Source organism: Serratia sp. Nf2 (genome assembly GCF_003028435.1).
Lineage (GTDB): Bacteria > Pseudomonadota > Gammaproteobacteria > Enterobacterales > Enterobacteriaceae > Serratia > Serratia marcescens_L.
The window spans coordinates 113064-168632 of record NZ_PYTW01000010.1 but is presented as its reverse complement, the minus strand read 5'-3'; the positions used below and the strand labels follow the sequence as shown (position 1 = coordinate 168632).

Sequence of the window (55569 nt, the reverse complement as noted above, 5' to 3'; positions counted from 1 at the left end):
AGGTTGTCGAACTTCGGCGTCAGCGCATCGATTTGCTTTTGCACCTCGGCCAGTTTGTCAGTCAGGTAAACGATGCCGATCCCGCTCGGGGCCGGGCTGCTCAGCAGGCCGTCAATCTGCTGTTTAAGCGATGCCGCCTGGCTCTGCAGGTCGCTGAGTTTCTTGCTGTCCTGGGTAAGCACATCGGCGTTGGTGCGTTGCTGCGTCAGCGCATCGCCCGTGCTGACCGAATCTTTCAGGCGGCCCTGGGCGTTTATCAGCGCCTCGGTTTTCTGGCGCTGGTCTTCCAGGGTCTGGATGGTCTGCTGGTGCTGCTGCGCCAGCGCGGCTTCATGCTCCTGGTTGGCCGCATAGGCCGCGCTCAGGCCGCCGACAGCCAGCGTCACGCCTGTGATTGCCAGCCCCATCGGGCCACCCAGCAGCCCCATCAATCCTGTCCCCAGGCGACCAAAGGTCGATGCAGAGGCGCGGGCGACGCCCAGCGCTTTCTCTGCAGCGGTCTGGCGAACCAGTGACGCAGTCACCAGGTCTTCCGCTTTGGCGCGTGCGCCAGGTGCGGTGATGCCGGAGACTTTGGCGCGGGCGGCCTGCGCCTGCGCAGCAGCCACGGCGGCTTTGGCTTCGGCATATTCCGCCTCGGCAAGCTGCAGCGTCTCGATGCGGTCGGCACGCGCGGCCGTGGTCGCTGCAACCAGCGCGGCGACCTTACGGCCGCCCATCACCACCGCCAGGGCAATGGCGGCAGTGGTCAACGTGGACATGTTGCTGGCCAGACCGGAAATGACGGCCGCAATCGCTTTGGATGCGCCCAGCGCATCGTTGGTGCCGCCGACGAACTCGACCCAGGCGTTGGCCATTTCCGTGGCGGCGCGGCCGATGGTCAGCGGCATCTGCGCAAATTCGCGGTCAACGTCGCCGGCACCGTCTTTCAGCGCCTTGAAGACCACCTGTGTGGTGAGCATCCCTTGATCGGCCATCGCGCGCAGTTCGCCACGGGTTTTGCCCAGGGATTTCTCCAGCATCTCCATTATGCGCGGCATCTGTTCCGACACCGAGTTGAATTCTTCCCCGCGTAACGTGCCGGATGCCAACCCCTGGCTAAGCTGGATGATGGCGTTCGTGGACTCTTCGGCTGTCGCACCGGAGACGATCGCCGCTTTGTTGATGGTGCTGGTCACCTGCAGCAGTTCGGTCTGGGTCGCGCTGCCTTTAAGCGATCGGGCCATGCGGGTATACAGTTCGGCGGTCGAGGCGATGCGTTGACCGGTTTCATTTGCCAGGCCGATGACTGATTTAAAGGTCATGCCGGCTTGTTCGTTGGACGTAGAAACCAAACGAATGCGCGCCGCCAGGTTGGTGTACTCGTCGGAAGTGCTGGCCAGGTTGGCTATCAGACCGCCGCCAAGCGCAATACCGATGGCCGCCGCCAGCGGCTTGAGCCGGGTCAACTGGTTGCTCAGGCCATCAACGTTAGCGGCGGTTTTATCGAGCTTTCGGTTGGCGCTGTCGGCAGCACAACCGACACGATCGAGACCGGACGCTGCCGAGCCGCCGGCACTGCCCAACCGGGTGCCGCTTTGGCTGGCGCTGTCCAGGGAGGACTGCAGTTGCTTGAGGGAGGCCTGGGCGCTTTTTAAATCCGCCTGAATACGCAGGCGCAATTCCAGGTTGCCGTTTCCGCTTGCCATGCTTGATCACCGTCGGTATGAGTAAAACCCCGCCGGTCAGCGGGGTGGAAGGAGGGAAATTAACGCCGTTTTAAAGCCTGTTTGAACTTGTCGATATACCCCTTTAACGTCTTTCCCCCCGCGAAACTGGCGCTGCCGTCAAGGGTGTGGTGCATTCGCTCCGTCAACTCGCGCTTGAGTGCCTGCTCATGGAACAGCTTCAACTGGCGGGCGGTGTAGTGTCTGAGTTCGCCGAATCGGTGGCCGTGGTCGATGAGGCAGCTGAAGACCTCTCCCCAGGGGGCGGGTTTTGCAGCTGCTGCACCAGCCTGGTGAGCGCCGGGCGAATGGCGTTGCGGGTAAAAAAAGCTGCGTTGACGCCCCACCAGATCAGCAGCAGGCTTTCGCTATCGTCACCGGTCAGACCGGCGACCCATTCGACGCTGCGGCCACAGGAGACCGCTACCGCCTGCAGCACCGCATCCCAGTTCGCCCCGAGGACGTCGTACAACTCATCAATCGACACCTCGGCATCCGGCTTGGCGTTCATCGCATCCATGAACCCTTCGCTGATTGCCTTGAGCGGTTGACGGTGCTGCAGCTGCTCGGCCAGGGTGTACTCATGCACCGTGACCTGGACGCCACAGATGGTCAGCGTCCGGTCTGGCATCAGGATGTTCAGCTCATCCGTCATCACACACTCCCGACGTGGATCACGCGCCCATAGCGGCCAAACTGGGCGTCATCCGGCCGTTCAGTGTCCAACAGGACGGTCGCGGTGGTTTCCAGCCCAGGCAACGAGGTATCGGTATTGATGAGGCTCAACGCCGACGCCGGGTCGTATTGCACGCGGTACAGCTCAACGACGACGGCCGCGCCGTTCTCTGCCAGGTTGATCCCCTCGTAACGCAGGAACAATTCATCGGGCGTTTGGGTGAATACCGAAGTGTTAACGCTGCTGGCGTGCGTATAGTTGACGCTAAGCGGCTGCGTCGCCGGCGTGGTCAGGAAATCCAGCGCGCCAAACTTGGCGTCGAGCTTGTAATCCGTCCCCTCGACCAGATCGGCAATCGTCACGGCGCTGACGTTCTGATGATTCAGCGTGACGCGGTCGCCGGCCAGAATCCCTGCCTGCAGCGCTTCGCCGGTGATGGTGCCGGCCGGGACGGCCACTTTCTCGCCGTACAGCAGAATGGCCAGGTTATCCGGCGAATGCTCATACCAGGTGGCGGTGACCGTGCCATCCTTGCCGGTGCTGATGCGGCGCACGGGCGCACGCTGGCCCGTATAGGACTCTTTGTGGGTGAAAGAGTCCGTGGTGAGCGCAATCTGCAGCTCGCCCACGTCGCCAATCCAGCGCAGCGATACCGCCTGGCCCTGCGCATTGCGACGGCCGAGGAACACCTTGCCCTGGCCGTAGTAGTAAGTTTCTGGGGTCATTGTTCCTGTTCCTCGGTCAGTGAGTCGGCGGAGCCGGTCTCGGTTTTGGTTTTGCGGTTCACGACCGCTTTTTTCGCGCCGGCGTGCTCAATCAGCCACTGCGCCGTTGCGTCGTCCACTTCAATCTCAGCGCCGGCAGCAAGCGCCACGCCCTGATGGGTGTGCGGGCCGGTCAGTACAATTCGCCTGGTCATCGATAGCCTCCAATCGCGGCGGGAACGTCCACCTGAAACACCAGGGGGTAATAGCCATAGCCGGACTCGTACTGTGCCGGCAGGCTCTGATTGCTCCTGGCCAGCGGCCGGGTAACCCCTTCGAGCGGTGACCACCCGGCCAAGGCCTCGACGGTTTTCAACATCAGCGGGCCGGCTTCGCTGCTGATATCTGCGCCGAGGCCGCGACCGTCGGCGAAATACACGCAGACCACCACGGCCCAGAGCTGCGTCACGAACTGCAGCCGGCGCTGGCTGCCACCGGTGGCGGCGGTCGAGGTGTTGACGGTATCGCCCAGGTACATCACATACGCCATCGGGCATACCGGGTTGTCATCGTTCATCTGAGACAGCCCGGCGACGCCGGTCACTTCGACAAACTCCGGTACGGCATCACGCAGCTGGCCAATCAGCAGCGGCTCGCAAAAGAGATAGTCGGTTACCACAGGCCATCCCTCCGGAACATGTTGCGCCCTGGCACAAACACCACGCTGTCATCTGGCTCCAGCACCTCGCCGGCCTTGTCCAGCCCGAGCGATAACCGGCCTGACGCCACTTTTTCGAGCTGGCGTATGCGCTGGTTGTAACGTGTGCTCACCGGTGAATCGTCCCTGGGGTTCTGATACAGGTAATAGCGGGTGATATCGCTGGCGATACGCCGCAGCGTGTCCGGCACGCTGGGGAGCGGCAGCAGGCCGCGCCCCTCCAGGTACATGTTGATTTCGGCGTCCGCATCCGCAATCGCCTTCTCCACCACAGCCGGGTCAATTTGCCCCGTTGCCGGCCGGGCGCGGTCGGAGATGCGGATGATTTCCTGCTCGCCGAAGTCGTCCACCAGGTCAGCCTGCGTGCAGTACCCCATGATTACTCCTCAGCCGGCGCAATCTGCTTGATGCGCAAATAAGGATCTGCAGCCAGTGCTTTGAGCTGCTCAGTGCTAAACAGCGAGAAATCGTACGGTTTTGGCTCGGAGGTGAACTCAACACCGGCACGGAAGCGCCGCCCGCTCGGTGAGCGCACCACCTGGACGGTGAACCAATGGGGTTTCGCATCGGTGCCGTCGCCTGCCGCAGAACCTGCGCCGTTTTCGGTGTTGTCGCCGGCAGCGGAACCTGCGCCGTTCTCGGTACCGTCACCTGCAGCAGAACCTGCGCCGTTTTCGGTGCCAGCACCTGCAGCGGAACCCGCGCCGTTCTCAATGCCGTCACCTGCAGCGGAGCCTGCGCCGTTCTCGGTGCCGTCACCTGCAGCGGAGCCTGCGCCGTTCTCGGTGCCGTCACCTGCAGTGGAACCCGCGCCGTTCTCGGTGCCGTCACCTGGCTTTTTTTTATCGTCCTTGACGTATTTTTCTTCCGCTTTCTTTTTGGTTGGGGTAGCCATAACAACATTCTCCCGCTACGCCCCGTAGGGCGTAGCGCTATCAGTGAGTGACGATCGGCTTAAATCAGCCAGGCGGTGTCCAGGATGTCGGACAGCTTGTAGTTCGGGTTGTCTTCGCCGCCGTTGATGGTGGCCACGCCAACAATCTTGCGCGCCGCTTCCGCCAGGGTCGGCGGAACAACGAGCAGATCGCCTTTGATGTTCAGCGGACGACCGCCATCAGCCACCATATTGCGCAGCAGCGTGTAGGCCTCCTGGTAGTTCTCCGCCGTCAACGGCTTGGTGGACTTGACGCAGAACTGCCAGAAACCGAAGCCCACCGCCGACCGCGCACGCACGCCATACAGGAACTCATCGTTCATGAAGACATGATCGCTGGTGTCGTCACTGGTTTTAGCCTTGAGATCGGGCTTGATGCGTTCCTGGAAAATCAGCGGCTTCAACGCACGATTGGTACACATCAGATACCACGGGGCCGGGCTGGCCGGGTCAGTGCCTGCCGGTTTCAACAGGTTGCTGACCGGAGTGATCGCGCCGGTGCCGTCCACGTTCGCCGCTACGGGGTGTTCGGTATCAAAGAAGTTTTGTCCGTCGTAGCACAGCGAGGTCTCACCGGCCTTGAGCAACGCAAAAATATGCTCATCCGGGTAAACGCCCGCAGCCCGACCGGCTTCGGTCATCACGGGCAGATAGACACCGACGCTGTCATCTTCAATCGCCGTGCGCGGCACACCGACCGTATTTTCATACAACTTGTTGGTGATGCCGTAGCCGTCGGTTTTCATATCCTTGATGATGCGAGCGCCGACCCATTCACGCATCTGCGGGAATTGACCCAACCAGGCGTAAATGTTGGTTGCCGTGGTCGATTTGATGACCGTGGCGATTTTGGTGTAGTCAGAATCGGCGACCTTTAAGCCGTCCTGGAATGCCTTGTTAAAGCTGACAAAAAGCGATTTCACCAGCGCAGGAGTGACGATAGCCATTATTGCATTTCCTTCTTGGCGGCGGCGTATTCAGCCGGGGTGAGGCCAGTCAACGCAGCAACTTCAAGCTCAGTTGCGGTTAACCCGTGAGTTTCGCCGGCAGGCTTTTTACCACCGGATTGCTGAGTGGTCAGCGCCGCGATCGGCGCAGCCGCCTTGATGTAGCTGCGCAGAGCTGCAATGTCTTTCTTGCCCATCTCGCGCGCCCATTCTTCCATGGTCGGCAGCAGCTTCCCGGAGGACAGCGCCTCGGTGATCAGACCGTCCAGGTCGCCACCATCAACGCGCGCGGTCAGCGCGGCTAACTGGGTCGTCAGGTCGGTGACCACTGCGATCGGCACATACTTGGTCGGATCAACAGTGGTGCCTTTGTTGGCGGTGGCGGCGACCGTCAGCGCGGCGATTTTGTCGTCCTTGCCTTTCACCGACGCCGTCAGGGCGGTAAACATTTCCAGCAACTTACTGAGGCTCGCGGCAGCCGCATCACCTTCATTTTCTTTCGGCATATCGCCGGCCGCCTGCTGCAGCGCGGCCAGGATATCGGCCTCGGTTGCATCATCGGCAAGGCCAAGCAGCTTGCGCAGCAGCTTTAACAGCTCTTCGTTCATGGTCTTCTCCGGGGAGGGTTGAGTTGATGCCTGCACGATGAGACGAGAGGCGGCCGCCAGGACAACTTGATTCATGCCGTCCAGGGCGGGGTTATTGGTGAGCGCTGCATTCAACACCTGCAGCACCGCACCGGTTTTCTTGTCGTAGGCAAAGACGGGACTGATATAGCGATATTCACCGCCGGCAATCATTTTGCGGGCGGCTTCCGTCCATTCGACGTTCTGGGCGAACATGCCGGCATCCGTCCAGACGGTATCGGTGCCTTTCCACCAACCGGCAGCGGGTGCCGGTTGACCGTTGCTTTCAGTCCGCAGGGTCTGGTGTTCGTAGTCGATGACGATTTTGTTTTGGCGTGACGACAGGTGCTCGATGACCTGGCGCGCCAGGCTCTCGTTGAGTACCCAGTTGGCACATTCTGCGGGGCGGCCATCATTTGCGCGGAACTCGCCGGCCGGGAACAACTGGATCGTGTTTCCGGTCAGGTTCAGCTCAAAGGCCAGGGATGCGACAGCAACGTTTCGTTTCATGCTGCCAATGTAACGGGATGGGAAAAACGGATTCAGGGGACGGGGTTCGTCACACTGTTTTTGAAGGGGAAAAGCGGTCTAGGCATCATACACCAATGCAACCCTTTTTAGACCCCTTTTAAAAACCTTCTGGCGCTGTTAGGGAATTTTTTGCGAGCCGTTGCACCTCAATCAGTGAACGTCCCGCAAAAAGCCGCTGAGGCGTTTTTAGCGGGACTTCATAAAGGCATCATTCAGCACGCCCATCACCGCCTCAAAGGCCGGCTTGTTGAGCTGCTGATTATCCGTCACCGGCAGGAACGGACGCGGACGGATCACGATGCTGTAATTGACGGCGCGCGCGACGGCTTGCTTATGGCTACGCCTGGCAAACGTCGCCAGGTTGCCGCGCTTCATCAGGTTTCCCTGGCGGTCGGTGCGAAGCCGCACCTGGCCCTGGCGCTTGATGGTGCCGCCGAGGTGCTGAATGGCGGCGTACACCAGGTTAGAGCCAATCTGCGCGAAATCGTCACCGGATGCCGGCGTGACAGATGCCGCCAGGCGGCCGGTCACCTGCAGGATTTTCCCTGGCCAGTGGCCGGCGCGGGAACGCGAGCGGATGGTGCTGGGCTTGAGTGAGGGCCAGCTGTTGGCGGGAAAACCCTGCTGCTCGAACATCTTCATGCTTTGCTGGTGCAGGGTTTCGGCAACCTGCAGCATCAGGGGCCGGGGCTTCTCGACCACCTGCAGCAGCTGCTGCAGACGTTGGCTTACCGCTTTGTCATCGACGGTGACTTTGATATTGGCCATCAGCGTGCATCCTTCAAGACCGTGCCTCGGCGGATTGTGGCATCGAGGGTTGACGCCTGCACAGGCGCAAAGGTGTTGACCACCAGGCCCGCGTCCAGCGTCGCCAGCCACCATTGCCCCTCATCGAGCTGGCGGAACAGGTGCAGCAGCTCGTTGGCACGCACCGCGACGGTGGATGACTCGATAACCGTCTGAACGCCGGCCCATTGCTGCTGAGTCGGCAACGAGCCGGCACTAACCTGGGCGGCAAGCTGGTGCTCTGCCAGCCAGGCGGTACGGCCGGCGGTGCCCAGCGTCGCCATCTCGCCGGCATCCAGCACACCGGCAGCCAGTATCTCGCCGGTGCGGTTGCCCTGGGTTACATCGCTAAGCATGTGAGTCAACTCAGGGCCAGCCAATCCCGCGCTGACATAGGGGCGCGACAGCTCCACATCGTACTTGTCCAGGTTGGCTTTCCATACCTCTTTGCCGGGGTTGATATCAAAACCCACGTCCGGGAAGAAAGTCACCGCCTGGCCATCCGGGCCACTGAACCGCACGCCATTCACCGGGGTGAAGGTTGGACGCCCGTTCTCGTCTTCGCCGGTCATCACCTGCTGAACAACTTCGCTGTCGGTGCGCGAAATAACATAACCGTCTTCTTTCACCTCTCTCTCGGTCAGCGCTTCAACGCGGCAGCGGCAGTTAAAGCCGTTCGGCGGGAAGATGTACTGCCAAATCGGATCGAGGTAATGGAAGACGCGGTTATGCAGCCGGGCATGGCTGGGGCGGGTCTTCGCATCCATCACCGCCACATACCGCCAATAGGGGCGGTATTCGGCGTTGGCCAGCATAGATTCATGGCGCGCCGACATATAGGCTGCCTGGGTGTTGGTGCGGTAGATAGTATTGAGCCGGGCCGGATTGCCGAGCTGGCGAGTGGTGATTTCGCCGGTATCGGTGTCGATATGTTCCTCGCTGCCCCACCAACCCTTTTTGCGCAGTACCGGCTCCAGATTTTTGACGAACCACTCCGGCGTCTGGCCGGCGGCCAGGCCTTCGCGCAACCCGTTCACCAAATCCTGTGCAATATCCAGGCGCGCCAGATTGGCAAAGCCGAATGCGTGCGCATGATCCACCGCCTGCATCGCGTCGGCATCAGTACGGATGCGCAATCCCTTTTTTTCGAGGTAACGCAACGCGGCTTCCGGCTTCATGCCGAACAGCGCGCTGATTTCTGCCTTTGATATTGGCATTACTGCCCCTCCTGCTGGGCATACAGGCCAATCAGGCGCGCGATGGTCTGCGTATCACCGAGGTTAGCCTGCAGTAAAGTCGGATCGAGCTGAGGGAACGCATCAGCCAGCGCACCCAGCAGGCTTTGTTCGTCCAGTTCCCCGGACAACGCAGCGATAGCCGGCTGCAACATGGCAATCAGACCCTCAGCGGGTTTATTGCCACTTAACAGTGCCGTTAATGCCTCATCAATCCCGGTTTGCGTGTCATCCGCACCGGGTTTGCGGGTCAACGCGGCCACTAACGCGGCAATGACCTGGGAATTATAACTGCGTGCCGGCGTCGGCGCTGCCGGCGCGCCCAAATTAACCTGCACGGTGCGACTTGCCCCGACAGGTTCGGGTGCCTGGGGTTCAGGCACCTTGAACTTGATGCGCGGCGTGCGGCGCGGGTCGGCGTTTGCCCGGCGGTTGAGCACCAGCAGCGGCCAGAACAGGTCGCTGCGCAGCGTCATGGCTAACTGACTGCTGTCAGAGGAAAGCAGGTCGTGACGCACTTCGTTGTGGATCACGCCCAGGGCATTGGTGGAGGTCTTGCCGTCGGCCTGCGTGGTCAGCGTACCGCCCAGAATGGCCTTGGACATGGACTTTTCCGCCCAATCAGCCAACGCCATAAACGGCTCATGCGAGCTGTTCGACGCCTGATGCAGGGTGATTTCCATCTCCTTGGGAATGATGCCGCCGGCATAGCGCCCCAGCTCGGTGACGGCGCGCATCAGCTCGTTTTTCTCTTTCTTGCCGATGCCCTCCGGGTATTTACCAATACGCAGCGGGATACCGTAAATTTCCAGCAGCTCCGCCAGGCTCTGAGTGCCGAAGTTGCGGCACACATACGGCCAGGACAGGGTACGCAGCAGCCCCGCACGCGCAACATAGCCGCTGCGCGACTTGTGGCGGTGCTGTATCCAGCCGAACGGCTGCAGCGGCGCGCCCATGCCGTCATCGGTTCGCAGCAGCAGCTGATCCTGATTCTCCCGTGCCAGTTCGAACCAGGACGCCGGCCGGTGGTTAAACGCCTTCGGGAACCACTCGCGGCCGAGCTGTTGCCATTCGATCTCGATATTGCTGAACCCCTGGCCGATGGCGTCGAGCATATCGATGATCAAATCCTCCCAGCCGTCTTGCTCGGTGATGTACTCCGCCAGCCAAGCCGCATCTGCTTGCTCTGCCGGTGTGGCATTAGGAGGCGGCGTGATTTCGTGCGGAATGGTCAGCAGCGCACGCTTGCGCTTTTGCATCTCGGCAAACAAATGGGCGTCCCGTTCTTCCATATCGGTGAACAGGTCGGCCTGGGCCTGCAGGTTGCCCAGCTCGGCCTCGTTGAGAATTTGCTCCAGGCGTTGGGGCGTCAACCGCTGGCTGGGGTGCTCGGCATACAGGCCGGCCAGTGCAGCCACATGTGAGGATTGCGGCTCGCGCAGCACCTCGCGGCGGATCGGTTTCCCGTTGATATCGACAATTTGAACCATTTTTATCACCATAAACCGCGACCGCCGTAGTCCGGCTCGTCGTCATCATCAAGAAAATGATCGCCGCTGTACCGGGACGCCTCGCGGCGCGGTATCGGCTCCCAGGCGAACGAACCCGCACCACGGCTGACAGCAATCATCCAAAGTAACTGCAGTGCCGACAGCCCGTCATAGTGATGACCGGTCTGCGGCTCTGGCCAGGTTTCCAGCTCCGACAGCAACAGCGTCAGACCTGGATTGAACAAAATAGAGGGGTTGAGCTGGTCGTTGATGTACGGCTCCAGCCCTTCGACGCGCACTTCCAGCGGCACTTTGGCCGTCACGCCAACCAGCGGCAGCGCGACCCCTTCACGCAGAGCGTTCTTGATGAAGGTCGATCGCGAATGCTCGTAGGCGTTGTTGTTCTCAAAGCCGATGGCCAGGCACTTGAACTGACGCTGCATTGCGATGAGATCGGCTTCCAGTTTGGACGGTACGCGCCGCTTGATCTCCGCTTCCATCACGTGCAGCCGGCTGCGCTGCTTGTCCCAGCCGCCCACCAGGATGGCCGATGGGTCGCTGGTCTCGCCTTTGCCCATCGAGGGGTCACAGGCACCGAAAATCAGCCAGTCGCGCCAGCGCTGGGTAAAGAACTGGATGTTGATAAACGTCCGGTCTTCGTCCGTGCGCGGGTCACCCTGCATTTCGGTGGCAAATGCCTTGCCGTTCTTGGCGCGCTGTCGCATCAACCAATAGAGGGTACGCACCGCCGGCCAGCTCGTGACCGCGCCATCATCCATCTGTACCTGGTGCGCCAGGTAGAACTTGTAAGACGGCAGCTTGTCCTGGGGAAGATCAAGCCCCAGCTCGGCTGCCTGTTCCTCGGCGCGCTTGTCGTCGTTGAGCATCTTCTCCTGGCACTGTTCCCACAAATCCATGTGCGTGGGCAGCGTCACGATGGCGCGGAAGTGGTGAACCACATGGCCAATGGTGCGCTTGGCTCGGCTGATAGGGTCATCTTTATTAAGCACAGTGCCGACACCCAGGTATTTTACCGAACCGTCCGGCGGCCCCAGGTACTCGATCGCTTTTGAAATCCAGTTCCAGCGGTTTTCGCGCTCGGTCGGGGATTTGGCCTCGGCATCGGTGATTAGGTCATCGCCCAGCAGCAATTTGGGACGGCTGGCCCCGTGGAACGTACCACGGATAGCCTGCTCGGCACCGAACGCCTCGACCTTCACGCCGGTGCGGGTGGTGAACTCGCCAATCTTCCATTGTCCACTGCGACCGCAGACCTCCGGGAAATCCAGCATCAGCGCCGCATTCATGGTCAGTTCGGTTTTGACCACCTCCAACAACTTGGTTGGCAGTTTGGTCTCCGCACCGAGCAAGATGATGTAGTCGATGAAGGCCGGCCGCTCATCGGTCAAACCGAGCGACGCGCGAACATCGTCATGCTGATGCAACCCCTGAACGGCGCACCAGACCGGGCCGATTTTGGTCAGCAGCGAGGATTTGGCTTCACCACGCGGGGCAATCCACCATTCGACTGCGCCGCCGGGGCGCGTGAGCAGTTGCGGGAAGCGCGTGCAAAAATGCGCATGGAACAGGGATTGCTCGCCCCGGATGTGATGAGGGAAATAGGTGTAGGCAAAAAACGTGAAGTCGCCGGACAGTACCCTGCGCCGGCGCGTGTTAATGGCCTCCGGCGAGGTGTCCAGCCCGGTACTGTGCGCCTGGATATCAGCTCGCAATGCGTGCTTGAGCATCGCCAGCTCTTTGAGAAAGTCACGCCCGCTTAATTGGCTCATATTACCTCTGGTGGGTGAGGCTCCGATAAGTGCTAAGATCCGTTGGCCACAACATCACTTTTTACCCTCGGAGCCTCAAATCATGGATCTAACGTCTTTTATGTCTCTTTACGAGTCTGTCAAAGCAGTTAAAGACGTCGTTAAAGCCGCTTCTGACCTCAAAACCGACGTCGCCATTAACGAAAAAGCGACGGAAATCTACAGTTACCTCAACGACGTTCAAGAAAAACTAATGGCGCTGCAGGTAGAACACATGTCGATGTCGCGCCTCAAAGACGATCTCGAACGTCAGGTTATAGAGCTGACGCAATGGAATGAGGACAAATCCCGCTATGCGCTTACCAAACTGTCTTCCGGAGCATTCGTGTATCAGCTCAAGACGGCGGATAAGGGCGATGAGCCGGTGCATCAGCTTTGTGCCAACTGCTATCAGCAGCAGATCAAATCGATTCTTCAATTTCATGGGTATCATAAATTCCATTCAATCCTGCATTGCCCGCGCTGCTCATCGGAATATCTGAATGAGCGACAGGAAATGAGCAGTCATGTTGTTAGCGACTATGACCCTTACGATGAAGACTAATCCTCATCGTGACTCTCACAATGAGCCAGATTAACTTCGTCAACCAACTGCGCCAGACGCGCCCACGCTGTCTGGCTATGCCCCTGTTCAGCCAGGGCTATGCGACCGTCACTTAACAGCACTTTGACCTGGCGATTACTGTCTACATGCATATCGCTAATGACGTTGTAAGCAACGTAATGGTCGCTTGCCAGGCGGATCATCCTAGCCATAAATCCTCTCTATCTCTTTGCCGAACCCCTCCAGCAGGTCGCCGAACGGCTGCAACTGCTGGGGGTGATTGTCTTTGATGTACGCGGCCAGCAGTTGGATCACTTCCAGCGCGATGGCCAGGCGGGACACTTCCGGCATGGCCCGCTTGCTGCTGGCGACGGCCTTGTTGAACGCATCCGACAGGCTGGCCAGCAGCTTCACGCGGTCTTCAGGCTTAATGTCCACATCGTCATAGGCCAGCTTGTCCATGGTGGTTTTGAACTGCACCACCAGGCCGGTGAACATGGCCAGGGTCAGTTCCTCCAGGCCACCGCCGGCGAGCATACGCGCGCCGCGCAGCGTCTCCCAATCGTCGCCGGCGGCTTTGCTGTCATTCTTCCAGCGTTGCGCCGTCCCGTAAGAGACACCGCACTGTACGGCCGCCACCTCCAGTGAGAGGCCGTCGAATACATAGGCCCGGCGTAACCGGTCGCGAGTCTCTGGCGGGTATGCCATCAGCCAACCCCCAGTTTTGCCTTGATCAACATAATCGTGGTGTACACGAGGCCGCCGCTGACGCTGCCGGTTATCGCACCGGCGATAGCGCCCTGGCGAATGGCCGAGGACTTGACGTCATCCAGGCTGCTCTCCATTCGCGCCAGGCGCTGATTGATTTCAGACAGCAACGCCATTTCGGCAGACGTTGCCGGCCCCCGGCGGTAGCGCGATGCGCGTCGGCCCATAATTAGCTCCTTTTATCCGCTTTGCGGTCTAGTTTCTGGTCGATGTGCTCGACGCTGCGTTTTACATCCTTCAACAAGTCCAGTAACTGGTCATTGTTTCGCTGTGCATCGTCCCGGCGCTGGTATTCCGTGCGGATGGCCTGGAGGCCATTACGCAGGTCTTTCAGCTCGGCAAACAGATGTTTAAAAAGACCACCGAACAGGCCCATCAACAGGCCCATTGCGATGTTAAACGCCATTTCAAGGGTCATTGCTCCCTCCCGGCGTACCATTGATTAAGTTGCTGCAACTGAGCCTCTAAGGACTGACACCAGGCGCCATAATCGGCGCTGTGCCGGATGAGACCACCGGCGGAGAGTCCGCCTGCGCTGCCGGGGGCTTCGGCGGAATGGCCAGCAAGGCCGCCGGCGGTGTTGGGCAACTGTTGACCACAATCGGCATAGCCGAGGGCGGCGTTGTAGAGGCACAGCCCGCGAGGGCCAATGCCGGTAAAACCCACATCGTTTTTAACCGCATCGTCGATCGCCTTCTTGAGTTTGTCCTTCGTTGCCTGCAGGTGAGATTGGCTCTGCTGCAGCTCGCGTGAAAGTTTGTCGCCGAGCTGCTGCGCCGCCTGCAGCTCGCGCAGCGCTTTAGCCATGGCCAGGGCGTGCTGCTCGGCCTGCTGGCGCAGCGTTTCATTCAGCTCAGACTTGTCCGCAGCCAACTGGCCGATGGTTTTGTTGGCTTTCGTCAGATCGCCCTGCAGTTGAGCGCGGCCGGCAGATTGCCCCAGGTAATACGCACCAACGCCGACGCCGAGCGCCAGCAGATAGGAGAGAAAATGGGTTTGCAGGTGGCTAAGCACCAGTCTGAGGGTTAACGGCATCGCCCACCTCCAGTTTGGCCTTGTCTCGCTTGATGGCGACGAATTTCGACGCCTGAGACTGGAAAACGAACGCGCCCAGGTAGGCGGCCAGGTGCCACTCTTCCAAGTGACCGGTCACCGTAACCCAGACAATCACGAACGACGCCACCAGGAACGCGCCCAGCACCATGGTGTCCGAGGTGGACAAGCGGCCCGTGGCCGGATTGGTGATGAGTTCGCCCAGGCGGCGCAACAGCGTGCTTATCAGCGCGGACATAAGGCGGCCTCGGCATCTTTCAGACGGGCCAGGCGGTCATCCATCCCCAACATCCCGCTGTTGATCCGGCGCGTCAGCCCCTTGAAATCACCGCTGTCGGCGTAGTTGTTGAGATTGTTCGACCACCAGAAGAATGCGGCAGAACGGGCCGCCGGCAGCGGCTGCAGCAGCAAGTCAGGACTGCCGAGCAGATCAAGCTCCAGGGCATTGCCGGCGGCGCGGTAATTGTTCTTGAAGGTGGTTTGAATCAGCCCACGGCCACGATAGCGCCAGCCGTCCCCGGATGACTCCGGGCCATTGCCGCCCCGGTTGGCATAGGCACGGTTGGCCAGCTTCTCCGGGCGGCGAACGTAGCCGCGTGCAAACTCGATTTCGTCCGGGTCAACCACACCGTCGCCATCGAGATCAAAGCCAGTGCGAAAGATGGTCGCAATGCGGCGGGCGTCGGTGTAGTAGAGGCTTTCGGACAGCGAGGTGAAACTGTTGCTCTCATGGCCAACCTGCGCCAGAAACGCCGCCTGGCGTTTGGGGGTATCGATGCCAAACTCAGCCATCGCTGACGTGATAGGCGCGTGCCAGCGTGACACATTGGCGGGGGTTAACCTGGCGGCACGGCGTAACTGTTCGGGGGTAATCATAAAAAAGCACCATCCGGTGAAAGATGGTGCCAGTATGATTAAAACGGAGTTTTTCAAAGCGGGGACGGTGTTCGTCACCCTTTGATATCAGGCAAATTTACTATAACAGATCTAATTGCTGTGACGATACCTGTCGCTCAGCCAGCAGCTTTTGCGCCCAGCGGTCGGTCACGCCGTATTTGGGGCAAAGCGTGATGCGCGCAAAGCGGGAGCTTTCACCGGCCGCCACCAGAGCGTTGTGCTCGTCGATGAAACGGCGGTTACGCCACTCGCGCAACGCGCTGTCACAGCGCGGAATGTACAGCGGTTCGCTGCCAAAGTGTTTTTCAATCACCTGTGCCGTCTCCTTTCCCAAGAGTTCGACCAGCAGCTCGCCGCGCCGGTTGCCCTTTTTACGCACGGACTTGCCGACCTTGAAGGTGATGCCGCCCAGATGGCTTATCATTTCCTCGGTCTTGGCGTAGCCAATCAGTGAGATCAGCTCAATGACCACCGACGGCAACAGCGCTTCAACCTGGCTTAAATCGGGCTTGATCTCGTTAAATTTCATGATGGCTTACTCCTGTTTTTGCGGCGTTTGGCGTCGATGATCAGCGCCTTCATCACCGCAGACAGCTGCTCGACGGTCAGCCACTCCAGCACATGCTGCTGGTACATGTGCGCCGCCAGCCCCTCGGCGTAGTTCCAGGGGCGCTTGGCCTCGGCCAGCAGCGCCTCAATCTTGGCCAGGATGGCTTCGCGTGAGCGGGCAACCTTCGGCCGGCGTCCGTGCCGGGCGGTTTTGCGGGGGAACCCCTGCTGATGAAGGTACTCGCGGACGCGCTGCAGCTCGTCCAACGAGCACTGCCGGCAGGAGGTTTTACCGTCGGTAACCCTGGCAATCATCTGACGATAGGTGTCGTCATCCATCCCCAGAAACGCCTGGCCGGCCTTGATGGCCCCGATGAGGCCTTTCGCGTTAGGTGTCATATCAAACTCCCGTACACTTTGGGGCGGTCAACCGTCGCCCACTGGATCTCTTTCTCGTCGTAGACCTGGTAAGGGCCGCTGTCCCACTGCACGCCGTAACGAAATCGCTCATCCGGCATGGGGAACACGTTGAGAACAACGCCCCGGCCTGGCCGGGGCGGCAACTTAACCACGCTGCCCTTGGGGTACTTCATGGAAGGCCTCCAGAGGCTCCAGACGGTAGACGGAGACACCGCCAATCTTGCCCTCGACCCGCACTACGGTCTTACCGTTCTGCAGGTGCCAGGCCACCGAGCGTGTCACCACTTCTTCGCAGTCAGGCACGCCGACAACGGGGTAGTAGCGAAACCGCGAACCCACCGGAAAACGCCGGTTAAAGTCTTTGGCGCTAGTTTTGCGCAGGACATTTTTCATGGTGTTGAATCCCCGAATATCTCTTGCCGGCGTTGCTCAACCCGGACGCGCCACAGCTCATTAAATCGGGCAATGAACAATTGGCGCGCCTGGCGTGGGTTAAGAGGATGGATGGCAAACTCATCAGTCGGCGCGATGCCGTCCAAAATGTCCCATTTGTCGCCATCATCAATGCCCAGGTCGCGCCGCTCGGTCGCCAGCATGACCAGATCCGCGCGCTTAACCTCGGGGCTATGCCCCATCGGCAGCCCAAACAAAGAGCGGATGGCGTTATCAACCGATGACTCTATGTCGCGGTAGTCCGGCAGCAGAGCCTTTAGCGGTGCCGGGATATCCTGGCAGTAGGCTTCTGAGGCATCGTGCAGCAGAGCCTCCAGCGCCAATTCCGGCGGCACCAGGCGACTGACCAGAACGGAATGCTGCGCCACGCTGTAGAAATCATCCAAATGACCGGCAAAGCGGCAGATGTTCGACAACGCTTGCGCGATGTCGTCGATATCAATCGCATCGGCGCTGATGGCCTCATAGCAGAAATGGCGGCCACCGTGGGTGCGGATGTAATGAAACGCCGGTTCCTGTTGCAACTTGATCTCCACGCAGTTCGTCAGCAGTTCGGCATCCAGCATGGCATCGGCCATGTTGTAGGCTGATTTGGCCATATCGGCGTAATCGGCCCAGGCTCCGGTATTCAGGCCGCTAATCACCAGCGCCTGCATAGCTGCGCTGGCGAACTGCTGACGTATGTTCAGGTTTTCATTGCTCATTGGTCACCTCCGGGGAATCTGTTGAATCGACACACGCGCTGCACAAATCAGGGCTGACCCAATGGCAACCACCGGCGCACGCATTGCGCCAGGTGCAGCCACAACGGCGGCATTTTTGGGTTTCATCGACCGTGACCCTAAAGGTGCCGGCCGCATGTTCCTGGCCAGCGCTGATCCGGGTGACCGTCACCCGCTGCAGGGGGCCAAAAATCTTGCCCGCCAGCCGATGGACAGCGCCTTTTGCGCTGGCGGTGTTGCTGGCTTGCTTACCCTGGTATCGGGCAATGTAGGTGCCACTGGTGAAGCGGCCGATAATTTCAATGCTGTTGTCGTCAATCATTCGAACCTCCAGAGTTTTTTATGGCGTTCAACAGCCTGTTTCATCGCGACACGCTCGCCATTGGTGTGAACCTTGTTGCCGCGCGGGTCATAGAACTGAAAGCGAGAACGTACAGGCAAACGCGGATACTCGATCACCGTGGCCTTATTGGTCAGGTGATAAATACGCTTAGCGCCATCATCCTGGTGCTGGCAGCCTGAAACCGACAAATAATTAGACATGGTTTTCCTCCTTTGAAGGCCACGCCAACAGCGCCAAAACCTTGCGATATAAAGACCGATCACTGGGTTGTATATACTCAGGGTTAGTGTCTTCCATCGAGTTAAACCACTGTCGAAAGAGGTTGAGTTCTTCAGCACTGAAGATGGGTTTCATCAATAACTTCATCTCAAGTTCAGTAACGCGAATTGCCAAATTATCCCGCTGCGTTTTTACGGGCAGATGGTCTTGATATTCCATATATGCGCCATCTGGCGTTTCACGCATAAACGCGATTTCATGCGACATATGCATTGAACAATCTGGGGTAAACCGTTTCATTGGTTCACCTCCGGATATTTCCAACCACGCACGCAGAAATCAGAACGGCTCCGGCACCAGAATTGATTTGCTTCTTTGGTGGCAAAGTCAGCAGCAATTAACCAAAGCGGCGCTGCGTCGGTGAAGTTATTGGCCTGCTCGCATTGACGGGCTTTTTCCGACAATGTTGTAAAATTGTCGCCAGGTTCAATATCAGGCATCCGCATACGCTCAACAGCTTTACTTTGTTGGGTACGATGTGAGACATAAGGCTTGGCTCTACGCAAGGGAACCAGTGAAGGCGATGGCGACGGATTATCGATAGTGCCAGGCAACCCATAAATACGAATTTTCCCACGCCAGCCACGCACAAGGCGGCCATGCTTCAAGTCATAAGCCAGCAACGCCCCAACGTTTTTAATCTCAATGTCTACACCTTCGGCTAACTCCGCCGCCGTGGACGGGCCGCGCTCAGCCAAAGCCAAGCGAATCTGTTCGCTTTTAGATTTATTTTCCATTTTTATAATCCTCAGCAGCAGCGTAATATTCAGAACCGGTAATTTCAACGGCACCAAATTCCAAATTTGGTTTGGCGCTGGTATTGAAATAAATCACGTCTTTAAATCGAAATATCGCAAGACCACAGATAAATAACATTCCCCAATCCAAACCGAGCGAAGACCATAAAGGCTCGCGTGATACCGACTCGCCGGGATATCCCTCATCCCATAGCGCCCAGAGTTCGCGATGCTCCTTACTCATCCCCGCAGGTGCTCTACGCTTGGGGGTTGTGGTGTAACTGTTTGCGGCCGTTGCTACTGTCCACAGTGACGGGTGGCCAAACGTTGGTACGCCATCAGGAAACGCAACAGCATAGAAACGATGGCGAGTGGCGTCAGTGTTAAAGGCTGGCCTGGCACCAAACTTAGCGGCAAACTCTTTCGCTTTTTCATTCAGCTCTTTGCGTTTGAGAATTTCAAAATCCCATGCCTGAATAGCTGCCTCATTAGTTGTTTTATAAAAACTCATAATCACCCCCAGAGAATGGAACCAAGCCAAATCAGGCTACTAATCCACACCACACCGATAATCAAAACACCGGCCCAAACAGAGCGTCGAGAAACATAAAATTCTTTATCCATTTCAGAACCTCATGATTTAGGCGTAAGCGCGCCCCTGCGGGTTTACGCCATAATTAAAAGTCAGTTATTTACGTTTAAATTCAGCCGGTCGGTGTTAATGATTCAATATTGACGAAATACGGTGCAACATTGATTTCCACAACCGTTGCCGATTTAAGGTCTCGGGCTGCTTCCACAGTCCTGACCACCGGGCCACCACGTAGCACCCGGTTAGGCTGATAAATAAACGTACTGCCGATTTTGTGCTGCTGGTTAAATAACTTTGCTTTTGAACCCATATCACACCGCCGCGATATTAATAGGGATGCTATTCAGCTCACCGCTACTGTCTTTTTTGAAGAACCGAATATAGGTCTTACTGACCGCCACCTGCAGGGACTCAGAAATGCAGTCCATCGCTTTAAGCCAGCGTGGATCATCAATCTTGATGCGACGCAGCGATAAGATGCGTCCGGTGTTGAGCTTGCCTTCCTGGTCAACGGCGAACGCATCATTCACGATGGCTTTCAGGTTTTTATTGGCACCCTCTGACCACTCGCTCAGGCACTCATCAATAATGTCCTTAGCCACCTGCAGCTCCGGCCCGAACGTCAGCGAGTCCTGCACGGCAATGCGGATTTGTTGGCTACCGTCGAACGAGGAGAACGTGACGTTGCCTTTCAGGCCGCCGCGCTGACGGTCGTACTTTTCCGCAACCAGATCGAGCCAGGCATAGCAGTCATCAAAAGACTTATTTTTAAACGCTTTGATGCGCTCGCTTTCATCCTCTGCCTCTTTGACCTGGGCACGAACAAAGGCGTCCATTTCGATATCAAAAGGGGATACCTGCTCAACAGGAACCAGGCGACCCTTACGGTCTGCCATGTAGCCTTCAGGAATTGTGTTATTTGATGCGACTGCAGTAGTCATATAAACCTCTTTATTAATAGTCCGAAATAAAACGCAATTAACACCAGATGATGTGTGCGCCATGCCATATCGTCATTTTGACAGTACGCTTAATTCCGTTTCGTGTTTCCGTGATTTCCACGGCACCCTTTACCCAATCTTGCAGTGGTGCTTCAACTTCAATAACCGGGCGGCGAAAATTAACATGGCACTCAACAACCTTTAACCCCACACGCGCCAGACAATTCAACTTCGCCGCAATCTTCTTATTGTTTACCGTTAATTGTTCCATGCTGATGCCTCATTAACTAATTAACATGCCGGCGACTTTATCAACCATTGCCTCATCAATCGGCGTGGCGTTAATTTCGCTGGCGCGGATGGTGCCGCGTGCCAATTTGAACAACCGGCGCGCATTACCCTTTGATGCCCTGTAAAAGGCGGAAAAAACACTGTCGCTGTTCGCTTCCTCGACCATGTTGGTGAGGATAAGCTGCAGGTCTGCCTGCGGCAGTTTCTCCTGCAAGTCGAGAGCAAAGCCAACGCGGCTATAGAGCTGTGCATACTCGCCGCGCTTGCCTTTCAGGTTGAGGATCAAGCGCGGCATACCGGCCAGAACGACGCCGACACCGGCCTTGTCATGAATGCGGCGGATGACCTCCAGCGCACGGTACGGCAGGTTTTCGGCCTCATCGATAAGCACAGCACGTCCTGTGCCGCTCAGTGCGGTGATGCAGCTCTCGCTCAGCTCATGGATGGTGCCGCGCTTGCTGAGACCCAGTCGGTCGCACAGCTCCTGCAGGAGCACCAACGCGGTATAGCCGGGGTCGGCCTCAATCAAGATGGCATCACGATAGCGGCGGGCGTACTCCTTCAACATCATGGTTTTGCCCAAACCGGCCGCGCCGTAGATCACGTTGATATCGTTTTCCAGGTGCGCCATGCGAATGACTTCAAGGCCACTTTTGGCGGTAATAGTCGGCACGAAATCAATATTTAGATGGTGCAGACGGTCTTTATCAGATTCACGCTGAATAAAGCCGGACAGTTCGGATTCCAGGGTTTTAATATCGCCGCTGTATTTCCCACTCAGGAACGTGCTGATCGCCGCCGGGCTGCGACCAATGGCGCGCGCTACATGGGATTGCGTGTAGCCCTTACGGCTCATAATTTCTTCAAGCTGTACGCTTATTTTTGACATGTTTTATTCTCCAGTTCAGCGGGAATTGGTCTTCTTAAAATATTCTTCGCGTTCTGTTTCTAATAAGAACAGCGGTTTGTTATCTCGCGGCGCGGTATCCACAAACAGACTGCTAAAGTCATTCCGTTGAACTTCCAAGACTGGCCGCAGCTCGTCGTTGGCATCTTGAATAATCTTACCGGCCCGTTTAATCATGCGTTTAGCGCGTTTCTCTTTGGCCTGCTCAACGCGAGACTGAGGAACAGGGGAATGAGAGTTGCCATTCCAAATGGCCGTGCAAACATAGGTGCCATCCATTTGGCGAATAATAACTGCCTCCGGGTCGTGAATATCCATACCCACGCGCACTGACTGGCGATCGACTTCGATAAGGTCTTTGGAGAAATATTGGTTATTCCCGACACTGACCCATCCGCGCTGCGCTACGCGCTCAACTTCTGGCATAAACATCTCGCGCAGCTCGCCTTCGGTGATGTATTCGATTTCATCGCCTTCCTGCTGCAACACCAGGGCGCGATAGGCCGCCGGTGTCATGTGAGTGCCGTCAACCTTTGGTAACTCACTGTGTTCATGGTGATTGTTGTAGTTATCAATTTCGTCCTGTACAGCATCCATCAACCACTGCCACGATGGCAGGTCGCGGAACGTCCGCTGCTGCTGGGTGGTCAGCTCGTTGCCGTTGCGCAGGGCATCCGACAGGCTGATGAGATTTTTCCCTTGTATCCTGGCGGCGTTCGGGTCAACCGATCGCCCGTTATAGGTCATCGTCCGTTTGGCGATACGCTCCGGAATGACGGCGTTGAGGCGTTCGATGATGCCGCGCGCCTGCGGGTTGCCCGGTATACCGGTCATATGCTCAATACCCAGGCGCGGGAATATCCCGGTAATATCGGCGTCCAGCATTTTGTTTTTCTGGCCGCCGCCATTATCCGAATAAACAAATAACGGCTTACCGAAATGCTTCATACCAAAGCGGTATGCATCCGCAACACCCATCGCGTTCTCTGACAGCGATAAACTCCAGCCGACGACAAAACGTGTCCGGCCATCAATAACCATGGTCAGCTCTGGCGTGAATGGTCGCCCGTGAATCGGGTGGGCCACCTTCATATCCATGGATTTACCATCGCTGATCCAGATGCCATTGACCGGCATCTGCGCCCAGTCGCGCTTGGAATACACCTCGTAAGCCTTCTTGGCCGAGCCGGAAACACGTCCCTGGACGCGAGAGCACAGCGGCAACTGGTTAACCCGGCGCAAAACGGCGTAGTAAGACGGTATCGCTTTACGCATGGCTGGCTCCGCGTGGTAGACCTCGTGCCATTCCCGACGGAAAGAGCGGTAAGCCTCGCGCACGCTGGGGCCGTTCCTATTGGCGTAGTGAGGCCAGAACATGCCGTAAAACCATGATGCATCCTCGGGCTTTTTGCGCTTGTTCTGCCCTGGTGCCAGCATGGCCAGACGCTCCAGGCCGGGCTGGGTCGCCTGAAAAATGGAAACCCACTCCTGCAGGCTGCTGCGGCTAATGCCAACCCGCGAACCCTTGCGGGCGTTGGCCAGGTCTGCCGCCGCCATCAAGTTCTCTGGCAGTGAGCCATCGCGCGAACCACCCACGATGTAATTCACTGCAGAGAGGCGGGACAGGCCTGCATTGCGCAGCCGTTCCACCTCAGACGCCAGCAACGCACGGGCATCCGCGATGGCTTTCTGGTCGTCAGTCAGGCCGCAAACCTCGCGCTCGACCAGCGCAGGACATTGGCGCATCAGCTCCAGTTCCTGGCGCGGTTTGATACGAGAATTGAGTTTCGAGCTTGCTAGCAAAGCCGGTACTTCTGCTCGGGTTTGTATCAAATCATTGTAATGACGTTCGCGTAAGGCCAGTTGCAACTCATTGGGTAAACAATCCAATTGAAATTCGTAAGCAACACCTTTAACCCCACTTTTTTGTCTGGAAGTCCAATTCTCTTTTTTGGCTCTCCGGAGTACGGAGCTTATAGCGGAAGGAAACCCCGGTAATCCGGCGATCTCCTTTGCTGTAACCCAGTTGCGAAGAGAAGCCATATCAATATCTCCCTGGCCAGATTTCTTGTGGAGTCATTCCGATCGCTTCAGCGATTATTTTTTCAGCTTTTGGATAGGGCTTATCCAAGGCGTTCTTCAATGTGTATGGGGATAAGTTGTGAACGCGTCCCAAACTTGAAAGTGACAGGTTCTTTTTACGAAGCGCCGCCACTATGTCAGCCCTGTGCATGTTTGCTCTTTTTTCAATTTTCATTTCATGCCATCCTTAAAAGTTAACTAACTAGGTAGCACTGATAGTACCCATCTAGCTACAGGTAAAAGATACTTTCATTGCGTTGTCGTTGCAAGTTGCGCGACGAAATAAAATTAATGGAAATTCTTAAATTTCAATCATCCAATTGATTTTTATGTGATTAATTTTTTCGTTGCATCATTAGCACCGCCACGAAAAACGCAACAAAACGGGGTGTTTTGTGATGGCAGTTAACGAGTGGTTTTCAGCGAGTGAATTGGCAGGGTTACCAGGGCTACCCGGTGACAAGAGTAGTGTTAACAGAAAAGCTAATAAGGAGGACTGGAAGAGGCGTCAGAGGAAAGGGGTCAAGGGGGTGGCGTTTGAGTTTCACATTACCTCACTCCCACCTGAGACCCAGGAAGCGTTAGGAGTTGAGGCCACCATCGATTCCGAAGGTGAAATCGACACAGAAGCGCTATCGAAAATCATTGAAGCGATCGAGATTTTATTGAGCAGTAGGACTAAGCAGATTTCACCGGCAACAAAAGCCAAAGTCATCGCCATTCTTTATCGCGCATTTAAATCAAGCAATATCATTGACATAAAGTTAATCAGAGAAACTTTAGAGCTTGTAGCCTAACATCTGGAGCCACCTTATGAAGGATGACAAAATTGTACACTTGGGCAAGAGAAGAAAGTCTCTTGAGGACGAGCTTCTCGAAATTGCGAAAACTATTAGTAATGATACCCCACCTGATGAAGTAGGTGAACTAACTGATAAATCAATCATTTATGTTAATGGTGCGGGTAATGTGGTTGGTAGCGGCAATACAGTAAATAACGTATTTAATCTTGATCGAACTATAAAAAAGCAAGTTCATGTAAAAACAGGTGACGGCGTTGTTAACGCCAATCAGAAGCATGACATAAAAAGTCTTGTTTATGAGTGGGTTGATATGCATAACTCGATAAAAAAATCACCACTTTCTTACAACGTCGCATGGTCTCGTCTAAATAAGCACCTGAAAGTTAACAGCTATCACGAAATAAGATCTGATGACTTCTCCAAAGCTATCAAGTACCTACGCACTCAGATGGGCATTCTTCGGCGGATGGCATCTGCTCCTAAAAAAGTGTCTGACTGGAGGAAGGAAATTATTAAATCCATTCAGGCAAGATGCACGGAAAAGGGGTGGCAAGAATGGCGAAAACTGCATATGGATAAAAAATTCAGCAAGTCATCCATGACAGAACTCACTGATGCTGAGCTGCAGCAACTTTACCAAACGGTCTGGAGTAAAAAGTAACCTGGTTAGTGGCGTTTACAGGGCTAATTGTTACTGCTTTAATAAACGTTCTAAAGGCTTTTAAACGCCACTAAAGATCCAAACAAAGCTGGATCACAATAGTCCAGTTTTTATTGCAATAATCTTCTTTTTTTACCATTTTCATTCTAAGAGTCCAGAATCTTCAGAATCCTTCGAAATGCCCGCCGTGCAAGGTTTCCCGGCTCACCAGATGTCCCCTTAGACAGTCCAGAAACGATCACCACCCCACAGGAAAGTCGCGCGCAGGCCGAACGCATCCGCGCATTCATGGAACAACACGGCTGGGGGCTGTGGGCGGTGGAAGTGAAAAACGGTGCGCCCTTTATCGGGTTTGTCGGGCTGGCGCGGCCGGGCGACGATCTGCCTTGCTCCCCCTGCGTGGAGATTGGCTGGCGGCTGGCGGCGGCCCACTGGGGCAACGGCTACGCCGCTGAAGCGGCGCGCGCGGCGCTGGCGTGCGCCTTCGACACGCTTCACTTGCCGGAAGTGGTGTCCTTCACCGCCGAAGAGAATCAGCCGTCGCGCCGGGTGATGACACGCATCGGCATGCAGTTTGACGGCGAAACCTTCCTGCATCCACGGCTGCCGGCGGGCCATCCGCTGCAAAAGCACGTCTTGTACCGGCTGAACCGACAAAGGTGGCGCGAACGCCACGGCGATTAATACAGCGTATCCTTCAGTCGCTGCGGCAGCGCGCTGTCGTACTCCTCACCGTCGAAGCGCGTTTGGCTCACCGCGGCCAAAATATGGCCGGGGCTGGGCAGCGCCGAACGTTCGAGGCGGCTACCCTCTTCCCAGAGTCCCGAACGCAAGATCGCCCGGCTGCACTGGAAGAACACCGCCTCTACCCGAATGCGCAGCACCGAACGCGGCAGCTGGTTGCGGTGGGCGAAGCGCTGCAGCACCGCCGGCGCCACCACGATATCCGCCCGCCCGTTAATCCGCAGCGTTTCGCCGATGCCGGGGATCAGCAGCAGCAGCGCCACCCGGTTGTCGTGCAGGATATTGCGCAGGCTGTCGATGCGGTTATTGCCGCGCCGGTCCGGCAGCAGCAGGGTTTTCTCGTCTTCGATATGGATAAAACCGGCCGGATCGCCGCGCGGGGAGACATCCATGCCGTCCGGGCCGACCGTCGAGAGGGCGGCAAACGGCGCCGCCTCGATAAACGGGCGGTACGCCGGGTGGATATAGCTGACTTCTTTAAAAACCGAGGGAGCGGCGGGTTTGCCGTAAAGCTGTTCCAGCGTCGCGAGGTCGTTAATGATATCACCAGACATTGCGGGTTCCTGAATGGGCCATGTTGACCCCTTCAGCATAGAGCAAAATCGCCGCCGGGTAACATCCCCTACTCGGCGCTGGCGTGGTTCAGCGCCTGGATGTCGTCCGCATCCAGCGTCAGGCGGGTGGCGCTGACCAACTCATCCAGCTGCGGCAACGAGGTAGCACTGACGATCGGCGCGGTGATGCTCGGGCGCGCAATCAGCCAGGCCAGCGAGACCTGTGCCGGGGAGGTGCCGTGCTTGCCGGCCACCTGATCCAGCGCCGCCAGAATGCGGAAACCGCGCGGGTTAAGGTAGCGTTCGACGATGCGATCGCCGCGCTGGCTTTTGCCCTCGTCCGCTTTGCTGCGGTATTTGCCGGTCAGGAAGCCGCTGGCCAGCGCGAAGAAGTTGATCACCCCGAGCCCATGGCGCTGCGCCACGCCTTCCAACTCGGCTTCATAGCCTTCACGCGCGTACAGGTTATATTCCGGCTGCAGGGTTTCGTAACGCGCCAGCCCGTTGCTTTCGCTCACCCGCAGCGCCTCTTCCAGACGGTCCGCCTGATAGTTGGAGGCGCCGATCGCCCGCACCTTGCCGGCCTTAATCAGCGCATCGAACGCCGCCAACGTCTCTTCCAACGGCGTATCGCGGTCGTCGTCGTGCGACTGATAGAGGTCGATGTAGTCGGTTTGCAGGCGGCGCAGCGAGTCCTCCACCGCCTGCTGAATATAGCGCGGCGACAGCCCCTGTTTGCCTTCGCCCATCGGTTTGCCCACCTTGGTGGCGATGATCACCTGGTCGCGCTTGCCGCTCTTCTTGAGCCATTCGCCGATGACGGTTTCCGATTCGCCGCCCCGGTTGCCCGGCACCCAGCTGGAATAGACATCGGCGGTATCGATAAAGTTAAGTTGATTGTCCACCAGCGCATCCAGCAGGCTGAAAGAGGTCGCCTGATCCGCCGTCCAGCCGAACACGTTGCCGCCAAAGGTCAACGCCGGCACCTGAATGCCCGAACGGCCCAGTTGTTTCTTGCTCATGACAAAGACTCCATGGGTTAAATGATTCGCCTGTTAATTATTAGCGCCAAATACAGGAAATCGTTAAAACGTATTGGCTATAAGCCGGAATAAATCACTTATAAACATAGCACGCTCAAATCACCCACTTATTAAGACAATGCTGACGGTTCCTCCATATTTCCTTCATTTTTATGCCGTCTTCGCTGGCTAAACTAGTATCCTGTAAGGAGTGTCATTTTTGTGGCAATGAGTGCCCGCGCCCCTGCCTTTTGGAGAGAATTTTCACCACCATGAATGCAAAACCCCAACGTCGTTCCCTGCTGCTGCGCCTGCTGGTTGCGGCGATTGCGATCATCGTCGCCGTTCTGGCCTGGCGCCATTTCAGCGCCGCCCAACCGACCGCCGGGACGACGCCGGGTGCGCACCAGGCCGCCGGTAAAACGGGAGCCGGCCGCGCCGCGGGCGGCAGACGCGGCGCGCCGATGTCGCCGGTGCAGGTGGCGACCGCCACCCGCCAGACGGTGCCACGCTATCTTTCCGGCTTGGGCACCGCCACCGCCGCCAATACCGTGACCGTCACCAGCCGGGTCGATGGCCAACTGATGGCGATCCACTTTACCGAAGGCCAGCAGGTCAAAGCCGGCGATCTGCTGGCGGAAATCGATCCCCGGCCGTTCCAGGTTCAGTTGACCCAGGCTCAGGGGCAGTTGGCAAAAGATCAGGCCACGCTGGCCAACGCCCGGCGCGACCTGGCGCGCTATCAACAACTGGTGAAAACCAATCTGGTTTCCCGCCAGGAGCTGGATACGCAGGCCTCGCTGGTGCAGCAGACCGAAGGCGCGATCAAGGCCGATCAGGGCGCGGTCGACAGCGCCAAACTGCAGATCACCTACAGCCGCATCACTGCGCCAATCGACGGCCGCGTCGGCCTGAAACTGGTCGACGTCGGCAACTATGTCACCAGCGGCAGCACCACCGGTCTGGTGGTGATCACGCAGACGCACCCGATCGACGTGGTGTTCACGCTGCCCGAAGGCAACATCGCCGATCTGCTCAAGGCGCAAAAAGCCGGGCCGGTGAGCGTCGAAGCCTGGGACCGCACCAACCAGAACAAGCTGACGACCGGTTCGCTGCTGAGCCTGGACAACCAAATTGATACCACCACCGGCACCATCAAGCTGAAAGCGCGCTTCACCAACGAAGATGACGCGCTGTTCCCCAACCAGTTCGTCAACGCGCGGCTGCAGGTGGATACCCTGCACGATGCGGTGGTGATTCCGACCGCCGCGCTGCAGATGGGCAACGAGGGCAACTTCGTCTGGACGCTCGGTGAAGACAACAAGGTCAGCAAACATCGGGTCACCGCCGGCGTGCAGGACAGCCGGCAGGTGGTGATCAGCGCCGGCCTCAACGCCGGCGATCGGGTGGTGACCGACGGCATCGATCGCCTGACCGAAGGCATGCAGGTGGAAGTGCTCGCGCCGAGCGAAGCGCCGGCGGCGGCCAACGCCAAGCGCGAACCTGACGTTCAGAGGAAGTCCTGATGCAGGTGATGCCTCCCAACGCCGGCGGCGGTCCGTCCCGCCTGTTTATTCTGCGTCCGGTCGCCACCACGCTGCTGATGATGGCGATATTGCTGGCGGGGATTATCGGCTATCGCGCGCTGCCGGTGTCCGCCCTGCCGGAGGTGGATTACCCCACCATCCAGGTGGTGACGCTGTACCCCGGCGCCAGCCCGGACGTGGTGACCTCCGCCATTACCGCGCCGCTGGAACGCCAGTTCGGCCAGATGTCCGGCCTGAAGCAAATGGCGTCGCAAAGCTCCGGCGGCGCCTCGGTGGTCACCCTGCAGTTCCAGTTGGCGCTGCCGCTCGACGTCGCGGAGCAGGAAGTGCAGGCGGCGATTAACTCCGCCACCAACCTGCTGCCGACCGATCTGCCCTACCCGCCGATCTACAGCAAGGTTAACCCCGCCGATCCGCCGATCCTGACGCTGGCCGTGACCTCCACCGCCATGCCGATGACGCAGGTGGAAGACATGGTGGAAACTCGCGTGGCGCAAAAAATTTCTCAGGTAACCGGCGTCGGCCTGGTGACGCTGGCCGGCGGCCAACGCCCGGCGGTGCGCGTAAAATTGAACGCCGCGGCGGTCGCCGCCTATGGCCTGAACAGTGAAACCATCCGCGCCGCCATCAGCAACGCCAACGTCAACTCGGCGAAAGGCAGCCTTGACGGCCCGACCCGATCGGTCACCCTGTCCGCCAACGACCAAATGAAATCTGCCGACGACTATCGCCAGCTGATCGTCGCCTATCAGAACGGCGCGGCGATCCGCCTGCAGGATATCGCCACCATTGAACAAGGGGCGGAAAACACCCGGCTGGCGGCTTGGGCCAACAAGCAACAGGCGATCGTGCTGAACATCCAACGCCAGCCCGGCGTCAACGTCATCACCACCGCCGACAGCATCCGCGAAATGCTGCCGACGCTGATTAAAAGCCTGCCCAAGTCGGTCGACGTCAAGGTGTTGACCGATCGCACCACCACCATCCGCGCCTCGGTCAGCGACGTGCAGTTCGAGCTACTGCTGGCGATCGCGCTGGTGGTGATGGTGATCTACGTGTTCCTGCGCAACGTGCCGGCGACCATTATCCCCAGCGTGGCGGTGCCGCTGTCGCTGGTCGGCACCTTCGCCGCCATGTACTTCCTCGGCTTCTCCATCAACAACCTGACGCTGATGGCGCTGACCATCGCCACCGGCTTCGTGGTGGACGACGCCATCGTGGTGATCGAGAACATCTCGCGCTATATCGAGAAAGGGGAAAAACCGCTCGACGCCGCACTGAAAGGCGCCGGCGAGATCGGCTTCACCATCATCTCGCTGACCTTCTCGCTGGTGGCGGTGCTGATCCCGCTGCTGTTCATGGGCGACATCGTCGGCCGCCTGTTCCGCGAGTTCGCCGTCACGCTGGCGGTGGCGATATTGATCTCCGCCGTGGTGTCGCTGACGCTGACGCCGATGATGTGCGCACGCATGCTCAGCCACGAATCGCTGCGCAAGCAGAACCGTTTTTCCGCCGCCTCCGAACGCTTTTTCGACCGGGTGATCGCGCAATACGGCAAGTGGTTGAAAACGGTGCTTAACCATCCCTGGCTGACGCTCGGCGTGGCCGTGGGCACCCTGGCGCTGACGGTATTGCTGTACCTGCTGATCCCGAAAGGTTTCTTCCCGGTGCAGGACAACGGCATCATTCAGGGCACGCTGGAGGCGCCGCAGAGCGTCTCGTTCAGCAATATGGCCGAGCGCCAGCAGCAGGTCGCGGCGCAGATCCTCAAAGATCCGGCGGTGGAGAGCCTGACGTCGTTCGTCGGCATCGACGGCAGCAACGCCACGCTCAACAGCGGCCGGCTGCAGATCAACCTGAAGCCGCTGAGCGAACGCAGCGACCGCATTCCGGCGATCATCAACCGCCTGCAGCAGCAAACGGCGCAGTTCCCCGGCGTGAAGCTGTATCTGCAGCCGGTGCAGGATCTGACCATCGATACCCAAGTCAGCCGCACCCAGTACCAATTCACCCTGCAGGCGATGTCGCTGGACGATCTCAGCCTGTGGGTGCCGCAGCTGATGGATGAGCTGAAGCAAACCCCGCAGTTGGCGGACGTCACCAGCGACTGGCAGGATCAGGGGCTGGTGGCCTACGTCAACGTCGATCGCGATTCGGCCTCCCGCCTTGGCGTCACCATGAGCGACGTGGACAATGCGCTGTACAACGCGTTCGGCCAGCGCCTGATCTCCACCATCTACACTCAGGCCAACCAATACCGCGTGGTGCTGGAGCACGACGTCAGCGCGACGCCGGGGCTGGCGGCGCTCAATGAGATCCGTCTGAGCGGCAACGACGGCGCCGTGGTGCCGCTGAGCGCCATCGCCAAAATCGAAGAGCGCTTCGGCCCGCTGTCGGTCAACCATCTCGATCAGTTCCCGTCGGCCACCGTTTCGTTCAACGTCGCCGACGGCTACTCGCTCGGCGAGGCGGTGGACGCGGTCACCCAGGCGGAAAAAAATCTCAACATGCCAAGGGACATCACCACCCAATTCCAGGGAGCGACCCTGGCCTTCCAGGCGGCGCTCGGCAGCACGCTGTGGCTGATTTTGGCGGCGGTGGTGGCGATGTACATCGTGCTGGGCGTGCTGTATGAAAGCTTCATTCATCCGGTCACCATCCTCTCTACCCTGCCGACCGCCGGGGTCGGCGCGCTGCTCGCGCTCATGATGGCCGGCAGCGAGCTGGACGTGATCGCCATCATCGGCATCATCCTGCTGATCGGCATCGTGAAGAAGAACGCCATCATGATGATCGACTTCGCGCTGGCGGCGGAACGCGAACAGGGTTTATCGCCGCGCGACGCCATCTATCAGGCCTGCCTGCTGCGTTTTAGGCCGATCCTGATGACCACGCTGGCGGCCTTGCTCGGCGCGCTGCCGCTGATGCTGAGCACCGGCGTCGGCGCGGAGCTGCGGCATCCGCTTGGCGTCTGTATGGTCGGCGGTTTGATCATGAGCCAGATCCTGACGCTGTTCACCACGCCGGTGATCTACCTGCTGTTTGACAAACTGGCGCGCAACACGCATCGCCAGCCGGATACGCAGGAGCTGCCGTGAAATTCTTCGCCCTGTTCATTCACCGGCCGGTGGCCACCACCCTGCTGACGCTGGCCATCGCCATCAGCGGCGCGATCGGCTTTCGCCTGCTGCCGGTGTCGCCGCTGCCGCAGGTGGACTTTCCGGTGATTTCGATCAGCGCGTCGCTGCCGGGCGCCTCGCCGGAAACCATGGCATCCTCGGTGGCGACGCCACTGGAGCGCGCGCTGGGCCGCATCGCCGGGGTTAACGAAATGACCTCGATGAGTTCGCTCGGCAGTACCCGGGTCATTTTGCAGTTCGATCTCGATCGCGACATCAACGGCGCCGCGCGCGATGTGCAGGCGGCGATCAACGCCGCACAAAGCCTGCTGCCGACCGGCATGCCGAGCCGCCCCAGCTACCGCAAGGTCAACCCTTCCGACGCGCCGATCATGATCCTGACGCTGACCTCGGACACCTACAGCCAGGGGCAGCTGTACGATTTCGCCTCCACCCAGCTGGCGCAGAAGATCAGCCAGACCGAGGGCGTCGGCGACGTTTCCGTGGGCGGCAGCTCGCTGCCGGCGGTGCGGGTCGAGCTGAACCCTTCGGCGCTGTTCAATCAGGGCGTGTCGCTGGATACCGTACGGCAAGCCATCGCCAACGCCAACGTGCGCCGCCCGCAGGGCGCCGTGGAAAACCCGCAGCAGCGCTGGCAGATCCAGGCCAACGATGCGCTGAAAACCGCCGATGCCTACCGTCCACTGATCATTCATTACAACAACGGCTCGGCGGTGCGTTTAGCCGACGTGGCCGAGGTTAAAGACTCGGTGCAAGACGTGCGCAACGCCGGGATGACCGACGCCAAACCGGCGATCATTCTGGCCATCAGCCGTGCGCCGGACGCCAACATCATCGAAACCGTCGATCGCATTCGCGCCGAGCTGCCCGCCCTGCAGGAAAATATCCCGGCCTCAATAAAACTCAACGTCGCGCAGGATCGTTCGCCGACCATTCGCGCGTCGCTGGCCGAGGTCGAACAGTCGCTGGCGATCGCCATCGGGTTGGTGATCCTGGTGGTGTTCATCTTCCTGCGCTCCGGGCGCGCCACGCTGATCCCGGCGGTCGCCGTGCCGGTGTCGCTGATCGGCTCGTTCGCCGCCATGTATCTGTGCGGGTTCAGCCTCAATAACCTGTCGCTGATGGCGCTGACCATCGCCACCGGCTTTGTGGTGGACGACGCCATCGTGGTGCTGGAAAACATTTCCCGCCACGTCGAGGCCGGCATGAAACCGATCAACGCCGCGCTGCTGGGCGCGCGGGAAGTCGGCTTCACCGTGCTGTCGATGAGCGTTTCGCTGGTGGCGGTGTTTATCCCGCTGCTGTTGATGGAAGGCCTGCCGGGGCGCCTGTTCCGCGAGTTCGCCGTCACCCTGTCGGTATCGATCGGGCTGTCGCTCATCGTCTCGCTGACGCTCACGCCGATGATGTGCGCCTACCTGCTGCGCCACCAGCCGCCGCGTTCGCAGCGGCGGGCGCGCGGCTTCGGCAAAATGCTGCTGGCGCTGCAGCAGGGCTACGGACGCTCGCTGAACTGGGTGCTCGGCCACTCGCGCTGGGTGCTGGTGGTGTTCCTCGCCACCCTTGCGCTCAACGTCTGGCTGTATATCAGCATCCCGAAAACCTTCTTCCCGGAACAGGATACCGGGCGCCTGATGGGTTTTATCCAGGCCGACCAAAGCATTTCGTTCCAGGCGATGCGCGGCAAACTGGAAGACTTCATGAAAATCGTGCGCGAAGATCCGGACGTGGAAAACGTCACCGGTTTTACCGGCGGCTCGCGCACCAACAGTGGTTCGATGTTCATCTCACTGAAACCCCTGTCGGTACGCAGCGACGACGCGCAGAAATTGATCGCCCGCCTGCGCGCTCGCCTGGCCAAAGAACCGGGTGCCAGCCTGTTTCTGATGGCGGTGCAGGATATCCGCGTCGGCGGCCGGCAGGCCAACGCCAGCTACCAATATACGCTGCTGGCGGACGATCTCGCCGCGCTGCGCGAATGGGAGCCGAAGATCCGCACCGCGCTGGCCGCATTGCCCGAGCTGGCGGACGTCAACTCGGATCAGCAGGATAAAGGCTCGGAAATGGATCTGGTCTACGATCGCGAAACCATGGCGCGCCTCGGCATTTCGGTATCCGACGCTAACAACCTGCTGAACAACGCCTTCGGCCAGCGGCAGATTTCGACCATCTATCAACCGCTCAACCAATACAAAGTCGTGATGGAAGTGGCGCCGCCCTACACCCAGGACGTGAGCTCGCTGGACAAAATGTTCATCATCAACAACGAAGGTAAGGCGATACCGCTCTCCTACTTCGCCAGTTGGCGGCCGGCCAACGCGCCGCTGTCGGTCAACCATCAGGGGCTGTCCGCCGCCTCGACCATCTCCTTTAACCTGCCGGACGGCGGCAGCCTGTCGGACGCCACCGCTGCGGTAGAGCGCACCATGACTCAGCTCGGCGTGCCGTCTACGGTGCGCGGCGCGTTCGCCGGCACCGCCCAGGTGTTCCAGGACACCCTGAAGTCGCAGCTGATCCTGATCCTGGCGGCGATCGCCACGGTGTATATCGTGCTCGGCGTGCTGTATGAGAGCTATATCCATCCGCTGACCATCCTTTCCACGCTGCCTTCCGCCGGCGTGGGGGCGCTGCTGGCGCTCGAGCTGTTCGGCGCGCCGTTCAGCCTGATCGCGCTGATAGGCATCATGCTGTTGATCGGCATCGTGAAGAAAAACGCCATCATGATGGTCGACTTCGCGCTCGAGGCGCAGCGCAACGGCGGCATCAGCGCCCGCGAGGCGATTTTCCAGGCCAGCCTGCTGCGGTTCCGGCCGATCATGATGACCACGCTGGCGGCGTTGTTCGGCGCGCTGCCGCTGGTGCTGACCAGCGGCGACGGCGCGGAGCTGCGCCAGCCGCTCGGCATCACCATCGCCGGTGGCCTGGTGATGAGCCAGCTGCTGACGCTGTACACCACCCCGGTGGTCTACCTTTACTTCGACCGGCTGCAGGCGAAGTTCCGCCGCAACAAGCAACTGGCCCCGCTGCCCCATTAATGGCCGACCGATGCTGATGAAACACGCCGCCACGGTACGCTGGCAACTCTGGATAGTGGCATTCGGCTTCTTTATGCAGACGCTGGATACCACTATCGTCAACACCGCCCTGCCCTCAATGGCCGCCAGCCTGGGGGAGAACCCGCTGCGCATGCAGTCGGTGATCGTCTCCTATGTGCTGACGGTGGCGGTGACGCTGCCGGCCAGCGGCTGGCTGGCGGACAAGGTCGGCGTACAGCGGGTGTTTTTCAGCGCCATCCTGCTGTTCACCCTCGGCTCCCTCCTTTGCGCCCGTTCGGAAACCCTGAACGAACTGATCGCCTCGCGCGTGATTCAGGGCATCGGCGGCGCGATGATGGTGCCGGTCGGGCGCCTGACGGTGATGAAGATCGTGCCGCGCGAGCAGTACATGGCGGCGATGACCTTCGTGACGCTGCCGGGCCAGATCGGCCCGCTGATGGGGCCGGCGCTGGGTGGCTTCCTGGTACAATATGCCAGCTGGCATTGGATTTTCCTGATCAACATTCCGGTGGGCATCGTGGGCGCCATAGCCACGCTGCTGCTGATGCCCAACTACCAAATGCAGACCCGCCGCTTCGATCTCAGCGGCTTTATCCTGCTGGCGATCGGCATGGCGTCGCTGACGCTGGCGCTCGACGGCCACAAAGGCATGGGGCTCTCCGGCGGCGCCATCGCCGGTCTGGTGGCGCTGGGCGTGGCGGCGCTGTTGGGGTATGTTTGGCATGCCTACGGCAATAGCCGCGCCCTGTTCTCACTGCGGCTGCTGCGCACCCCGACTTACAAGATCGGGCTGCTGGCCAGCCTGCTGGGGCGCATCGGCAGCGGCATGCTGCCGTTCATGACGCCGCTGTTTCTGCAGGTGGGCATGGGCTTTACGCCGTTCCACGCCGGGCTGATGATGATCCCGATGATCATCGGCAGCATGGGCATGAAGCGCATCGTGGTGCAGGTGGTCAACCGCTTCGGCTATCGCAACGTGCTGGTGGCCGCCACGCTGCTGCTGGCGCTGGTCAGCCTGAGCTTCCTGCTGGCGGCGATGCTCGGCTGGCTGTGGCTGCTGCCGGTGGTGCTGTTTTTCCAGGGGATGGTCAACTCACTGCGCTTCTCGGCGATGAACACCCTGACGCTGAAAGATCTGCCGGACCGGCTGGCCAGCAGCGGCAACAGCCTGTTGTCGATGGTCATGCAGCTGTCGATGAGCCTTGGCGTCAGCGTCGCCGGCATCTTGATCGGCAGCTTCGCCCATCATCAGGTGGTGGCCGATAGCCCGGCCATTCACGGCGCATTTATTTACAGTTACTGCTGTATGGCGTTGATTATCGCTCTGCCCGCGCTGGCCTTCGCGCGCGTGCCGGCCGATAGCGCGCCCAACCGCACGCTGACCAAAGAGCCGGGTACCGGCTCAACGAGGTTGCAATGAGGATAGGCATTACCGGGAAACTGTTCCTGGCCATTTTCGCTACCTGCATGCTGGTGTTGATCACCATGCATTGGGGGGTGCGCGTCAGCTTTGAGCGCGGCTTTATCGATTACATCAAGAGCAGCAACGAGCAGCGCATCAACATGCTGAGCGAAGCGCTGGAGGAACAGTACAGCCATCATGGCAACTGGATATTCCTGCGCAACAACGATCAGGTGGTCTACCAAATCATGCGTTCGTTCGAGCAAAATAGCGACAGCAGTCACAATCTGCCGCCCAAGGGCTGGCGCACCCAGTTTTGGGTGGTGGACAGCCAGTTCAATCGCTTGGTCGGGCATTCGGGCCCCTTGCCGAAGGAGGGGCCACGCCACCCAATCCGCTACAACAACGAGATCGTCGGCTGGGTGCTCACCACCCCGGTCGAGCGTCTGACGCGCAATACCGACATCAACTTCGATCGCCAGCAGCGGCGCACCAGTTGGATTATCGTCGCGCTCTCCACCCTGTTGGCGGCGGCGGTGACCTGGTTGCTGTCGCGCGGCATGCTGGCTCCGGTCAAGCGCCTGGTGGCCGGCACCCACCGCCTGGCGGCGGGCGATTTCACCACCCGCGTGGCGGTCAGCAGCCAGGATGAACTGGGCCGGCTGGCGCACGACTTCAACCAGTTGGCCACCTCGCTGGAAAAAAACGAACAGATGCGCCGCGCCTTTATGGCCGACGTATCGCATGAGTTGCGCACGCCGTTGGCGGTGCTGCGCGGCGAACTGGAAGCGCTGCAGGACGGCGTGCGCCAGCCGACGCCGGCGTCGCTCAGCTCGCTGCAGGCCGAGGTATCCACCTTGACCAAACTGGTCGACGATCTGCATCAGCTGTCGCTCTCCGATCTCGGCGCGCTGGCCTATCGCAAGTCGTCGGTGGACTGCGTGCACCTGGTGCAGATCGCCGTCGCTGCCTTCCGTGAACGCTTCCGCGCCAAAGGGCTGGATATCGTCACCCATCTGCCGGCCCAGGCGCCGCTGTTCGGCGATCCCGATCGCCTGAACCAGCTGTTCAATAACCTGTTGGAAAACAGCCTGCGTTACACCGACGCCGGCGGCCGGCTGGAGATCGGCGCCGAGCTGCAGCCGGGGCGCCTGATCCTCTACTGGCAGGACAGCGCGCCGGGCATCAGCGATCAGCAGCTGAAGCGCATTTTCGAACGTTTCTACCGAGCGGAGGGTTCACGCAACCGCGCCAGCGGCGGTTCCGGGCTGGGGCTGGCGATCTGCCACAACATCGTGGAAGCGCACGACGGGAAAATCCGCGCCGAGCATTCGCCTTTAGGCGGCGTGCGCATTACAGTAGAATTTGCTACCCCGATAAAAAATAAGGCGCCCTGATGGACATTCAGAATCAACCCGTGCAGATCATGATTGTTGAAGATGAGCCCAAGCTGGGCCAGCTGCTGGTGGATTATCTGCAGGCGGCGGGCTACGCCACCCGCTGGCTGACCAACGGCAACGAGGTGGTGCCGACCGTGCACCAGCATCCACCGGCGCTGATCTTGCTCGACCTGATGTTGCCGGGCGCCGACGGGCTGACGGTGTGCCGCGAGCTGCGCCGCTTCAGCGACGTGCCCATCGTGATGGTGACGGCGAAAATCGAAGAGATTGACCGCCTGTTGGGGCTGGAGATCGGCGCCGACGATTACATCTGCAAACCCTACAGCCCGCGCGAAGTGGTGGCACGGGTGAAAACCATTCTGCGCCGCAGCTATCGGCCGCAGGAGAACGCGCGGGAAGATGACCTGCTGCACATCGATGAACCGCGCTTCCAGGCCAGCTATCAGGGGCAGTTGCTGGATCTGACGCCGGCGGAATTCCGCCTGCTGAAAACGCTGGCCAGCCAGCCGGGCAACGTATTTTCTCGCGAGCAGCTGCTGAACAACCTGTACGACGACTACCGGGTGGTCACCGATCGCACCATCGACAGCCACATCAAAAACCTGCGCCGCAAGCTGGAACTGATCGACGGGGAAAAATCCTTTATCCGCTCGGTATACGGCGTGGGCTACCGCTGGGAAGCCGAGCCCTGCCGGCTGATGAATGGGATTTAGAGGATAATTAGCGCGTCCAGTCTTCAACCGCCAACCCGGGCACCAGGGTAAAAGCGCGATCGTTGGTCACCAGCGTCGCGCCACGGCTCTGCGCGTGAGCGGCGATCAGTTGATCCAGCGCGCCCATGATTTTGCCCCTTCTCTCCATGTTTGCCCGCATTTCACCGTAGCAGCGGGAGGCCTCGCTATCCCATGCATAGACCGTCACCGCGGCAAGAAAGGCCTCGACCGCGCTTTGCAAAGCCTTGTTCCGCCGTTTAGCGACACCGTAAAGCAGTTCCGCCTCCGTTACGCTGGAAATGCATACTGCAGAAGGCGGGTGCTTTTCCATGATGTTAAGCACCTGCGGATGCTGCCGAAACAAGTGGCTGATGGTATTGGTATCAAACATGTACATCGCCTACTCTTCCTCTGAGAATGGATCGCGGCCTGCAACCCCTTGCTGACGATCCTCCACGCCAAGAAACTCTTGCGGCACCGGCGTTTGAGCGATAATGCTCAGCAGCGGTGCCCAGCTGTCCGACTTTGCCGGATATTTGGATAAAATCACGTTGCCCTCCCGATCGCGACGGATATAGACACGATCCGTATCAAATTCAAATTCCACCGGTAACCTCACCGCCTGATTTCTGCCGTTTTTAAACAGCTTTGCGATTCTTTCCATCCAGACACCTCCACAGCAGGCATAGGCCAAAGCATATGCCTGTAGCGTGTCGATGCCAAGATGTACCGCTCATTTTTTATCCACATTCACGAAACGGCCAAACAGTAACGTGCTATCTCACGGGTTGAAACCCTGTTCCCCTCGTTATGCGGCGCACTGCGCAATCATCGCGCCTTTCCTTAGCTTCCCGTGCGGCGGCGGGCTCACCGAATGAAAACTCCGCGCCGGCGCAAAAAAACTGCGCATTTTTTCGACTAAGCTGCTGTGAGGTTTAGCCGCCGATTTTCAAGCGATTGGCTACACTTACATCACGAATCGGAACCTACAGGAGAAGAACCATGGCAATCGGTCATTACGAGCTGAAAAAAGCAAAGAACGGACAGTACCACTTCAACCTGAAAGCCAGTAACGGCGAGATCATTCTGGCCAGCGAGATGTATGCCAGCAAAGCCTCGGCGGAGAACGGCATCGCCTCGGTGCAGACCAACTCGCCGCATGAAGCGCAGTACGAACTGAAGCACAGCGCCAGCAATCAGCCCTATTTTGTGCTGAAAGCCAAGAACCATCAGGTAATCGGCGTCAGCGAAATGTACAGCTCCGAAAGCGCGGCCAAAAACGGTATCCAGTCGGTGACGAAAAACGGCCCGACCACCGATATCCGCGATTTGAGCGCCTGATCCCCGTTTCGCCCGCGCGGTGGCGGCCACCGCGCGTTTTCCGTTTGACCGGGATCAATCTCCCCTGAATAAATCCGGTTAACTGCTGATTTCTTGCCGCGCTGCGGCTACAATCCCCCGCTTTTACTGCGCCATCAGGTGGCGCGGTGCTGACCTGAAATCAGACCGAGACACACTATGTTTACACCGGAACTTCTCTCCCCGGCCGGAACGCTGAAAAACATGCGTTACGCCTTCGCCTACGGCGCCGATGCGGTTTACGCCGGCCAGCCGCGCTACAGCCTGCGGGTGCGCAACAACGAGTTCAACCACGAGAATCTGGCGCAGGGCATCAACGAAGCCCATGCGCTGGGCAAAAAATTCTACGTGGTGGTGAACATCGCCCCGCACAACGCCAAGTTGAAAACCTTCCTACGCGATCTGAAGCCGGTTATCGATATGGGTCCGGATGCGCTGATCATGTCCGATCCTGGCCTTATCATGATGGTGCGCGAGGCCTTCCCGCAGATGGACATCCACCTGTCGGTGCAGGCCAACGCCGTTAACTGGGCGACGGTGAAGTTCTGGAAGCAAATGGGCCTGACCCGCGTGATCCTCTCGCGCGAGCTGTCGCTGGAAGAGATTGCCGAAATCCGCGCCGAAGTGCCGGACATGGAGCTGGAGATCTTCGTCCACGGCGCGCTGTGCATGGCCTACTCCGGCCGCTGCCTGCTGTCCGGCTACATCAACAAGCGCGATCCTAACCAGGGTACCTGCACCAATGCTTGCCGCTGGCAGTACAAAGCGGAGGAAGGCAAAGAGGACGACACCGGCAATATCGTGCACCTGCACGAACCGATCCCGGTGCAGACCGTCGAGCCGACGTTGGGCATCGGCGCGCCGACCGACAAGGTGTTCATGCTGTCTGAAGCGCAAAAGCCAGGCGAATATATGAGCGCCTTCGAAGACGAACACGGCACCTACATCATGAATTCCAAGGATCTGCGCGCCATCCAGCACGTGGAGCGCCTGACGCAGCTCGGCGTGCACTCGCTGAAGATCGAAGGCCGCACCAAGTCCTTCTACTACTGCGCACGCACCGCCCAGGTCTACCGCCGCGCCATCGACGACGCGGCCGCCGGCAAACCCTTCGATCCGACCCTGCTCACCACGCTGGAAGGCCTGGCGCACCGCGGCTATACCGAGGGTTTCCTGCGCCGCCACGTGCACGAAGCGCAGCAGAATTACGACTACGGCTCCTCGCTCTCCGAACGCCAGCAGTTCGTCGGCGAATTCACCGGCGTGCGCCGCGATGGCTGGGCGGAAGTTGACGTGAAGAATAAGTTCGCGCTCGGCGACAGCGTCGAGATGATGACGCCCGGCGGCAACGTGGTGTTCACCCTCGAAAGCATGCAAAATAAGAAAGGCGAACCGATTGAGGTGGCGCCGGGCAACGGCCATATCGTTTATTTGCCGATCCCGCAGGATATCGATCTCAATTATGCGTTGCTGATCCGCAATTTGGCGGAAGAAAATAGCGCCGGGGCATAAAAATGAATCGCCGCCATTCGGCGGCGATTTTTAGCAAATATTAGAATTGGATCACATCAATGTGCGCGCAGCTTGGTTACTATCACGCTGCTTAAAACGAACAACGAAAATATTTGCATAGCAATACTAGGAACCACCTCCTTAGCCGGCCCAATCTCCCTTGGGCTGGCTTTTTCTTTATGGGCACGCCTATTTTTTTTGACGCGCCTATTTCCATAACTTATTCCCGTTATCCGTTTTAATAATAATAATCACGCCGCTTCGATATATAAATAACGCTACAGCGATTAATCCTCCCGTCTTTAAAACCTGGCTTATTTCCGCGTAAGATTCAGATAAATTCGCCTTGCTTCATATTCACTGAACGCCGGGAAATAACCGGAATTAGTTGAATATTCTGATGGCCTGGTGGCGGCGGCTGGTTTATCTTGAGGCATTCTTGGTTTTCCGCCGGAGGAGATCGGCAATGCCTCAACACTCACATGCCCCAGCCCTGCTTATCATCAACGGCAAAGGCGCCGGTAACGAAGAGCTGCGTCAGGCGGTCAAACGCCTGCGCGCAGAGCAAATCACGCTGCACGTGCGCGTGACCTGGGAGCACGGCGACGCCGCGCGCTATGTCGCGGAAGCTGCACAGCTCGGCGTCGGCACCGTCGTCGCCGGCGGCGGTGACGGCACCATCAACGAAGTGGCCGCCGCGCTGGTGCAGTTGCCGGCGCACGGCCGGCCGGCGCTCGGTATTCTGCCGCTCGGCACCGCCAACGACTTCGCCATGGCCTGCAACATTCCCCCTTCGCCGGAACAGGCGCTGCAGCTGGCGATCAAAGGCCGCTCGGTGCCTATCGATCTGGCGAAGGTCAACGGCGAACGCTACTTCATCAACATGGCCACCGGCGGCTTCGGCACCCGCATCACCACCGAAACGCCGGAGAAGCTGAAGGCGGCACTGGGCGGCGTATCCTACTTCGTGCATGGCTTGCTGCGCATGGATACGCTGCAGGCCGACCGCTGTGAGATCCGCGGGCCGGACTTCCGCTGGGCGGGCGAGGCGCTGGTGATCGGCATCGGCAACGGCAAACAGGCCGGCGGCGGCCAGGAACTGTGCCCCAGCGCGCTGATCAACGACGGCCTGCTGCAGCTGCGCCTGCTGATCGCCGATGAACTGCTGCCGGCGCTGGTCGCCGCCCTGTTCAACGACGAAGAGAGCAACAGCATCCTCAGTGCGGCGCTGCCGTGGCTCGAGATCGACGCGCCGCATGAGATGACCTTCAACCTCGACGGCGAGCCGCTCAAGGGCCGCCATTTCCGCATCGAAGTGTTGCCGCAGGCCATCGAATGTCGCCTGCCGCCTAACTGCGCCCTGCTGGGCTGACCTTGTCGGGCGCAGCCGCTGCGCCCCGCTTTTTCCCCCTCCGCTTATCCGCTTCCACTCGCGATCAAATGTGATCCTCTCCGGCAAAATCATTAATTCATACTTGTATGGTAGTTAGTTCATGGCGTATTTTCGCGCTATCTCTCCGCAGCTACAGGATGTGAAGGTTATGAAAATCGTCAACGCCGAGGTGTTCGTCACCTGCCCGGGGCGCAACTTTGTCACGCTGAAGATCACCACCGATGACGGCATCGTCGGCCTCGGTGACGCCACGCTGAACGGGCGTGAACTGTCGGTGGCCTCTTACCTGAAAGATCACCTCTGCCCGCAGCTGATCGGCCGCGACGCGCAGCGGATCGAAGACCTCTGGCAATTCTTCTACAAAGGCGCTTACTGGCGGCGCGGCCCGGTGACCATGTCGGCCATTTCCGCCGTCGACATGGCGCTGTGGGACATCAAGGCCAAGGCCGCCAACATGCCGCTGTATCAGCTGTTGGGCGGCGCGTCGCGCTCGGGAGTGATGGTGTATTGCCACACCACCGGCCACTCGATCGACGAGGTGCTCGACGACTACGCCAAACATAAAGAGCAAGGCTTCAAGGCGATCCGCGTTCAATGCGGCGTACCGGGCATGAAAACCACCTACGGCATGGCCAAGGGCAAAGGCCAGGCCTATGAGCCGGCCACCAAGGGCGACTGGCCGGAAGAGCAGCTGTGGTCGACGGAAAAATACCTCGATTTCACCCCCAAATTGTTCGACGCGGTGCGCAACAGGTTCGGCTTCAACGAACACCTGCTGCACGACATGCACCACCGCCTGACGCCGATCGAAGCGGCGCGCTTCGGCAAAAGCGCCGAGCCGTATCGCCTGTTCTGGATGGAAGATCCGACGCCGGCGGAAAACCAGGCCTGTTTCCGCCTGATCCGCCAGCATACCGTCACGCCGATCGCCGTCGGCGAGGTGTTCAACAGCATCTGGGACTGCAAACAGCTGATTGAAGAGCAGCTGATCGACTATATCCGCACCACCCTGACGCACGCGGGCGGCATTACCGGCATGCGGCGCATCGCCGACTTCGCCTCGCTGTATCAGGTGCGCACCGGCTCCCACGGCCCTTCCGATCTGTCGCCGATCTGCATGGCGGCGGCGCTGCATTTCGATCTGTGGGTGCCGAACTTCGGCGTGCAGGAATACATGGGCTATTCCGAGCAGATGCTCGAGGTGTTCCCGCACAGCTGGACGTTCGACGACGGCTATATGCATCCGGGCGACAAGCCGGGCATCGGCATCGAGTTCGATGAGAAGCTGGCGGCCCGTTACCCGTATGAACCGGCCTACCTGCCGGTCGCGCGTCTGGAGGATGGCACCTTATGGAACTGGTAAACACCATGCGCAGCGTCGTGATCGAACAGCCCGGGCGCCTGACGCTGCAGACGCGCGCGCTGCCGCAGCCGGCGGCCGGCGAAGTGCGGGTCAAGGTGAAATTCGCCGGCATCTGCGGCTCCGACGTCCATATCTATCACGGCCATAACCCGTTCGCCCGCTATCCGCGGGTGATCGGCCACGAGTTCTTCGGCCTGATCGAGGCGCTGGGCGAAGGCGTCGATCCGGCGCGCCTCGGCGAACGCGTCTCGGTAGACCCGGTGGTGAGCTGCGGCCACTGCTATCCCTGTTCGGTCGGCCGCCCTAACGTCTGCACCTCGCTGCAGGTGATCGGCGTACACCGCGACGGCGGCTTCAGCGACTACGCCTGCGTGCCGGCGCGCAACGCCTATCCGGTCCCGCCCGCCATCAGCGATCGCCACGCCGCGATGATCGAACCCTTCACCATCGCCGCCAACATCACCGCCCATCTGCAACCGCGCCCCGACGACATCGCGCTGATCTACGGCGCCGGGCCGATGGGGCTCACGGTGATCCAGACGCTGAAAGGCGTGTACGGCGTCAAGCAGGTGTGGGTCGTCGATCGCATCGCCGAGCGGCTGGACATGGCGCGGGCCAACGGCGCCGACGAGACGTTCAACAACGCCGAGGCCGCATTGCCGCAGGCGCTGCAGCAGCGTGGCATTCAGCCGACGCTGATCGTCGATGCCGCCTGTCACCCCACCATTTTGCCGGAGGCGATCAATCTTGCCTCGCCGGCGGCGCGCATCGGCATCATGGGCTTTTCCGGCGACGCCTGCACCCTGACCCAGCAGAGCATCACCAGCAAGGAGCTGTCGATCTTCTCCTCGCGCCTGAACAGCGCGCGCTTCCCGCAGGTGATCGGCTGGATGGCGGACGGCAAGCTAGACCCGCAGCGGCTGCTCACCCACTGCGTGCCCGCCGACGACGTCGAACGGGCGATGCTGATGTTCGAGCGGGATCAGCGCACCTGCTGCAAGGTGCTGCTGCAGTTCGAGTAACGCCAAGGCCGCATCGGGGCATTGGGCGGCACCCGCCGCCCGTGCAAACAACGAAGCATCACGATTAAAACGACACCCAGTGGAGTGCTTTATGTTTAAAAACCTGCGTTGGACCATCGTGTTCCTGCTGTTCATGGTCTACATGATCAACTACCTCGATCGCGTAGCGCTGTCGATCACCGTGCCGATGATCGAACAGGATCTGATGCTGAACGCCGAACAGTTCGGCCTGATCTTCGGCAGCTTCTTTTTCGGCTACGCCATCTTCAACTTCATCGGCGGGCTGGCGGTCGATCGTTTCGGCCCGACGCTGGTGCTGGGCGTAGCGGTCGGTCTGTGGTCCATTTTCTGCGGCATGACGGCGATCGCCACCGGTTTTTACTCGATGCTGATCCTGCGCGTCCTGTTCGGCATGGCCGAAGGGCCGATCTGCGCCTCGGCCAACAAGATGATCAACGGCTGGTTCCCGAAGAAGCAGGCGGCGACCGCCATGGGCCTGCTCAGCGCCGGTTCGCCGTTGGGCGGCGCGGTGGCCGGGCCGATCGTCGGCTATCTGGCGCTGGCGTTCGGCTGGCGGCCGGCGTTTATGATCATCTGCGCCATCGGCATCGTCTGGATGCTGGTGTGGTTCTTCGTGGTGGCGGATAACCCGGCGAAGAGCCAGCGCGTCAGCGCCGAAGAACGGGCGCTGATCGCGCGGTTGAAACAGGAAAACCTCGGCGAGGAAAGCGCGCTGAGCGACGCCGCCCACGGGCTGGGTTACTACCTGAAGCAGCCGATCATTCTGGTCACCGCCTTCGCCTTCTTCTGCTACAACTACATTCTGTTCTTCTTCCTGAGCTGGTTCCCCTCGTATCTGGTGCAGGCGCACAACCTGAACATCAAGGAGATGAGTCTGACCACGATGATCCCGTGGATCGTCGGCTTCGTCGGGCTGGCGCTCGGCGGCTATATTTCCGACAAAATCTTCAATATCACCGGCAAATTGCTGCTATCGCGCAAGATCGTTCTGGTCACCAGCCTGCTGGCGGCGGCGGTGTGCGTAGCGTTGGCAGGCACCGTCAGCAGCGTGGTGCCGGCGGTGATGCTGATGTCAGTGTCAATCTTCTTCCTCTACATTACCGGCGCCCTCTACTGGGCGATCATCCAGGATGTGGTGCATAAATCCCGGGTCGGCGGCGCCAGCGGGTTCATTCATTTGATCGGCAGCGTCTCCGGCATCATCGGGCCGATCGTCACCGGCTACATCGTGCAGAACACCGGCAAATTCGACAGCGCCTTTATGCTGGCGGGCGGCGTCGCCGCGCTGGGCGCGCTGCTGGTGCTGCTGGTGATCAAGGCGCCGCGCGCGACGGCGGGCGTGCAAATCTTAAAACCATAACGCCAGGCGGGGCGGCTTCGCCCCTTTGCTTACCTCTCCAGGGACATTGAACATGAGACTTTCCGACCACCGCGTGCTGCCGGCCGCCATTATTCGGCCCGGCTACGCACGTGAGCGCGTGAAACCGCGCATGGTGCATATCGGCTTCGGCGCGTTTCATCGCGCGCATCAGGCGATGTACGCCGACAGGCTGGCCAGCGAGCACGGCAGCGACTGGGGCTACTGCGAAATCAGCATGCAGCACGGCCGGCAAAAGATCGCCGACCTACGGCAACAGGACCTGCTGTTCTCGGTGGCGGAGATGGACGACGACGGCTGGCGGGGCCGGGTCATCGGCGTGGTGCGCCAGGCGCTGCACCTGCAAACCGACGGGCTGGCGGCGGTGCTGGCGGCCCTGACGCAGCCTGAGATCGCCATCGTCTCGCTGACCATCAGCGAAAAGGGTTATTGCCACCAGCCCGCCAGCGGCCGGCTGATGACGGAACACCCGGCGATCGCGCATGATATCGCTCACCCGGCGCAGCCACAGTCGGCGCCGGGGCTGTTGCTGGCGGCGCTGCGCCTGCGCCGCGAACGCGGGCTGCCGCCGTTCGCCGTGATGTCCTGCGACAATATGCCGGCCAACGGCCGGGTCACGCGTCAGGTGCTGCTCGACCTGGCGCAGCGGCAGGATCCGGCGCTGGCCGACTGGGTGCGTCAAGAGGTCGCCTTCCCTTCCACTATGGTGGATCGCATCGTGCCGGCGATGACGCAGGAAGCCCGCGGGCAGCTCCATGCTTGGTTGGGCGGCGTCGAAGATGAGGTCGGCGTGGCCTGCGAGCCGTTCAGCCAGTGGGTCATTGAGGACCGCTTTCCCCAGGGGCGACCGGCCTGGGAAAAGGTCGGCGCCGAGCTGGTGAGCGACGTGCTGCCGTATGAGGAGATGAAGCTGCGCATGCTGAACGGCAGCCATTCGTTCCTCGCCTATCTCGGCTATCTGGCCGGTTATCAGCACGTCGGCGACTGCATGCAGGACGCGGATTTTGTCCGCGCCGCCCGTCACCTGATGCTGGCGGAACAGGCGCCGACCCTGCAGGTGCCGAACGTCGATTTGGCGCAGTATGCCGACTCGCTGCTGCGGCGTTACCGCAACCGCGCGCTGAAGCACCGCACCGCGCAGATCGCCATGGACGGCACGCAAAAGCTGCCGCAGCGGCTACTGGACGCGATCCGCTGGCATCTGGCGCGCGGCAGCCGCTTCGACTGCCTGGCGCTGGGCGTCGCCGGCTGGATGCGCTACGTCGGCGGCCGCGATGAGCAAGGCGCGCCGATCGCCATCAGCGATCCACTGCGCGACCCCATCGCCGCGTTGGTCGCCGGCAGCGAGGAAGGCCGGCCCCGCGTTCTGGCGCTGCTGCAGCTCGACAGCGTCTTCGGCCAGGATCTGCCCGACTCGCCTGACTTCGTCCGCGCCGTCAGCCACGCTTATCATCAACTGCTGAGCCTGGGGGCCAAAGCCGCCGTCGCCGCTCTGCCGCTTACCGACCGGGAGGTTTCCGATGACCGTCACCACGCATAACGCCGTCAATACCGGCAATCAACCGCTGCTGCGGCGCGTCGCCAGCGCTTCGGCCATCGGCACCGCCGCCGAATACTATGATTTCTTCGCCTACGGCACCGCCGCGGTGCTGTTCTTCGGCCAGCTGTTTTTCCCCAGCGCCGATCCGCTGATCAGCACGCTGGCGGCCTTCGCCACCTACGCGGTCGGTTTCCTGGCGCGTCCGCTGGGCGGCATCGTGTTCGGCCACATCGGCGACAAGGTCGGCCGCAAAAAGGCGCTGGTGATCACCATCCTGATCGTCGGCCTCGGCACCTTCTGCATCGGCCTGCTGCCCACCTATGAGCAGATCGGCATCTGGGCGCCGCTCGCGCTGATCTTTATCCGCGTGCTGCAGGGTTTTGGCGTCGGCGGCGAGCAGGCCGGCGCGGTGCTGATGACCGCCGAATACGCGCCGCCGCCACGGCGCGGCTTCTACGCCAGCTGGGTACAGATCGGCGCGCCCGCCGGTTTCCTGCTGCCATCGGGGTTGTTCGCGCTGCTGACCGCCGTGCTGTCGCCGGCGCAAATGCTGGACTGGGGCTGGCGCATTCCGTTCCTGCTCAGCCTGCTGCTGGTGATCGTCGGGCTGTTTATTCGCCTGAAGATCGACGAGTCGCCGGTGTTTACCCAAATCCGCGCCACCAAGGCGGTGGAGAGCCGGCCGGTGGTGGAAGTGGCCCGCCGCTACCCCGGCCTTATCGGCAAAGGGGTGTGCGCCAAGCTGATTGAAGCCTGCGCCTTCGCCATGTTCACGGTGATCGTGCTGGCCTACGGCAAAGCCAACCACCTCAACGAGACCATTCTTCTGGAGGCGATGATCGTGGCGGTGCTGCTGGAGATTTTCGCCATTCCGCTGATGGGCCGCCTCTCCGATCGGCTGGGGCGCAAACCGGTATACATCGCCGGCGCGCTGCTGCAGGTGGTGTGCATCGTGCCGTTCTTTATGGCGATCAACCTCGATAATTTCTGGGTGACGCAGATCGCCATGATCGTGGTGCTGACCTTCGGCCACAGCATGTGCTACGCGCCGCAGGCCTCCTACTTCCCGGAGCTGTTCCCCACCCGTGTGCGCTGCAGCGGCATCGCGCTGATCTGGCAGATCGGCTCGCTGATCGGCAGCGGCATTCTCGGGCTGTTGGCGGTGAAGATCCTGCAGGTGACCGGCGGCCACTACTACGGGCTGGCGGGTTACATGATGGTGCTGGGCGTGGTGTCGGCCATCGGCCTGAGCCTGATGCCGGAAACCGCGCCTGGGCGGCGCAAGCAGGAATATCAGGATTGGCATCACTGAGTTACCCTACCCGGCGGGTGGATTTATCCCCCCGCCCTCAACCAATAATCTGCTAGTATGGTGGCATTCGAATTCCAGCCAAATGCCTGATTGTCGCCATGTCTGAAACGTACAGTCTCACCAACAACGTCCCGGTCAACCAGCAGATCTATCGCTTCCTGCGCAAGGATATCGTCGACTGCACCATCCCCCCCGGCACCCTGTTGTCCGAGAAAGAGATTTCCACGCGCTTTTGCGTTTCGCGCCAGCCGGTGCGCGAAGCCTTTATCAAGCTGGCGGAGGCCGGCCTGGTGCAGATCCTGCCGCAGCGCGGCACCTTCGTGATGAAAATCTCCGCCAAGCGCGTGGCCGACGGGCGCTTTATCCGCCAGGCGGTGGAATGCGCCATCGTGCGCCGCGCGGCGGAGCGCGCCACCCCGGCGCAGCTGATGACGCTGGAGCATAACCTGCACCGCCAGGCACTGGCGGCGCAGAACGGACAGACACGCGAATTTCTGGCGCTGGACGACGAATTCCACCAGTTGCTGACCCAGTTCGCCGACTGCCCGCTGGCGTGGGAGACCATCGAAACCATCAAGGCCACCATGGATCGGGTGCGTTTCCTCAGCCTGAGCGAAGTCTCGCCGCCGGAGAGCCTGATCAAGCAGCACTACCGCATCTACGAGGCGCTGAAAGCGCGCGATGCCGAGGCGGCGGAGCGCGCCATCCACGATCACCTGCAGGAGATGATCTACTCAATCACCCCGATCGCCCTGCAAAACACCCAGTGGTTCGAGATCGAATAATCAATCGTTTAGCACGCCGGGGGCGATCGTCCCCGCGTATTTGGCCTCGCTAATGGCATTTCCTCTCAATCGCATCTATTGTTTGTCCTTGCCGGATCCAGTTCGGTAGTATCGCTTTACAGCTTCAATCACCGCTTTTTTACTGCGCCGGTGGTCAAAAACCCTTGCATTGCCGGTGTATGAAGAAGCTTAATCGGGAGTGAATCATGACTGATATTGTGCAGTTGCTAGGAAAGGAAGCGGAAGATCTGCTGCAACACCGCTGTACCACTATCCCCGCCGAGAATCTCTACCTGCCGGGCGACGACTTCGTCGACCGCGTAATGATCGATAACAACCGCCCCAACAGCGTACTGCGCTCGATGCAAACCCTGTTCAACCACGGCCGCCTGGCCGGCACCGGCTACCTGTCGATCCTGCCGGTCGATCAGGGCATCGAGCACTCCGCCGCCGCCTCGTTTGCCGCCAACCCGCTGTATTTCGATCCGAAGAACATCGTCGAGTTGGCGATTGAAGCCGGCTGTAACTGCGTCGCCTCCACCTACGGCGTGCTGGCGTCGGTATCGCGCCGCTACGCGCATAAAATTCCGTTCCTGGTCAAACTCAACCACAACGAAACGCTGAGCTACCCGACCCAGTACGACCAGACCCTGTATGCCAGCGTCGAGCAGGCGTTCAACATGGGTGCGGTAGCGGTCGGCGCCACCATTTACTTCGGCTCCGAGCAGTCACGCCGCCAGATCGAAGAGATCTCGATCGCCTTCGAGCGCGCGCATGAGTTGGGCATGGTCACCGTGTTGTGGGCCTATCTGCGCAACCCGGCATTCAACAAGGACGGCGTGGACTACCACTCCAGCGCCGATCTGACCGGCCAGGCCAACCACATCGCCGCCACCATCGGCGCCGACATCGTCAAACAGAAAATGGCGGAAAACAACGGCGGCTACCGCGCGGTGAAATTCGGCTATACCGACGATCGCGTCTACACCAAGCTGACCACCGATCACCCGATCGATCTGGTGCGCTACCAGTTGGCCAACTGCTATATGGGCCGCGCCGGGCTGATCAACTCCGGCGGCGCCGCCGGTGAGAACGATCTGCAGGAATCGGTGCGCACCGCGGTGATCAACAAGCGCGCCGGCGGCATGGGTCTGATCCTGGGGCGCAAGGCGTTCAAGAAATCGATGAAAGACGGCGTGGCGCTGATCAACGCCGTGCAAGACGCCTACCTGGACAAGAAGGTCACCATCGCCTGATGTGACGGACCACCTGTCCCAAAGCCCGGCTCGCCGGGCTTTTTTGTGCATCAAGGGAGGTCTTGACAAGGAAATAATGCAACCGAATGTATTTTATAAGCAAAAATAAGAATTAGTTTTTATTTAATATCCCTGGGCTTTTTTTATTCCAAATATGCGAAAGAGAACGACATAAATCATTAAAGATTGAAAGTTAGCCTTATCAAATTTCAAATTTCCCACCTTTTCCGAAAACACAAAAGGTTAGCGCATTAATAATTATTATAGTCTATTGTTATTTATGGACTTTTGACTAAGTTTTACGCTAATTAATCCACGTTTTTATGGTGGTGCTGTCATGAAAGTCAATATTCTCATCATCTCCCTGCTCATCCTTTCGCTATCGTCTTGCGCGCTCTTTAAATCTCCGGCCTCTAAGCATGAGTTGAAACCTGGAGAAACGTATTGGTTTGACTATGACTCAACAAGAAGCAGCGCCATTTATATTCCCGCAGACTCAAATATCAAGTACTGCGTGGCTCCACCGCCTGATGTCGCGCAGTCCGTTATTGCCGCGCTGAAAGCTGAAATGAGCACGGAACAAATTCAAAAAGTCAGTGGAGATGCAGGGTTCAGCACCGCCGTAGTCGATCTGGCTCGGCGCACCACCACGGTAAACTTTATCCGCGATACGTTGTATCGCGTCTGCGAAGCCAGACTACAAGGCCCGCTCACCGCTGCGGAAAAAGAAATTTTCCTGGCCGCGATAGCCGCCGCCAAAGATATGGCAATCGCTGAAAAAGACAAACAAAAGCAAGAACTGGCCCAAACGGCCGAAAGAAACGGTGCTTCCGTACAGACAATACAAAAGATTCTCGAGCAGTAACAGAAACAAACTAACAACGGCGATTTCCGTCAATCACCCTACCCAAAGCCCGGTTCGCCGGGCTTTTTTATGCCCGCCCCCCTAAAACCCGACGCCGACAACCTTCTCTTTCTTTCACTTTAAACTTTCAAAATAAAATATTTATCTTTCAAATTGTGATCTATTTAAAACAAATGGCCCAACAAAGTGACTACTGTAAGGCCCATGGCGACAGAGCCGCCGTTCGCTCCAGGCCATATCAGTCCATTACAGGAGAACATAATGATTGAGCTAATCACCCACGGCGCCGAGTGGTTTATCGGCCTGTTTCAGAAAGGCGGTGAAGTGTTTGTCGGCATGGTGACCGGCATTTTACCTTTGTTGATCAGCCTGTTGGTTATCATGAACGCGCTGATCAAATTTGTTGGCCAGGAACGTATCGAACGATTGGCGCAGCGCTGCGCGGGCAACCCCGTGTCGCGTTATCTGCTGCTGCCGCTGATCGGCACCTTTGTCTTCTGCAACCCGATGACCCTCAGCCTGGGGCGCTTCATGCCGGAGAAATACAAGCCGAGCTATTACGCGGCGGCCTCCTACAGCTGCCACTCGATGAACGGCCTGTTCCCGCACATCAATCCCGGCGAGCTGTTCGTTTACCTCGGCATCGCCAGCGGCCTGACCACCCTCGGCCTGCCGCTCGGCCCGCTGGCGGTGAGCTATTTCCTGGTGGGGCTGTTCACCAACTTCTTCCGCGGCTGGGTCACCGATCTGACCACCAGCCTGTTCGAACGCAAGATGGGCATCCGTCTGGATCGCCAGGTGCAACTTTAATTCGTGGAGTGCAGCATGAGTGCTTATATCCGTATTGAAAAAGGCGCCAGCGGCTGGGGCGGCCCCCTGGAGCTGCCGATAGAGCCCGGCAAGAAAGTGGTGTACATCACCGCCGGCACCCGGCCTTCCATCGTCGATCGCCTCAGCGAATTGACCGGCTGGCCGGCCGTCGACGGCTTCAAAGAGGGTGAGCCGCCGGCGGAAGAGATCGGGGTGGCGGTGATCGACTGCGGCGGCACCCTGCGCTGCGGCCTGTATCCGAAACGCCGCATTCCGACGATCAACATCCACGCCACCGGCCAGTCCGGCCCGCTGGCGCAGTTTATCCTCGAAGACATCTATGTCTCCGGCGTACGCGACCACAACATCAGTCGAATCGAAGCGGCAGATAGCCAACCCGCCGCCACCGTTGCAGCGCCGCCCAAGGCGCGCGACTACGACACCAGCAAGAAGATTACCGAGCAAAGCGACGGGCTGCTGGCGAAGGTCGGCATGGGCATGGGATCGGTAGTGGCGGTGTTCTTCCAGGCCGGGCGCGACACCATCGACACCGTGCTGAAGACCATCCTGCCGTTTATGGCGTTCGTCTCGGCCTTGATCGGCATCATCATGGCCTCCGGCCTCGGGGACTTTATCGCTCACGGCCTGACGCCGCTCGCCAACAGCCCGATCGGCCTGGTGACGCTGGCGCTGATCTGCTCATTCCCGCTGCTGTCGCCGTTCCTCGGCCCCGGCGCGGTTATCGCCCAGGTGATCGGCGTGCTGGTCGGGGTGCAGATCGGCCTCGGCCATATTCCGCCGCAGCTGGCGCTGCCCGCGCTGTTCGCCATCAACGCGCAGGCCGCCTGCGACTTCATTCCGGTCGGCCTGTCGCTGGCGGAAGCCAAGCAGGACACCGTGCGGGTCGGCGTGCCCTCGGTGCTGGTCGGCCGCTTCCTGACCGGCGCGCCGACGGTGTTGATCGCCTGGGCCGCCTCGGCCTTCATTTATCAATAAGCTGATTTCCAGGGAGACGTTTATGCACACCATTTTTCACACCACCATCACGCAGATCGGTGGCTGCGCCCGCGACGCGCTGCTGGACAACATGCTGATCACCTTCCGTGAAGGCGCGCCGGCGGATATCGAAGAGTTCTGCTTCATCCACCGCCACGGCGCGACCGCCGGTGAGCTGCAGGTCGGCGGCGTGATGGAGCTGGCGCAGCAGCGCTACGCCATCACCGCCGTTGGCAGCGTCGCCACGCAGAACCTGCGCGAGCTGGGCCACATCACCGTACGCTTCGACGGCGAAGCCGAAGCCGAATTCCCCGGCTCGATCCATGTATCCGGCCCGACGCCGACCGATATCCCGTTGGGCAGCACGCTGTCATTTATCGCATAAGGAGTAGACCATGTCTGAAGTAGCTGTAGTGATTGGCGGCGGCCAAACGTTAGGCGCCTTTTTGTCCCACGGGCTGGCGCAGGCCGGTTATCGGGTAGCGGTGGCCGATCTGAACGCCGACAATGCCAATCAGGTGGCACAACAGATCAACGAAGCGTTTGGCGCAGGCAGCGCCTGCGGTTTTCAGGCCGACGCCACCGACGAGCAGAGCGTGATCGCGCTGGCGGCGGCGGTTGACCGGGCGTTCGGCCAGGCTAATCTGCTGGTGTACAGCGCCGGCATCGCCAAGGCGGCGCCAATCACCGATTTCCCGCTGGGCGACTTCGATCGCTCGCTGCAGGTGAACCTGGTGGGTTATTTCCTCTGCGCCCGCGAGTTTTCGCGCCTGATGATCCGCGACGGCATCGCCGGGCGCATCATTCAGATCAACTCCAAGTCCGGCAAGGTCGGCAGCAAGCACAACTCCGGTTACAGCGCCGCCAAGTTCGGCGGTGTGGGGCTGACCCAGTCGCTGGCGCTCGATCTGGCGGAGTACGGCATTACCGTGCATTCGCTGATGCTCGGCAACCTGCTGAAGTCGCCGATGTTCCAGTCGCTGCTGCCGCAGTACGCGCAAAAACTGGGCATCGCGCCGGACCAGGTGGAGCAGTACTACATCGACAAGGTGCCGCTGAAGCGCGGCTGCGACTACCAGGACGTGCTGAACACCCTGCTGTTCTACGCCAGCGACAAGGCCTCTTACTGCACCGGCCAGTCGATCAATATCACCG

Annotated in this window: 63 protein-coding genes and 1 pseudogene (2 of these 64 running past the window's edge); 25 read left to right on the top strand and 39 right to left on the bottom strand. The window is 59.5% G+C overall.

The features are described 5' to 3' along the window. From C9411_RS20985 to C9411_RS20925, 13 genes are all read right to left on the bottom strand, one after another. On the bottom strand, nt 1-1688 hold the 5' end (the start) of the coding sequence (locus tag C9411_RS20985) for a tape measure protein (protein WP_107227856.1). Its footprint begins 2029 nt before the window's first position; 1688 of the gene's 3717 nt are visible here — the first part of the coding sequence; the start codon lies at nt 1686-1688; its stop codon lies off the left edge, out of view. A gap of 199 nt (nt 1689-1887) precedes the next feature. Beyond that, nucleotides 1888-2361, bottom strand: coding sequence for a DUF6631 family protein (locus tag C9411_RS25760; protein WP_158263889.1), 474 nt, complete (start codon nt 2359-2361; stop codon nt 1888-1890). Then, nucleotides 2361-3107 (bottom strand): hypothetical protein, encoded by a 747-nt coding sequence (locus C9411_RS20975; RefSeq protein ID WP_107227855.1) that lies wholly within the window; start codon nt 3105-3107, stop codon nt 2361-2363. The genes C9411_RS25760 and C9411_RS20975 overlap by 1 nt, the downstream gene beginning before the upstream one ends. Beyond that, nucleotides 3104-3301, bottom strand: coding sequence for a hypothetical protein (locus C9411_RS20970; RefSeq protein ID WP_107227854.1), 198 nt, complete (start codon nt 3299-3301; stop codon nt 3104-3106). Before C9411_RS20970 ends, C9411_RS20975 begins: the two co-directional genes overlap by 4 nt. Beyond that, the gene (locus C9411_RS20965; protein ID WP_107227853.1) at nt 3298-3765 is read right to left on the bottom strand and encodes a hypothetical protein; all 468 of its coding nucleotides are present in this window, start codon (nt 3763-3765) and stop codon (nt 3298-3300) included. Before C9411_RS20965 ends, C9411_RS20970 begins: the two co-directional genes overlap by 4 nt. Beyond that, nucleotides 3759-4181 (bottom strand): gp436 family protein, encoded by a 423-nt coding sequence (locus C9411_RS20960; protein ID WP_107227852.1) that lies wholly within the window; start codon nt 4179-4181, stop codon nt 3759-3761. Before C9411_RS20960 ends, C9411_RS20965 begins: the two co-directional genes overlap by 7 nt. A gap of 2 nt (nt 4182-4183) precedes the next feature. Further along, nucleotides 4184-4699 (bottom strand): hypothetical protein, encoded by a 516-nt coding sequence (locus C9411_RS20955; protein WP_107227851.1) that lies wholly within the window; start codon nt 4697-4699, stop codon nt 4184-4186. Between the two features lie 59 nt (nt 4700-4758). Then, nucleotides 4759-5685: a Mu-like prophage major head subunit gpT family protein gene (locus C9411_RS20950; protein WP_107227850.1), complete on the bottom strand. Its 927-nt coding sequence runs from the start codon at nt 5683-5685 to the stop codon at nt 4759-4761. Further along, on the bottom strand, nt 5685-6821 hold the full coding sequence (locus C9411_RS20945) for a phage protease (protein ID WP_107227849.1): 1137 nt from the start codon (nt 6819-6821) through the stop codon (nt 5685-5687). Before C9411_RS20945 ends, C9411_RS20950 begins: the two co-directional genes overlap by 1 nt. Nucleotides 6822-7028: 207 nt before the next feature. Next, complete coding sequence (locus C9411_RS20940; RefSeq protein WP_158263888.1) at nt 7029-7610, bottom strand: phage virion morphogenesis protein; 582 nt, start codon at nt 7608-7610, stop codon at nt 7029-7031. Further along, nucleotides 7610-8845, bottom strand: a complete 1236-nt coding sequence (locus C9411_RS20935) for a phage minor head protein (RefSeq protein WP_107227848.1) — start codon at nt 8843-8845, stop codon at nt 7610-7612. Before C9411_RS20935 ends, C9411_RS20940 begins: the two co-directional genes overlap by 1 nt. After that, nucleotides 8845-10353 carry a DUF935 domain-containing protein gene (locus C9411_RS20930; protein ID WP_158263887.1) on the bottom strand — a complete coding sequence of 503 codons (1509 nt, stop codon included), beginning with the start codon at nt 10351-10353 and terminating at the stop codon, nt 8845-8847. Before C9411_RS20930 ends, C9411_RS20935 begins: the two co-directional genes overlap by 1 nt. Before the next feature lie 5 nt (nt 10354-10358). After that, complete coding sequence (locus tag C9411_RS20925) at nt 10359-12143, bottom strand: hypothetical protein (protein ID WP_107227846.1); 1785 nt, start codon at nt 12141-12143, stop codon at nt 10359-10361. 82 nt (nt 12144-12225) lie between these two features. On the opposite strand from C9411_RS20925, the gene C9411_RS20920 reads away from it, so the two are divergent. Beyond that, on the top strand, nt 12226-12726 hold the full coding sequence (locus C9411_RS20920; RefSeq protein WP_060435863.1) for a hypothetical protein: 501 nt from the start codon (nt 12226-12228) through the stop codon (nt 12724-12726). 204 nt (nt 12727-12930) lie between these two features. Here C9411_RS20920 and C9411_RS20910 read toward each other — a convergent pair whose 3' ends face one another. From C9411_RS20910 to C9411_RS20810, 22 genes are all read right to left on the bottom strand, one after another. Next, nucleotides 12931-13434: a DUF1804 family protein gene (locus tag C9411_RS20910; protein ID WP_040175202.1), complete on the bottom strand. Its 504-nt coding sequence runs from the start codon at nt 13432-13434 to the stop codon at nt 12931-12933. Continuing rightward, entirely contained in the window at nt 13434-13661 is a 228-nt protein-coding gene (locus C9411_RS20905) for a hypothetical protein (RefSeq protein ID WP_040175205.1), read from the bottom strand. Before C9411_RS20905 ends, C9411_RS20910 begins: the two co-directional genes overlap by 1 nt. A 2-nt stretch (nt 13662-13663) precedes the next feature. Continuing rightward, nucleotides 13664-13912: a hypothetical protein gene (locus C9411_RS20900; RefSeq protein ID WP_040175207.1), complete on the bottom strand. Its 249-nt coding sequence runs from the start codon at nt 13910-13912 to the stop codon at nt 13664-13666. After that, entirely contained in the window at nt 13909-14529 is a 621-nt protein-coding gene (locus C9411_RS20895; protein WP_146158892.1) for a hypothetical protein, read from the bottom strand. Before C9411_RS20895 ends, C9411_RS20900 begins: the two co-directional genes overlap by 4 nt. Continuing rightward, entirely contained in the window at nt 14501-14785 is a 285-nt protein-coding gene (locus tag C9411_RS20890; RefSeq protein ID WP_107227843.1) for a hypothetical protein, read from the bottom strand. The genes C9411_RS20895 and C9411_RS20890 overlap by 29 nt, the downstream gene beginning before the upstream one ends. Further along, nucleotides 14773-15423 (bottom strand): glycoside hydrolase family 19 protein, encoded by a 651-nt coding sequence (locus C9411_RS20885; RefSeq protein WP_107227842.1) that lies wholly within the window; start codon nt 15421-15423, stop codon nt 14773-14775. The genes C9411_RS20890 and C9411_RS20885 overlap by 13 nt, the downstream gene beginning before the upstream one ends. 100 nt (nt 15424-15523) lie before the next feature. Next, nucleotides 15524-15973 (bottom strand): Mor transcription activator family protein, encoded by a 450-nt coding sequence (locus C9411_RS20880; RefSeq protein WP_107227841.1) that lies wholly within the window; start codon nt 15971-15973, stop codon nt 15524-15526. Continuing rightward, nucleotides 15970-16392, bottom strand: coding sequence for a gp16 family protein (locus C9411_RS20875; protein ID WP_040175216.1), 423 nt, complete (start codon nt 16390-16392; stop codon nt 15970-15972). Before C9411_RS20875 ends, C9411_RS20880 begins: the two co-directional genes overlap by 4 nt. Beyond that, nucleotides 16389-16511, bottom strand: coding sequence for a hypothetical protein (locus C9411_RS26145; protein ID WP_255171232.1), 123 nt, complete (start codon nt 16509-16511; stop codon nt 16389-16391). The genes C9411_RS20875 and C9411_RS26145 overlap by 4 nt, the downstream gene beginning before the upstream one ends. Nucleotides 16512-16557: 46 nt before the next feature. Next, on the bottom strand, nt 16558-16806 hold the full coding sequence (locus tag C9411_RS20865; protein ID WP_060417735.1) for a hypothetical protein: 249 nt from the start codon (nt 16804-16806) through the stop codon (nt 16558-16560). Next, nucleotides 16803-17432, bottom strand: a complete 630-nt coding sequence (locus C9411_RS20860) for an HD family hydrolase (RefSeq protein ID WP_369919483.1) — start codon at nt 17430-17432, stop codon at nt 16803-16805. Before C9411_RS20860 ends, C9411_RS20865 begins: the two co-directional genes overlap by 4 nt. A 127-nt stretch (nt 17433-17559) precedes the next feature. After that, on the bottom strand, nt 17560-17910 hold the full coding sequence (locus tag C9411_RS20855; RefSeq protein ID WP_107227839.1) for a hypothetical protein: 351 nt from the start codon (nt 17908-17910) through the stop codon (nt 17560-17562). Next, nucleotides 17907-18131 (bottom strand): hypothetical protein, encoded by a 225-nt coding sequence (locus C9411_RS20850; protein ID WP_060446202.1) that lies wholly within the window; start codon nt 18129-18131, stop codon nt 17907-17909. The genes C9411_RS20855 and C9411_RS20850 overlap by 4 nt, the downstream gene beginning before the upstream one ends. Then, a complete protein-coding gene (locus C9411_RS20845) occupies nt 18124-18450 on the bottom strand; it encodes a hypothetical protein (protein ID WP_146158891.1) in 327 nt (108 codons plus the stop codon). Before C9411_RS20845 ends, C9411_RS20850 begins: the two co-directional genes overlap by 8 nt. Continuing rightward, entirely contained in the window at nt 18447-18947 is a 501-nt protein-coding gene (locus C9411_RS25645) for an ANR family transcriptional regulator (RefSeq protein ID WP_146158890.1), read from the bottom strand. Before C9411_RS25645 ends, C9411_RS20845 begins: the two co-directional genes overlap by 4 nt. Beyond that, complete coding sequence (locus C9411_RS20840; protein ID WP_107227838.1) at nt 18937-19458, bottom strand: hypothetical protein; 522 nt, start codon at nt 19456-19458, stop codon at nt 18937-18939. The genes C9411_RS25645 and C9411_RS20840 overlap by 11 nt, the downstream gene beginning before the upstream one ends. A 193-nt stretch (nt 19459-19651) precedes the next feature. Then, nucleotides 19652-19849: a hypothetical protein gene (locus C9411_RS20835; protein ID WP_072271438.1), complete on the bottom strand. Its 198-nt coding sequence runs from the start codon at nt 19847-19849 to the stop codon at nt 19652-19654. A gap of 1 nt (nt 19850) precedes the next feature. Then, a complete protein-coding gene (locus tag C9411_RS20830; RefSeq protein WP_060435875.1) occupies nt 19851-20480 on the bottom strand; it encodes a DUF3164 family protein in 630 nt (209 codons plus the stop codon). A gap of 37 nt (nt 20481-20517) precedes the next feature. Beyond that, nucleotides 20518-20751: a hypothetical protein gene (locus C9411_RS20825; RefSeq protein WP_060417816.1), complete on the bottom strand. Its 234-nt coding sequence runs from the start codon at nt 20749-20751 to the stop codon at nt 20518-20520. 12 nt (nt 20752-20763) lie between these two features. Next, entirely contained in the window at nt 20764-21660 is an 897-nt protein-coding gene (locus tag C9411_RS20820) for an AAA family ATPase (RefSeq protein ID WP_060417817.1), read from the bottom strand. A gap of 15 nt (nt 21661-21675) precedes the next feature. Further along, nucleotides 21676-23721 carry a Mu transposase C-terminal domain-containing protein gene (locus C9411_RS20815; protein ID WP_107227837.1) on the bottom strand — a complete coding sequence of 682 codons (2046 nt, stop codon included), beginning with the start codon at nt 23719-23721 and terminating at the stop codon, nt 21676-21678. 1 nt (nt 23722) lies between these two features. Continuing rightward, the gene (locus tag C9411_RS20810) at nt 23723-23935 is read right to left on the bottom strand and encodes a helix-turn-helix transcriptional regulator (protein WP_060417819.1); all 213 of its coding nucleotides are present in this window, start codon (nt 23933-23935) and stop codon (nt 23723-23725) included. Nucleotides 23936-24158: 223 nt separating this feature from the next. On the opposite strand from C9411_RS20810, the gene C9411_RS20805 reads away from it, so the two are divergent. From C9411_RS20805 to C9411_RS20795, 3 genes and pseudogenes are all read left to right on the top strand, one after another. Continuing rightward, nucleotides 24159-24557 carry a DNA-binding protein gene (locus tag C9411_RS20805; protein ID WP_060417820.1) on the top strand — a complete coding sequence of 133 codons (399 nt, stop codon included), beginning with the start codon at nt 24159-24161 and terminating at the stop codon, nt 24555-24557. Nucleotides 24558-24573: 16 nt separating this feature from the next. Further along, a complete protein-coding gene (locus tag C9411_RS20800) occupies nt 24574-25224 on the top strand; it encodes an ORF6C domain-containing protein (protein ID WP_060435877.1) in 651 nt (216 codons plus the stop codon). A 249-nt stretch (nt 25225-25473) separates the two neighbouring features. Continuing rightward, nucleotides 25474-25908, top strand: a pseudogene (locus C9411_RS20795) (GNAT family N-acetyltransferase); the annotation flags it as partial. Here the strand turns inward: C9411_RS20795 and C9411_RS20790 are convergent. Together C9411_RS20790 and C9411_RS20785 are read right to left on the bottom strand one after the other, a co-directional pair. Next, nucleotides 25905-26522 (bottom strand): pyridoxamine 5'-phosphate oxidase family protein, encoded by a 618-nt coding sequence (locus C9411_RS20790; protein ID WP_063990495.1) that lies wholly within the window; start codon nt 26520-26522, stop codon nt 25905-25907. The pseudogene C9411_RS20795 and the gene C9411_RS20790 overlap by 4 nt on opposite strands. Nucleotides 26523-26590: 68 nt before the next feature. Beyond that, the gene (locus C9411_RS20785) at nt 26591-27544 is read right to left on the bottom strand and encodes an aldo/keto reductase (RefSeq protein WP_107227836.1); all 954 of its coding nucleotides are present in this window, start codon (nt 27542-27544) and stop codon (nt 26591-26593) included. Nucleotides 27545-27816: 272 nt separating this feature from the next. Here C9411_RS20785 and C9411_RS20780 point away from each other — a divergent pair, with 272 nt between their 5' ends. Genes C9411_RS20780 through baeR form a run of 6 tightly spaced genes read left to right on the top strand, consistent with a single transcriptional unit; the run spans nt 27817 to nt 38802 of the window. Then, nucleotides 27817-29070: an MdtA/MuxA family multidrug efflux RND transporter periplasmic adaptor subunit gene (locus tag C9411_RS20780; RefSeq protein ID WP_107227835.1), complete on the top strand. Its 1254-nt coding sequence runs from the start codon at nt 27817-27819 to the stop codon at nt 29068-29070. Further along, complete coding sequence (locus C9411_RS20775) at nt 29070-32189, top strand: MdtB/MuxB family multidrug efflux RND transporter permease subunit (protein WP_107227834.1); 3120 nt, start codon at nt 29070-29072, stop codon at nt 32187-32189. The genes C9411_RS20780 and C9411_RS20775 overlap by 1 nt, the downstream gene beginning before the upstream one ends. Then, nucleotides 32186-35266, top strand: coding sequence for a multidrug efflux RND transporter permease subunit MdtC (gene mdtC / locus C9411_RS20770; RefSeq protein WP_107227833.1), 3081 nt, complete (start codon nt 32186-32188; stop codon nt 35264-35266). Before C9411_RS20775 ends, mdtC begins: the two co-directional genes overlap by 4 nt. Nucleotides 35267-35276: 10 nt before the next feature. Beyond that, complete coding sequence (mdtD, locus tag C9411_RS20765) at nt 35277-36707, top strand: multidrug transporter subunit MdtD (RefSeq protein ID WP_175089952.1); 1431 nt, start codon at nt 35277-35279, stop codon at nt 36705-36707. Further along, on the top strand, nt 36704-38086 hold the full coding sequence (gene baeS, locus C9411_RS20760; RefSeq protein ID WP_107227832.1) for a two-component system sensor histidine kinase BaeS: 1383 nt from the start codon (nt 36704-36706) through the stop codon (nt 38084-38086). The genes mdtD and baeS overlap by 4 nt, the downstream gene beginning before the upstream one ends. Next, entirely contained in the window at nt 38086-38802 is a 717-nt protein-coding gene (gene baeR, locus C9411_RS20755; protein ID WP_063990502.1) for a two-component system response regulator BaeR, read from the top strand. The genes baeS and baeR overlap by 1 nt, the downstream gene beginning before the upstream one ends. A gap of 7 nt (nt 38803-38809) precedes the next feature. On the opposite strand, the gene C9411_RS20750 is transcribed toward baeR, so the two are convergent. Beyond that, on the bottom strand, nt 38810-39199 hold the full coding sequence (locus C9411_RS20750) for a type II toxin-antitoxin system VapC family toxin (RefSeq protein ID WP_107227831.1): 390 nt from the start codon (nt 39197-39199) through the stop codon (nt 38810-38812). Between the two features lie 3 nt (nt 39200-39202). Then, the gene (locus C9411_RS20745; protein ID WP_107227830.1) at nt 39203-39466 is read right to left on the bottom strand and encodes an antitoxin; all 264 of its coding nucleotides are present in this window, start codon (nt 39464-39466) and stop codon (nt 39203-39205) included. A gap of 338 nt (nt 39467-39804) precedes the next feature. Between C9411_RS20745 and C9411_RS20740 the strand changes: the two genes are divergently transcribed. The 15 genes from C9411_RS20740 to srlD all read left to right on the top strand — a co-directional run. Next, nucleotides 39805-40143: a YegP family protein gene (locus C9411_RS20740; RefSeq protein ID WP_016926703.1), complete on the top strand. Its 339-nt coding sequence runs from the start codon at nt 39805-39807 to the stop codon at nt 40141-40143. Between the two features lie 177 nt (nt 40144-40320). After that, on the top strand, nt 40321-41673 hold the full coding sequence (yegQ, locus tag C9411_RS20735) for a tRNA 5-hydroxyuridine modification protein YegQ (RefSeq protein WP_063990505.1): 1353 nt from the start codon (nt 40321-40323) through the stop codon (nt 41671-41673). A 466-nt stretch (nt 41674-42139) separates the two neighbouring features. Then, a complete protein-coding gene (gene yegS / locus C9411_RS20730; RefSeq protein WP_063990506.1) occupies nt 42140-43045 on the top strand; it encodes a lipid kinase YegS in 906 nt (301 codons plus the stop codon). Between the two features lie 169 nt (nt 43046-43214). Beyond that, entirely contained in the window at nt 43215-44429 is a 1215-nt protein-coding gene (gene manD, locus C9411_RS20725; RefSeq protein WP_049213350.1) for a D-mannonate dehydratase ManD, read from the top strand. A 5-nt stretch (nt 44430-44434) separates the two neighbouring features. Next, nucleotides 44435-45451, top strand: a complete 1017-nt coding sequence (locus C9411_RS20720; protein WP_080473415.1) for a Zn-dependent oxidoreductase — start codon at nt 44435-44437, stop codon at nt 45449-45451. Nucleotides 45452-45542: 91 nt separating this feature from the next. Continuing rightward, nucleotides 45543-46832: an MFS transporter gene (locus C9411_RS20715; protein ID WP_107227829.1), complete on the top strand. Its 1290-nt coding sequence runs from the start codon at nt 45543-45545 to the stop codon at nt 46830-46832. 52 nt (nt 46833-46884) lie between these two features. After that, nucleotides 46885-48390 (top strand): mannitol dehydrogenase family protein, encoded by a 1506-nt coding sequence (locus tag C9411_RS20710; protein WP_107227828.1) that lies wholly within the window; start codon nt 46885-46887, stop codon nt 48388-48390. Then, the gene (locus tag C9411_RS20705; RefSeq protein ID WP_107227827.1) at nt 48371-49702 is read left to right on the top strand and encodes an MFS transporter; all 1332 of its coding nucleotides are present in this window, start codon (nt 48371-48373) and stop codon (nt 49700-49702) included. Before C9411_RS20710 ends, C9411_RS20705 begins: the two co-directional genes overlap by 20 nt. Before the next feature lie 98 nt (nt 49703-49800). Further along, a complete protein-coding gene (locus tag C9411_RS20700) occupies nt 49801-50487 on the top strand; it encodes a GntR family transcriptional regulator (RefSeq protein WP_107227826.1) in 687 nt (228 codons plus the stop codon). 206 nt (nt 50488-50693) lie between these two features. Then, nucleotides 50694-51743, top strand: coding sequence for a class I fructose-bisphosphate aldolase (gene fbaB, locus C9411_RS20695; protein ID WP_033635553.1), 1050 nt, complete (start codon nt 50694-50696; stop codon nt 51741-51743). Nucleotides 51744-52080: 337 nt separating this feature from the next. Continuing rightward, on the top strand, nt 52081-52608 hold the full coding sequence (locus C9411_RS20690; protein WP_063990513.1) for a hypothetical protein: 528 nt from the start codon (nt 52081-52083) through the stop codon (nt 52606-52608). Between the two features lie 261 nt (nt 52609-52869). Then, a complete protein-coding gene (locus tag C9411_RS20685; RefSeq protein ID WP_004941528.1) occupies nt 52870-53418 on the top strand; it encodes a PTS glucitol/sorbitol transporter subunit IIC in 549 nt (182 codons plus the stop codon). Between the two features lie 15 nt (nt 53419-53433). Beyond that, on the top strand, nt 53434-54414 hold the full coding sequence (locus C9411_RS20680) for a PTS glucitol/sorbitol transporter subunit IIB (protein ID WP_063990514.1): 981 nt from the start codon (nt 53434-53436) through the stop codon (nt 54412-54414). A 22-nt stretch (nt 54415-54436) separates the two neighbouring features. Then, complete coding sequence (gene srlB / locus C9411_RS20675) at nt 54437-54799, top strand: PTS glucitol/sorbitol transporter subunit IIA (protein WP_004941520.1); 363 nt, start codon at nt 54437-54439, stop codon at nt 54797-54799. A gap of 10 nt (nt 54800-54809) precedes the next feature. Beyond that, nucleotides 54810-55569: the 5' portion of a sorbitol-6-phosphate dehydrogenase gene (srlD, locus tag C9411_RS20670; protein WP_033648848.1), read on the top strand. It continues 20 nt past the right edge of the window; only the first 760 of its 780 coding nucleotides appear in the window; it begins with the start codon at nt 54810-54812; its stop codon lies off the right edge, out of view.

Bases quoted from the DNA above. Each gene is read 5' to 3' on its own strand.
- C9411_RS25760 (WP_158263889.1), bottom strand. From the start codon at position 2,361: ATGACGGATGAGCTGAACATCCTGATGCCAGACCGGACGCTGACCATC.
- C9411_RS20975 (WP_107227855.1), bottom strand. From the start codon at position 3,107: ATGACCCCAGAAACTTACTACTACGGCCAGGGCAAGGTGTTCCTCGGC.
- C9411_RS20970 (WP_107227854.1), bottom strand. From the start codon at position 3,301: ATGACCAGGCGAATTGTACTGACCGGCCCGCACACCCATCAGGGCGTG.
- C9411_RS20960 (WP_107227852.1), bottom strand. From the start codon at position 4,181: ATGGGGTACTGCACGCAGGCTGACCTGGTGGACGACTTCGGCGAGCAG.
- C9411_RS20955 (WP_107227851.1), bottom strand. From the start codon at position 4,699: ATGGCTACCCCAACCAAAAAGAAAGCGGAAGAAAAATACGTCAAGGAC.
- C9411_RS20950 (WP_107227850.1), bottom strand. From the start codon at position 5,685: ATGGCTATCGTCACTCCTGCGCTGGTGAAATCGCTTTTTGTCAGCTTT.
- C9411_RS20945 (WP_107227849.1), bottom strand. From the start codon at position 6,821: ATGAAACGAAACGTTGCTGTCGCATCCCTGGCCTTTGAGCTGAACCTG.
- C9411_RS20940 (WP_158263888.1), bottom strand. From the start codon at position 7,610: ATGGCCAATATCAAAGTCACCGTCGATGACAAAGCGGTAAGCCAACGT.
- C9411_RS20935 (WP_107227848.1), bottom strand. From the start codon at position 8,845: ATGCCAATATCAAAGGCAGAAATCAGCGCGCTGTTCGGCATGAAGCCG.
- C9411_RS20930 (WP_158263887.1), bottom strand. From the start codon at position 10,353: ATGGTTCAAATTGTCGATATCAACGGGAAACCGATCCGCCGCGAGGTG.
- C9411_RS20925 (WP_107227846.1), bottom strand. From the start codon at position 12,143: ATGAGCCAATTAAGCGGGCGTGACTTTCTCAAAGAGCTGGCGATGCTC.
- C9411_RS20920 (WP_060435863.1), top strand. From the start codon at position 12,226: ATGGATCTAACGTCTTTTATGTCTCTTTACGAGTCTGTCAAAGCAGTT.
- C9411_RS20910 (WP_040175202.1), bottom strand. From the start codon at position 13,434: ATGGCATACCCGCCAGAGACTCGCGACCGGTTACGCCGGGCCTATGTA.
- C9411_RS20905 (WP_040175205.1), bottom strand. From the start codon at position 13,661: ATGGGCCGACGCGCATCGCGCTACCGCCGGGGGCCGGCAACGTCTGCC.
- C9411_RS20900 (WP_040175207.1), bottom strand. From the start codon at position 13,912: ATGACCCTTGAAATGGCGTTTAACATCGCAATGGGCCTGTTGATGGGC.
- C9411_RS20895 (WP_146158892.1), bottom strand. From the start codon at position 14,529: ATGCCGTTAACCCTCAGACTGGTGCTTAGCCACCTGCAAACCCATTTT.
- C9411_RS20890 (WP_107227843.1), bottom strand. From the start codon at position 14,785: ATGTCCGCGCTGATAAGCACGCTGTTGCGCCGCCTGGGCGAACTCATC.
- C9411_RS20885 (WP_107227842.1), bottom strand. From the start codon at position 15,423: ATGATTACCCCCGAACAGTTACGCCGTGCCGCCAGGTTAACCCCCGCC.
- C9411_RS20880 (WP_107227841.1), bottom strand. From the start codon at position 15,973: ATGAAATTTAACGAGATCAAGCCCGATTTAAGCCAGGTTGAAGCGCTG.
- C9411_RS20875 (WP_040175216.1), bottom strand. From the start codon at position 16,392: ATGACACCTAACGCGAAAGGCCTCATCGGGGCCATCAAGGCCGGCCAG.
- C9411_RS26145 (WP_255171232.1), bottom strand. From the start codon at position 16,511: ATGCCGGATGAGCGATTTCGTTACGGCGTGCAGTGGGACAGCGGCCCT.
- C9411_RS20865 (WP_060417735.1), bottom strand. From the start codon at position 16,806: ATGAAAAATGTCCTGCGCAAAACTAGCGCCAAAGACTTTAACCGGCGT.
- C9411_RS20860 (WP_369919483.1), bottom strand. From the start codon at position 17,432: ATGCTGGATGCCGAACTGCTGACGAACTGCGTGGAGATCAAGTTGCAA.
- C9411_RS20855 (WP_107227839.1), bottom strand. From the start codon at position 17,910: ATGATTGACGACAACAGCATTGAAATTATCGGCCGCTTCACCAGTGGC.
- C9411_RS20850 (WP_060446202.1), bottom strand. From the start codon at position 18,131: ATGTCTAATTATTTGTCGGTTTCAGGCTGCCAGCACCAGGATGATGGC.
- C9411_RS20845 (WP_146158891.1), bottom strand. From the start codon at position 18,450: ATGAAACGGTTTACCCCAGATTGTTCAATGCATATGTCGCATGAAATC.
- C9411_RS25645 (WP_146158890.1), bottom strand. From the start codon at position 18,947: ATGGAAAATAAATCTAAAAGCGAACAGATTCGCTTGGCTTTGGCTGAG.
- C9411_RS20840 (WP_107227838.1), bottom strand. From the start codon at position 19,458: ATGAGTTTTTATAAAACAACTAATGAGGCAGCTATTCAGGCATGGGAT.
- C9411_RS20835 (WP_072271438.1), bottom strand. From the start codon at position 19,849: ATGGGTTCAAAAGCAAAGTTATTTAACCAGCAGCACAAAATCGGCAGT.
- C9411_RS20830 (WP_060435875.1), bottom strand. From the start codon at position 20,480: ATGACTACTGCAGTCGCATCAAATAACACAATTCCTGAAGGCTACATG.
- C9411_RS20825 (WP_060417816.1), bottom strand. From the start codon at position 20,751: ATGGAACAATTAACGGTAAACAATAAGAAGATTGCGGCGAAGTTGAAT.
- C9411_RS20820 (WP_060417817.1), bottom strand. From the start codon at position 21,660: ATGTCAAAAATAAGCGTACAGCTTGAAGAAATTATGAGCCGTAAGGGC.
- C9411_RS20815 (WP_107227837.1), bottom strand. From the start codon at position 23,721: ATGGCTTCTCTTCGCAACTGGGTTACAGCAAAGGAGATCGCCGGATTA.
- C9411_RS20810 (WP_060417819.1), bottom strand. From the start codon at position 23,935: ATGAAAATTGAAAAAAGAGCAAACATGCACAGGGCTGACATAGTGGCG.
- C9411_RS20805 (WP_060417820.1), top strand. From the start codon at position 24,159: ATGGCAGTTAACGAGTGGTTTTCAGCGAGTGAATTGGCAGGGTTACCA.
- C9411_RS20800 (WP_060435877.1), top strand. From the start codon at position 24,574: ATGAAGGATGACAAAATTGTACACTTGGGCAAGAGAAGAAAGTCTCTT.
- C9411_RS20790 (WP_063990495.1), bottom strand. From the start codon at position 26,522: ATGTCTGGTGATATCATTAACGACCTCGCGACGCTGGAACAGCTTTAC.
- C9411_RS20785 (WP_107227836.1), bottom strand. From the start codon at position 27,544: ATGAGCAAGAAACAACTGGGCCGTTCGGGCATTCAGGTGCCGGCGTTG.
- C9411_RS20780 (WP_107227835.1), top strand. From the start codon at position 27,817: ATGAATGCAAAACCCCAACGTCGTTCCCTGCTGCTGCGCCTGCTGGTT.
- C9411_RS20775 (WP_107227834.1), top strand. From the start codon at position 29,070: ATGCAGGTGATGCCTCCCAACGCCGGCGGCGGTCCGTCCCGCCTGTTT.
- mdtD (WP_175089952.1), top strand. From the start codon at position 35,277: ATGCTGATGAAACACGCCGCCACGGTACGCTGGCAACTCTGGATAGTG.
- baeS (WP_107227832.1), top strand. From the start codon at position 36,704: ATGAGGATAGGCATTACCGGGAAACTGTTCCTGGCCATTTTCGCTACC.
- baeR (WP_063990502.1), top strand. From the start codon at position 38,086: ATGGACATTCAGAATCAACCCGTGCAGATCATGATTGTTGAAGATGAG.
- C9411_RS20750 (WP_107227831.1), bottom strand. From the start codon at position 39,199: ATGTACATGTTTGATACCAATACCATCAGCCACTTGTTTCGGCAGCAT.
- C9411_RS20745 (WP_107227830.1), bottom strand. From the start codon at position 39,466: ATGGAAAGAATCGCAAAGCTGTTTAAAAACGGCAGAAATCAGGCGGTG.
- C9411_RS20740 (WP_016926703.1), top strand. From the start codon at position 39,805: ATGGCAATCGGTCATTACGAGCTGAAAAAAGCAAAGAACGGACAGTAC.
- yegQ (WP_063990505.1), top strand. From the start codon at position 40,321: ATGTTTACACCGGAACTTCTCTCCCCGGCCGGAACGCTGAAAAACATG.
- yegS (WP_063990506.1), top strand. From the start codon at position 42,140: ATGCCTCAACACTCACATGCCCCAGCCCTGCTTATCATCAACGGCAAA.
- manD (WP_049213350.1), top strand. From the start codon at position 43,215: ATGAAAATCGTCAACGCCGAGGTGTTCGTCACCTGCCCGGGGCGCAAC.
- C9411_RS20720 (WP_080473415.1), top strand. From the start codon at position 44,435: ATGCGCAGCGTCGTGATCGAACAGCCCGGGCGCCTGACGCTGCAGACG.
- C9411_RS20715 (WP_107227829.1), top strand. From the start codon at position 45,543: ATGTTTAAAAACCTGCGTTGGACCATCGTGTTCCTGCTGTTCATGGTC.
- C9411_RS20710 (WP_107227828.1), top strand. From the start codon at position 46,885: ATGAGACTTTCCGACCACCGCGTGCTGCCGGCCGCCATTATTCGGCCC.
- C9411_RS20705 (WP_107227827.1), top strand. From the start codon at position 48,371: ATGACCGTCACCACGCATAACGCCGTCAATACCGGCAATCAACCGCTG.
- C9411_RS20700 (WP_107227826.1), top strand. From the start codon at position 49,801: ATGTCTGAAACGTACAGTCTCACCAACAACGTCCCGGTCAACCAGCAG.
- fbaB (WP_033635553.1), top strand. From the start codon at position 50,694: ATGACTGATATTGTGCAGTTGCTAGGAAAGGAAGCGGAAGATCTGCTG.
- C9411_RS20690 (WP_063990513.1), top strand. From the start codon at position 52,081: ATGAAAGTCAATATTCTCATCATCTCCCTGCTCATCCTTTCGCTATCG.
- C9411_RS20685 (WP_004941528.1), top strand. From the start codon at position 52,870: ATGATTGAGCTAATCACCCACGGCGCCGAGTGGTTTATCGGCCTGTTT.
- C9411_RS20680 (WP_063990514.1), top strand. From the start codon at position 53,434: ATGAGTGCTTATATCCGTATTGAAAAAGGCGCCAGCGGCTGGGGCGGC.
- srlB (WP_004941520.1), top strand. From the start codon at position 54,437: ATGCACACCATTTTTCACACCACCATCACGCAGATCGGTGGCTGCGCC.